Source organism: Streptomyces sp. NPDC002787, from assembly GCF_053592095.1.
In genome coordinates this window covers 56959-113124 of sequence record NZ_JBSFVC010000021.1, presented here as the reverse complement: position 1 = coordinate 113124, position 56166 = coordinate 56959, and the positions used below count along the sequence as shown (strand labels likewise).

The window sequence follows — 56166 nt, the reverse complement described above, 5'->3', positions numbered from 1 at the left end:
GGCCCCCGCCACCTCGCCCTCCACCCGGACGGACCGGACGCACCGGACGGACCGTACGTCCATGTGCTGAACGAACTCGCCCCCACGGTCACCACATGCCGCTGGAACGCTTCTCAAGGCCTACTGGAGCCGCTGGGAGAGACTCCGGTGCTTCCTGGAGCCCCGGAGGGCGACGCGTACCCCTCGGGCGTCGTCGTGTCCCCCGACGGCCGCTTCGTGTGGACGGCCACCCGCGGCACGGACGTGCTGTCGGTGCTCACGGTCGAGGGCGCCGGGCTGCGCCTGGTCACGACCGTGCCCTGCGGCGGCCGCTGGCCGCGCGCTCTCGCCCACGCCGCCGGCACGCTGTACGTGGCCAACCAGCACTCCGGCGACGTCACCTGGTTCACCGTCGACCCGGAGACGGGCGTACCGGAGCGAGGCGGCTCGATCGAGGCGCCCGCGGCCTCCTGCGTCGTCCTGGACGCCTGAGGGCCCCACAATCCGCCTACGTACGGCCGAGGGCCCGCTCCTGCGAGAGGAGCGGGCCCTCGGCCGTACGGGGCGTGGTCCGGTCTCAGCGCAGCGCGCCGGACTCAGCGGACCGGCATGCCCTGCGGCTGCTGCGGCGCGATGCCGAGCGCGGTCGTGTACTTGCCGAGCGCCAGCTTGCCGATCGCCGGGTAGGGGCCGAGCGCCTCGGCGGCGGAGCAGCCCGCCTCCTGCGCGGCCGCCTCGATCAGGCCGGCGTCGATCTCCGGCCCTATCAGGTAGGGCGCGAGAGCCAGCTGCTGCGAGCCCGAGGAGCGCAGCTGCTCGGCCACGGAGGTGATCGAACCCTCCTGGTCCAGGGCGGCGGCCATCACCGGCACGGCGAGCCGCGCGGCCAGCAGCATGCCCGTGATCCCGGCCGCCTGCACGGCCTCCTCGCCGCCCACGGACGCCAGGACGATGCCGTCCGCGGCGGTGGCGACGGTGAACAGCCGGGCCCGGTCGGCGCGGGCCAGACCGGCCTCGGACAGCCGCACGTGCAGCGCCTCGGCGAGCAGCGGGTGCGGTCCGAGGACATCGGTCAGCTCGGCCGCGATGCGGCTCTCCATGACGGCCTGGCGGACCTGGCGCAGCGTCGCGCTGTCCGGACCGGCCAGCAGCGGCACGACGACGGCGACGGGGCCGTCCGGCTCCTTGACGTCCAGACCGGCGGCGCGGGCCTGCTCGTAGCGGGCGGTGCGCTCCTCGGCGGCGTGCGTGAGCACCGACTGCAGCGTGGGGAACTCGTCGGCGCCCCCGTCGACGTACCCGATCCGGGCGTCGAGGCCGGGCAGCTCGGAGCGCGCGATGCTCACGACCTCCTCGGCGAGGCCGCGCGTGGCGGCGCTGGGCGTGCCGGGCACCGCGAGGACGAGCGCGGGCGCGCCCTCGGGAGCCGCCAGCGGCTCGGGGCGGCGGTGCCGCCCCGGCTGGCGGGGTCGCGGCATTCGTACAGGTAGGCCGGACGCGGGCCCAGTGGGGGAGCTCATGGCGCCGCATGTTACTGGTTTCCTGGGCTCCCCTGTTCGGGGAGGGTGCAGGTGAGCGGTATCCGTCCGGATTTGTCTGATGAGTTACGTGCCGTTCAGGGCCGATCGATACCGCATTTATCTGCTGAGTAACGCACTTGGGCGGCACATTGATGCTTGTCCGACAGGCTGGATTGATCCATATTTCGGGTACTATTTTTCGGCCACCACGTACAACATCCGCTCGTCGTACGGCAACCCGATGTCGCCACCCGCCAGCGCGGCCGCGATACGCACGGCCCCGACGAGTGGATCCCCCTCCGCCGGCACCCTCGGCGCGTGTGGCAGACGCTCCGCCAACTCCGCCTCCAGGGGGACGAGGAGAGGGGCGCCCAGCTTGAACAGGCCCCCGGTGAGGGCCACTCGGGGCTCGTCCGAGGCCGGGCAGACGGCGGCGGCGGCGTCGGCCATGTGCCGGGCCGCCGCGCGCAGGACGTCCGCCGCCACGGGGTCGTCCCCGGCGCACGCGGCCACCTCGGGCGCGAAGGACGCGAGGACCGCAGGACGGTCGGGTCTCGGGTAGACCCGGCCGGGCAGCCCGTCCATCGGGCCGAACAACTCCTCGGCGCGCGCCAGCAGGCGGGCCGAACCGCCGGGCCGCCCGTCGTACGCCCGCAGCGCCGCCTCCAGGCCCGCCCGGCCGATCCACGCCCCGCTGCCGCAGTCCCCGAGCAGATGTCCCCAGCCGTCCGCCCGGCGCCACCGCTCCAGATCCGTGCCGATCGCGATCAGCCCCGTCCCGCCGGCGATCACCGCACCCGGCCGCGGACCGAGCGCCCCGGTGTACGCGGCGACCGCGTCGGCGACCAGGGCGACCCGGCCGACACCCCACTCGTGCGCCAGCGCCGACGGCAGCTCGGCGCGCAGCCGCTCGCCCAGCGTCGCGAACCCGGCGGCGCCGATGGCCACCGCGGCGGGACGGCCGCACCCGGCGGCGTCGAGCAACCGCCGTGCCATGGGCGCCAACAGCTCCAGCAGATGCCCGGCGTCGATGCCACGCGGGCCGGTCCGCACCGCCTCGTCGGACGCGACCGGCTCGCCGAGCATCTCGCTGCCCCGCGCCAGCACCGCGCGCAGCCCGGAACCACCGGAGTCCACGGCGAGTACGACGGGCATTCCGCCGCCACCGGTCACGGCAGGCGCCAGTCCACGGGAGCGCCGCCCTGCCGGGCCAGCAGGTCGTTGGCGCGGCTGAAGGGGCGGGAGCCGAAGAAGCCCCGGTCGGCGGACATGGGGGAGGGATGGGCGGACTCGATGGAGGGGAGGTCGCCGAGCAGCGGGCGGAGGTTGCGGGCGTCGCGGCCCCAGAGGATCGACACCAGGGGGCGGCCGCGCGCGGCCAGCGCTCGTATCGCCTGCTCGGTGACTTCCTCCCAGCCCTTGCCCCGGTGCGCGGCCGGCTTGCGCGGGGCCGTGGTGAGCGCCCTGTTGAGGAGCAGCACGCCCTGTTGGGTCCAGGGGGTCAGATCACCGTTGGACGGCTGCGGCAGCCCGAGATCGGTGTTCAGCTCCCGGTAGATGTTGAGCAGGCTGCCCGGCAGGGGCCGGACCTCCGGCGCGACCGAGAAGGACAGCCCCACCGCGTGCCCCGGGGTCGGATAGGGGTCCTGCCCGACGATGAGGACGCGGACGTCGTCGAACGGCTGCTGGAAGGCCCGCAGGACATTGGCCCCCGCGGGGAGATAGGTGCGTCCCGCGGCGATCTCCCCGCGCAGGAAGTCGCCCATCTCGGCGATCCTTCCGGCCACGGGTTCGAGGGCCTTCGCCCAGCCGGCTTCGACGATCTCATGCAACGGTCGTGGTGCCACGGCGTCACCCTACTGCCGCAACGGCCATGACGATCAACCGGTGGTCGGCGGGTGATCGATGATGACCGATCCGGTGCCCAACAAGGGTGACTCCAGGACGACTTGACGGTCCGCCCGGGCGCTTCCCTTCTCTCTTTCCTTCCTTCCCGTCCACTCAGCCGACGACCGCCGCGCGCACGCACAGCACGTCCGGCAGGTGCACCATCAACTGCCGCCAGCTGTCGCCGTCGTCGGCCGACGCGTACACCTCTCCGTTGCGGTTGCCGAAGTACACGCCCGCCGGATCCGCGCCGTCCGTGCACATCGCGTCGCGCAGGACCGTGCCGTAGTGGTCCCCGGTCGGCAGGCCCGCCGACAATGGCTCCCAGCTCTTGCCGGCGTCCGCCGTGCGGAAGACTCGGCAGCGGTGGTCGGCCGGGACGCGGTCCGCGTCGGCGTTGATCGGGAACACATAGGCGGTGTCCCCGCGACGCGGGTGGGCGACCGCCGCGAACCCGAACGTGGAGGGCAGCCCCTCGCCGATGTCCTCCCAGCGCGCGCCCCCGTCGTCGCTGCGGTACACCCCCCAGTGGTTCTGCAGATACAGCCGGTCGGGGGTCGCCGCGTCCCGGGTCACCTTGTGCACGCACTGGCCGAACTCCGGGTCGGGGTCGGGCAGGAACACCGCGGAGACGCCGGAGTTGGAGGGCGACCAGCTCGCCCCGCCGTCCTCGGTGCGGAACACCCCGGCGGCGGAGACGGCCACGGTCATCGCGCGCGGGTCGCGCCGGTCGGTGAGGATCGTGTGCAGCCCCTCGCCGCCGCCACCCGGCTGCCACCTGGCGCGCGTCGGGTGCTCCCACAGCGGCCGTACCAGCTCGAAGGTCTCCCCCCGGTCCTCGGAGCGGTACAGCGCGGCCGGTTCCGTGCCCGCGTACACCACGTCCGGCTCGGCGGCCGACGGATGCAGCTGCCACACCCGCTCCAGCGAGGCTCCGGTGTCCTTGGGGAACTTGACGGCCGGCTGGGCGGGCTCGGTCCAGGTGCGGCCGAGGTCGTCGGAGTGGAAGACGGACGGCCCCCAGTGCGCGCTGTCGCCGCCGACCAGCAGCCGGGGGGTGTCCGTACGGGTGTCGATGGCGACCGCGTAGACCGCCTGGGCGTTGAAGTACGGACTCTCGTCGAACTGCCAGGCGCCGCCGCGCCGTCGTCCGATGAACAGCCCCTTGCGTGTGCCTACGGTGAGCAGTACGTCAGCCATCTCGGCCACCTCCTGGACATCGTCGTCTCAGTCACCGGCCAGTCTGCACCTCGCCACTGACAGTCACCCCCTGAGACGCCTTCGCCGCAGGTCGGAGGGCGTGGGGGCGGGCGGCGCGGGGCCCGCGAACCGCGCGGGCCGGGCAGGGTGACCCACGTCGCATGAGCAGCCGGAGGACGGCCGCCGTATGGGAGAGAGGTCCGGCTGTCCTGCGTGTGTGAGGAGGGTGCCCCCGATGGTGGCATTCCGTGGTCCGAAGGTGTGGTTGTGGCGGTGGCGGCGCAACCCGCTCAGAAGGCGCAGCGACCGGCTCGAGTCCTGGGTCGTGCTGATCACCTGGGCCCTGACCCTCGTCGGCGGGGTCGTCGCCGGCCTCATGGCCGCGGACTCCGTCGAGTCCGATCTCGCCCGGCAGCGCGCCGAGTGGCGTTCCGTCGGCGCGGTCCTCATCGAGGACGCGCCGGAGCCGTCCGGCCCGAGCGGGACGGGCACGGAGAAGGTGTGGGCGAAGGTCCGCTGGACGGCGCCGGACGGTTCCCCCCGCGAGGGCCAGGCCCGGGTCGAGCCCACCAGCCTGATGGGCGATTCCGCCGCCGTCTGGACGGACGCCGAGGGCCGCCTGGTCACCAAGCCGGCCAGTGAGTCCCATGCCCGGCTGCGCGCCGCGCTCGTCGGCGGCCTCGCGGGCGTGTTCGTGGCGGCCGTGCCCTTCGTGGGCGGCCGGCTCGTCCGCGGGCGCATGGAGCGGCGGCGGATGGACCAGTGGGACGTGGAGTGGGAGCGGATCGGCCCGCTGTGGGAGCGCAAGATCTGGTGAGCGCGGCCGGGGCCCGGCCCTGGTGCCGGCCGGCCGAAACAGCCGACGGCCGGACGAGGCCCGTGGGGGAAGGCTCCGTCCGGCCGCCGAGGGGGGACTCACCGGTGGGTGACGAGCTGTCTCACCTGTAGGTGATGTCCGAGGCGGAGTACAGGCAGTTGGTGCTGTCGGGGCCCGTACCGACAGCCGTGTTGTTGTTGTACTTCTGGCACGGGATGACCTTGCGGCCGCTGTCGTTGAGGATCGTGATCCTGCGCAGGGTCGCCACGTCTCCCCGGTTGACGTTGATGCCGACGAGCCGCGCGGTCGAGCCCGTCCCGGTCACCTCGATGTTGTTGAGGTTCACCTTCCGGGTGTGCTGCGTGGAGCAGTCGCCGCACGAGCGGTACAGGGTCTTGAAGTCGCTGACGGCGAAGTTGGAGATGTTCAGGGTGCCCGGCCCGTTGTGCTGGAAGACCTTGTCCGCCGCCTTCTTGGCGCCGCCGCCGGTCACCGTGTAGGTGGAGCCGCCGCGGAAGGTCGCCGCGTCCTCGCCGACGTCCTCCCACCAAACGTTCTGCAGCGTGCAGTTGCCCTCGCAGTGGATGCCGTCGGCGCCGGGCGCGCCGATGATGACGTTCTTCAGCGTCGCGCCGGCCGCGAGCTTGAAGATCGGGTCCTGGCCCTCCTCCTGGCCGTCGCCGGCCAGGGCGCCGCTGCCGTAGTAGCGGACCATGCCGCCGTCCCTGGTGCCGGACACCGAGATGGTGGAACTCACCGGCTGGCTGTTGGTGGGCGTCGGCCAGGTGGCGGCGTTCGCCGGAGTGGCCCCGCTAGTCATGATCATGCCAAACGAGAGGCTGAACGCGGCGAACGTGCCGGTCAGCGCGCGCGTGCGGGCACGCGGACGTGCTGCAGAAGTCATGTCCCGATTCCTTCTGTTGTCCGAGCGGATGAAATGTTGGCGGGTTGGCGGGTTCGCGGGTTCTCAGAGCTTTCCGGCGCCCGCGCCCGACGTCACCGAGGCGACGACGGAGGAGGCGGGCTCGGCGGTGTAGCCGTAGGGCGGGGCGGTGAAGCTCCCCACCCGGGAGATCTCGGTGGCGGCCCCACCGAGGTCGTTGCCGCGCAGATTCGCGTAGCCGTCCACGTCACTGCTGCGGTTCGTGGTGACCGCGACTCCCGTGTTGCGGAAGACGTTGTTCTCCACGAGCATCTGGGCGCCCATGCGCGAGTGGCAGGCGGTCTCCGCGCCGTCCACGTAGTTGTTGTAGAAGTGCCCGGTGCCGAAGCGCAGGCTGGGGATGCGCGAGTACACGTTGCTGAAGTGGTTGTGGTGGTACGTCACCTTCAGGTGGCCGGTGTCCTCGGAGGCGTTGTTGTCGCTGTGGCCGACCAGGGAGCCCTTGAAGTGCTCCTTGAAGGTGTTCCAGGACACCGTCACGTTGTCCGAGCCGTGGTTGATGTCCAGCAGGCCGTCGTAGAAGTCCTTGTCGTGGGTGCGGTCCGCCGAGAAGGAGTTGTGGTCGAGCCATACCTTCGTGGACTCCTGGACGGTGATGCCGTCGGCGGGCGCGACCGGCTTGCTGATGTTCAGGTTGCGGACGACGACGTTCGTCTCCTCCTTGATCCGCAGGCCGCCGCCGGTGAAGCCGGACGACGAACCCACGCCCAGCACCGTCGTGTTGGAGCCGATGTCCACCTGACCGCTCAGCGAGATCAGGCCGTTCACGCGGACGACCTTGGCCGCGTTGCCCGTGACGGCGCTCCGGAAGGCGGCGAGCGTCGAGACCGTGACCGGAGCGGCGCCGCCGCCACCGGTGGTCCCGGCGCCGTAACCGATCGGCGCGGTCTCGGCGGCCCCCGCCGACTGCGGCAGGGCCAGGACGGCGGTGGTCGCCAGAGCGGCCGCGGCGGCCACCAGGGCTGATCTTTGCGCCTGTGTACGTGGGGGGATGGTACGCATGCGGGTGCGTCCCTTCAGGTAGGACTGATGGGATATGTATGTGAACGATGTCTGTTCTTCTGGCTGCCGTGAGCGGGCGGAGTGGTCGGGGTGGGGGACCCGACGCTCCGAAAGGTGCGAATTCCCTGGTCGATGGGCTCCAGCACGCCCCGTCCCGTGCGGCAGGACGGTGGCGGCCGGTTCACACTGCTGAACGGAACGTAGGGGGCAAGCGCTTTCTAGTCAACGCTTTGCGCAAAAGACATTGGGTCCGGCCTGGTGGGGTGGGCCCGTGCGTGCGGGGGTGTGTGCGGACCGGGGGTGACGGCCTTTCGAGAGCGAATTCTTTCGATGCGTGGAGCGCTTCCATGGCGACCATGTGCATGTCACGATGCTGATCCTCGGCTCCTCCTGCTGACCTGAACCGACTTCTCTCCTCCCACCGCACTCGTCACAGGAAGGCACAACGACGTGACCCTCACCCCCCACGACCGGGCGCGCGGACCGCTGTGTTCGTTACTCGTCGCGCTGCTGGGAGCGTTGCTGCCGTTGCTCGCGGCCACGCTCCTGACCGCGCCCGCGGCAGCCGCGGCGGACGCCGGGGCCGAGGCCGAGGCCGCTCCACGGGCCGCGCTCACCGAGATCACCGGCTTCGGCACGAATCCGAGCAATCTGCAGATGTACCTGTACGTGCCGGACAGCGTCACGGCCAACCCCGCGATCGTGGTGGCCGTGCACTACTGCACCGGCTCGGGCCCGGCGATGTACAACGGCACCGAATACGCCTCGCTGGCCGACCGGTACGGGTTCATCGTCGTGTACCCGTCCGTCACCCGCAGCAGCAAGTGCTTCGACGTAGCCTCCCCGCAGGCGCTGACCCGCGGCGGCGGCAGCGACCCCGTGGGCATCAAGTCCATGGTCGACTGGACCGTCCGCACCTACGACGCCGACACCGACCGCATCTTCGCCACCGGCATCTCCTCCGGCGCGATGATGACCAACGTCCTGCTCGGCGACTACCCCGACGTGTTCGCCGCCGGCGCCGCCTTCGCCGGCGTGCCCTTCGCCTGCTTCGCCACCACCAACGGCTCCGAGTGGAACAGCGACTGCGCCAACGGGAACATCTCCCGCACCCCGCAGGCCTGGGGCGACCTCGTCCGCGGCGCCTACCCCGGCTACACCGGGCCCCGGCCGCGCATGCAGCTGTGGCACGGCACCGAGGACGACATCCTGCGCTACCCCAACTTCGGCGAGGAGATCAAGCAGTGGACCAACGTGCACGGTGTCAGCCAGACACCGGCCGCCACCGACTCTCCCCAGGCCAACTGGACCCGCACCCGCTACGGCGGCACCGGTGACCGCGCCCCCGTCGAGGCCGTCAGCCTCCAGGGCACCGGCCACAACGTGTACGCCTGGGGCATGGGCGAGCGCGTCCTCACCTTCTTCGGCCTCAACAGCTCCGGCCCCGCGCCCCAACCCCCGGCCGGCCCCTGCAAGGTGGCCGTCACGACCAACGCCTGGAGCACCGGTCTGACCGCCTCGGTGACCATCACCAACACCGGTACGACCGCCGTCAACGGCTGGAAGCTGGGCTTCACCCTGCCCCCCGGCCAGGCCGTCACCAACGGCTGGGGCGCCACGTACAGCCCGGCGAGCGGCGCCGTGACCGCCACCAACGCCACGTACAACGCCGCGATCGCGCCCGGCGCGAGCGTCAGCATCGGCTACCAGGCCAACCACACGGGCAACAGCGCCGCACCCTCGGCGTACTCCCTCAACGGGACGGCGTGCACGACCGGTTGACACGGTCGACCGGCGCGTCGCTCCGACCGGCGTTCTGTCCTGGTTGGTGCGTCGTTCCGACCGACGTCCTGTCCTGGCTGGCCTCCTGTCCTGACCGACGTCCCGTCCTGGCTGGCCTCCTGTCCTGACCGACGTCCCGTTCTGACCGACGTCCCGTTCTGACCGACGTCCCGTTCTGGCCGGCCTCCCGTTCTGGCCGACCTCCCGACCTGACCTACCTTCCGTCCCGGCCGGCCGGCCGACCTTCCGGCCTGACCAGCTCTCCGGGCGTGCGCCGACGAGGCGTGCGCCCGGACCGCGTTCCTCCTCTCCCGATTCCCGACGTCCGCAGAGAGGCACCGCCCGTGCAACCGCTCAGCAGCCCACAGCCCGCCCAGCCGTCCAGCAGAACACCGCTCGTGACCGTGATCGCCACCTGTGTCCTCGCCCTGGCCCTCGTCGTGGCGTCCTCCGCCGTGGTGGCCCTGGTCAGGAGTCCGCAGCGGACGGACGGTGCCGGCGCCGGCGATGCGGCGACATCCGCCCGCCACTGGGTGAACACCTGGTCCGCGATGCCGCAGCTCACGGAGCCGGGCAACATGCCACCGGCACCGTTCACCGGGGACCGGGCCGTCCTGGTCGACACCACCCTGCGGCAGACCGTGCGCGTCACCACCGGCGGCGACCGTGTCCGGCTGCGCTTCTCCAACGCCTTCGGCGGCAGCGCGCTGCCGCTGACCGCCGTGACGGTGGCCCTGCCGCTGGGCGGCCGGGCGGGGGTCGGCGCCATCGAACCCGGCACCTCCCGGACGGTGACCTTCAGCGGAAGGGAGTCCACCACCGTGCCGGTCGGGGCCCAGGTCGTGTCCGACCCGCTGGACTTCACGCTGCGGCCGGGCGCCAACCTGAGCGTGACGGCGTACCTGGCCGAGGGCCAGGCGTCCCTCGCGCTCACCTCGCACCCGGGCTCCCGCACCACCTCGTACCTGCTGCACGGCGACCACACCGACGACACGGACCTCCCCGGCGCGACCCCCACCAACCACTGGTACCTGCTCAGCGACGTCGAGGTGCTGTCCCGGCCCGCCACGACCGCCCTCGCCGTCCTCGGCGACTCGCTCACCGACGGCCGGGGTTCCACCACCAACGGCAACAACCGCTGGCCCGATCAGCTCTTCGACCGCCTCCAGCAGAAGCCCGGCACCCGGCACATCGCCGTGGTGAACCAGGCGGCCGGCGGCAACCGCGTCCTCAACGACGGCCTCGGCCCCAACGCCCTCGCCCGCCTGGACCGCGACATCCTGGCTCACAGCGCCGTCGAACAGCTGATCGTCTTCGAGGGCATCAACGACATCGGCACGGCCGAAGCCACCCCCGCCGCACAACAACGCGTCGCCGCCGACCTCATCGCCGCCTACGAGCAGATCGTCGTCCGCGCCCACGCCCAGGGCATCCGTGTGTATGGCGCGACCCTGCTGCCCTTCGACGGCAGCATGCCGTACGACGACGCCGCCGGACACCGCGAGGCGGCGAGGCAGACCGTGAACAGCTGGATCCGCACCAGTGGCCGTTTCGACGCCGTCCTCGACTTCGACCGCGCGGTCGAAGACCCGCACCATCCGGGCAGACTCCTCCCCGACCTCCACGACGGCGACTGGCTGCACCTCAACCCGCGGGGCTACCGCGTCCTGGCCGAAGCGGTTCCGGCCCGCCTGCTCCAGCGGAGGTGAGCGGCTCGCCACCGGTGCCGCACGCCTTCACATGCGCGTGGATGACGAGCCGTTTCGCGGGAACCCGGCTCCTCGGAAGAGGACCACGCGTGAGGTAGGAGCGTCATGGCACGAAGTGGCCGGTGGGGTGGCGAGCAGGGGGAGCGGGGGCGCGTCACGGGGCTCGGACTGCTGACACGTCCGGCTTCCGTCGCCACCGGGCTCGTGATGGCCGGGCCCCGGCTGCTCGCACGAGGCGTCGGGCCCGCGGTGGGCATGGCCGCCGGAGCGGTCGCCGGAACGGCACGGGCGGGCGTACGGAGCGCGGACACCGCCGCCCGGGCCGCGCGCATCACCCGCAACGCCCTGCCCGGAGGCGCGCGCCCCTGGCGCTCCCGCGCGCGGGCGCACTTCGCGCTGCGCCCCGAGACCCCCGAACGGACACAGCGGGAGGGCGGGACGGAACACGTGGCCCGCAAGGTCGCCGCGGCCCTGGCGGACCATCCCGACGTCGCGCTCGCCTACTGGGACCGAGGACTGGCGCGGCTCGTGGTGTCCGCCGCCGAGGAGGCGCTCGGCGACAAGGTGATCGAGGAGGCCACCGCGCTCGCCGCCCGGCACGGGCTGTCGACGACCGACGAGACCGTGGAGGGGTTCTCCCACCCCGGCGACGCGGCCGGGATACGGGCCGCGATGGCGGCCCTCGCGGCCGACGCCCTCGGCACCGGGGTGGCGCTCGCCGGATCCTTCCTCCGGCTGCCGCCCTCGCCCCGGCTGGTGACCGCGGTGGCGACGCTGCTGCGCGAGAACCCGCGCTTCCGCGGATTCCTGCGCGACCGGCTCGGCGCGTCCCGGATGGACGTCCTGCTGGCCGCCGCCAACGCCGCCGTGCACGGCGCGGGGCAGACACCGATCGCCCTGGTGCTCGACGGCGCGCTGCGCACCTGCCAACTGGCGGACACGGTGGCGCGCGCGACCGCGTTCGACACCGTCCACGATCAGGTGTGCACGCCGGCGCGGGTCGGCCTGCCCCCACGCCCCTCCGTGCGACCGCCGCTGCGGACCACCCCCGCCCAGGAGTACGCCGCCCACGCCTCCACCGGCAGTGTGCTGGGCGCCGCAGCCACCCTGCTGGTCAAGCACGACGGCAACGAGGCGGCGGAGGCGGTGCTCGCGGGTTCGCCCAAGGCCGCGCGTTACGGCCCCGCCGCCTTCCACGCCGTACTGAGCGGGGCACTGGCCCGGACCGGCGTACTGGTGCGCGACCCGGAGCGGCTGCGGCAGCTGGAGACGGTCGACACGATCGTCCTGCACCCCAGCGCGCTGCTGACCCCCGGCGCGGGCGCGGACCCGTGGGCCGAGACCGTCCTGGACGCGGCACGCCGGGCCCGCGTCGCCGTCGTGATGGTGGACCACCCGGCGCTGCGCGACTTCACCAGCCTCGCGGACCAGGTCGTGGACGGCGGGCGGCCGTTGCGCGAGGTCGTGCGGGCACTGCGCGACGAGGGCGGCACCGTCCTCACGGTCGCCCGGCTCCCTTCGGCCGACCCGGAAGCGGACGCCGACGAAACCCACGTACGGGGCGACGACACCCACGGACGGAACGACGACCCGCACGCGCGGGGCGACGACCCGCACGCGCGGGACGGGATGGACGTACTGGACGGTCTGCTCGGCGGTGACGTGGCCGTCGCCCTCGCGGACGGGGACACCGCCGTCGTCTGGGGCGCGGACGTCCTGGCCCTGAACGGCCCGGCCGATGTCTGGCGGCTGCTGACCGCGCTCCCGGCGGCCCGCGCGGTGGGGCGCCGCTCACAGATCCTGGCCCGGTCCGGCGCCGCCCTCTCCGGGCTGCTCGTGGCCGTCGGCGAGTCGAACGGGCAACGCCGCTCGCCCCTGCCCGGGCTGCGGCACGTCCCCGTCGACGTCGGCGCCGCCACGGCCCTGCTCACCGGCGTACGGGCGGCGCTCGGCGTGGCGATGACCCGGGCGCCGCACCCGCGCCCGCGAACGGCCTGGCACGCACTCGAACCGGACGACGTCCTCGCCCGGCTGCAGCACGAGCCCGGCGGCGACACCGACACGACGCCCGTCGAGGAGGCGACCACCTGGCTGCGCGAGGCGGCCGACACGGTGGGACACACCCCCGCCCTCGCCCCGATGCGCTGGACCGTCGAACTCGCCCGGGCCGTCCGGGGCGAGCTGGACGATCCGCTCACCCCGGTCCTGGCGGTCGGCTCGGCCGCGTCCGCGATCCTCGGGTCGGTCGTGGACGCCCTCCTCGTCTTCGGCGCGCTCGACCTGAACGCCCTGGTCGGCGGCGTGCAGCGGCTGCGGGCCGAGCGGGCGCTGTCCGGGCTGCTCGCGGAACAGAAGCGGAAGGCCCGTGTCACACCGGTGGACGCGGACGAGCCGACCGGCGCACCCGCCGAGGAGACGTCGGCCGAGGCCCGGACCGTTGACGCCGCCGGGCTCACCCCCGGCGATGTGATCGAGCTGAAGGCGGACGACGTGGTCCCCGCCGACGCCCGGCTGCTGTGGGAGGACGGCCTGGAGGTGGACGAGTCGGCGCTCACCGGTGAGTCCCTGCCGGTGGACAAGCGGACGCCCCCCACTCCCCGCGCCCCGGTGGCCGACCGCTCCTGCATGGTCTTCGAGGGCACGACCGTGGTGGCCGGCCAGGCCCGGGCCGTCGTGGTCGGAACCGGCGACCGCACCGAGGCCGCCCGCGCCGTCACCCTCGCCGCCCGCACGCCCCCGGCGGCCGGAGTACAGGCCAGGATCCAGGAACTCACCCGCAAGGCACTGCCGTTGACCATGGCGGGCGGCGCGGCGGTCACCGGTCTGGCCCTGCTGCGCGGCACCCCCATCCGGGAAGCGGTCAGCGGCGGCGTGGCGGTGGCCGTCGCCGCCGTCCCCGAGGGACTGCCGCTGGTCGCCACGGTGGCGCAACTCTCGGCCGCCCGCAGGCTGAGCCGCCGCGGCGTCCTCGTCCGCACCCCGCGCACCCTGGAGGCGCTGGGCCGCATGGACACCGTCTGCTTCGACAAGACGGGCACCCTCACCGAGAACCGCCTCCGCCTGGTGCGCGTCACCGAGGCCGACGGCACGGCCCGCACCCTCAGGGCCACGGCCCCCGACGACGTGCCCCACACCCTGCGCGTCGCCGCCCGCGCCTGCCCCCGGCTCAACGGCGGCTCGTCGTCCCGCCCGGTGCACGCCACCGACGAGGCGGTGCTGGACGCGGCCGGGCCCGACCCCGAGTGGGAGCAGACCGAGGGCAGGCCGTTCGAGGCGGCCCGTGGGTACGCCGCCGCCGTGGGCCGGGCGGGCGACGGTACGCCGGTCCTGGTGGTCAAGGGCGCCCCGGAAACCCTGCTGCCCGTCTGCCGGGACCTCCCGCACCACGCGTCCGGGACGGCACAGTCGCTGGCCCGCGACGGGCTGCGTGTCCTGGCCGTCGCCGAACGTCCGCTGCGCGCGGGCGAGGAGCCGTCCGACGCCATCGAAGAACCCCTGGACGAGCTGCGGTTCACCGGCCTGCTCGCCCTGGCCGACACGCCGCGCGAGACGTCCACGGCCCTCGTGCACGGGCTGCGCGGGGCGGGCGTACGACCGGTCATGCTGACCGGCGACCACCCGCAGACCGCCCGCGCGATCGCCGCCGAACTCGGCTGGCCCGAGGACACCACCGTCGTCACGGGCGACGAACTGGCCTCCGCCGACAGGTCGGCACGGGCCCGGATGCTCAGCGACGCGGGAGTCGTGGCGCGTGTCGCGCCCGAGCAGAAGCTCCAGGTCGTCGAGGCACTGCGGGACGCCGGCCGGGTGGTCGGCATGGTCGGTGACGGCGCCAACGACGCCGCGGCCATCCGTGCCGCCGACATCGGCGTGGGCATCCAGGCCCGTGGCTCGGCGGCCGCCCGCAACGCGGCCGACCTCGTCCTGACCGACGACGACCTGTCGGTCCTCATCCAGGCGGTCGCCGAGGGCCGGTCCCTGTGGCACAGCGTCACGGACGCCATCGCCATCCTCATCGGCGGCAACGCGGGCGAGGTCGGCTTCGGCATCCTCGGCACCCTCCTCGCGGGCTCGGCCCCGCTCTCCACCCGCCAGATGCTGCTCGTGAACCTGTTCACGGACCTGTTCCCGGCGATGGCGGTAGCGGTGACACCGAAGGAGGAGCCCGCCGGGGAGAACGGCGACGGGAAGCACCCAGCCGGAAACGGGGCGGACCCGGACGGTGCGGACTCGGACGGCGCAGCCTCGGAAGGGGCCGGCTCCGACGGAAGCGGCTCGGACGGAAGCGGCTCGGACGGAAAGGCCGCAGCAGCGGGGAACGGTGACACCCTGGGCACGGAACCCCTCGGTACCGCTCTCCTCGGCGCGCCCCTCATCCGCCAGATCCGTCACCGCGCCCTCACCACCTGCCTGGGCGCGACCATCGCCTGGCTGATCGGCCGCTTCACCCCGGGCACCGCGCGCCGCTCGACGACGATGGCCCTGTGCGGCGTGGTCGGCACCCAGCTGGCCCAGACCCTCGCCGACCGCCGGCACAGCCCGCTGGTGCGCACCACGGCCGTCGGCTCGGCCGCCGCCCTCGTCGCCCTGATCCAGGTCCCCGGCGCCAGCCACTTCTTCGGCTGCACCCCCCTCGGCCCGGTCGCCTGGGCGGGCGTCGCCGCGGCGATCGCCCTCGCGGTGGCGGGCCAACGGACACTGCCCGACCTGGAGAGGGCCGTCCAGCGGCTGGCGCGGGGGCGCGTCCCGAGCAGTTGATCGAGCATTGCCCGCGCCCCTCAGGGGGCGCTGCGGTGCGCGGCGGTCAGGAGGGACTCCCAGGTCGGGAGCTTCACCACGTGCCTGCCCAGGGACGCCCCCAGCTCCGCCTCCGCCCGCTCAATCGACTGCCAGCCCGACCATTCGACCGGTGTGCGGCCTTCCGCCCTCAGGGCCGCCACCGGATCGTCCGGAACCGTCCTGCCCGCCAGCGCCGGCGCGTCCTCCAGCAGTGAGGTCGCCGTCTCCTTGGCGCAGGGGCGGTTGGTGCCGATCACTCCGGTCGGGCCCCGCTTGATCCAGCCGGCGACGTACTCGCCCGGCGACGGGACACCTTCTCGCAGGACGCGTCCGGCGAGATGGGGGACCGTGCCGTGGGCGGTGTCGAAGGGGAGGCCGTCCATGGGGACGCCTCGGTAGCCGACCGAGCGGAGGACCAGTTGGGCCTCGATCTCCTCGTACCGGCCGGTGCCGGTCAGGCCGCCGTGACCGTCGGGCGCGGTGCGCTCCAGGCGGACGCCGCGGACGCGGTCGCCGTCGGCGAGGAGTTCGACGGGGCGGAGGAAGAAGCGCAGGCGGATGCGGTGGCGGCCGGACGGGGCGGGCGCGGTCGCCCAGCCGCGCAGGACCTCGACGTTGCGGCGTTGGGCGGCGGGCAGGGACGACGGGTCGACGTAGTCGGGGTCCATCTCCAACTCGGCCGGGTTGACGGTGACCTGAGTGTCCGGGAGGGTGCCCAGCTCGCGCAGCTCCTTGGTGGTGAAGCGGGCCTGGGAGGGGCCGCGGCGGCCCACCATGTGGACCTGGGTGACCTCGCTGGCGGCGAGGGAGGTGAGCGCGGCGTGGGGCATGTCGGTGGGGCTCAGCTCGGTCGCGCCGCGCGCGAGCATACGGGTGACGTCCACGGCGACGTTGCCGACGCCGATGACCACGGCGGTCCGTGCGCCGAGGACGAAACCGTCCGCGACGGCGTCGGGATGCGCGCTGTACCAGGAGACGAACTCGGTCGCCGACCAGCTGCCCCGCAACTCCTCACCCGGGATGCCGAGCCGGCGGTCGGTGGCGGCGCCCACGCAGTAGACGACCGCGTGGTACAGCTCCCGCAGCCGGGCGGCCGGCACCCCGTCCGGACCCACCTGGACACCGCCGAGGAACCGCACCCGCTCGTGCTCCAGCACGGCGCGCAGATTGTTCTGCAGCGACTTGATCTTCTCGTGGTCCGGTGCCACCCCGTACCGGACCAGGCCGTACGGGCACGGCAGCCGGTCCAGCACGTCGACGAACACCTCGGGATCCTGCTGGACGAGGCTCTGGGCGGTGTAGCACCCGCTCGGCCCCGAACCGACGACGGCGACACGCAGCACGGCGGAACTCCTTACGCGAGGAGATCGCTGATGCCTCAAGGATCGCACCGCGGAGCGGACAGGGGGAGGGGCGCGGAGGACGAGGGCGGTGCCGCTGCGCCGTCGGGGTGCCGTGCGTCCCCGGCACGCGTGGCTGTGCGCAGTGAATGTGATCATGCGCTTACGTTGCGTAGGTGCCGGAAGCGACCTTTCTCAATCTTTCCGATCGCCACTGGCGGGACGGCGCGGTGTCCGTGCGTCCGGCGTGGGAGGTGCGGGAGGACGACGGCGCCACGGTCTGGTTCAACGCCCGGCTGGCCTTCCCGGACGGGGCCGGGGTCGAGATGCTCGCCGTGGTCAGCGAGGGGCGGCTGTCGCTGGAGGACGTACGCGCCCAGCCGCCGCTGTCCCTGGACGATCTGGCGGAGCTCGCCGACTGGATCGAGGGCCCGCTGTGCGCGGCGTGCGGGGCCGCGCCGGAGTCCGAGGAGGAACTGTCGTGCGCCTCCCCGCACGGAACCGGCCGTCGGGCGCGGCCCGCGTGGCCGCGCGGAGTGGAGGGGCGGAGGCTCGTGGCCGAGGAGTATCTGGCGGCGCAGCGATCCGGCTGCGACCCGGTGCTCGCGGTGATGTGCGCGACCGGGCACAGCCGCCGCACGTCGCTCCGGCTGATCGCCGGCGCGCGTGACGAGGGCCTGCTGGGCCCCCGTCACGCCCGGCGCTGAGACGCCCGGGAAAGAGGCGCCGGACTACTTCGTCAGGTCGCGCATCCGGCTGATCTCGGTCGCCTGCTGGGCGATCACGTCGTCGGCCATCTCCTCGATCAGGATGTTGTTGCCCTGTGCCTTCACATCCGTGGCCATGGTGATCGCTCCCTCGTGATGGGTGATCATCAGTTTCAGGAAGAGCTGGTCGAACTTCTCCCCGTCGAGCGCGCCCAGTTCCTTCAGCTGTGCCTCGGTCGCCATGCCGGCCATCTCCTCGTGGTCGTGCGAAGTGCCCCGCTCGTCACCGTCGTTGGCCTTCAGCCAGCCCTCCATGGCCGCGATCTCCGGCTTCTGCGCGGCCGAGATGCGCTCGGCGATCCGCTTCACCTGTGCCGACTTCGCACGGTCGGGGGCGAGTTCGGTCATCTCCAGGGCCTGGGTGTGGTGCGCGATCATCATGCGCGCGTAGTCGAAGTCCGCGGAATTCGGAGAGTCGTCTTCCGCTCTCTGCTTCTCGACCTCCTCCGGCGAGAGGGTTTGAGCGGCCTCACCGGGTTTTCCGGGGGCGATCACCGCGGGTCCGCTCGACTTGGCGGAACCGCCGTCGGGGGCGGCGTCCGACCCCGAGTCGCAGCCCGCGAGCACGAGCAGAGCGACCGTCAGCGAGGCCGTGACCAGCGACGCGCGGGATGTGCGGCGGACGAGCACAGTGACCTCCTGGGACACGGGAACGGACGTACACCTCGTGAGTGTTGACGAACGTTCCTAACACGCTTTCACGTGCGCGTGATCAAATTTGTTCGTTACAAATACATTGCCGTCTGTTGATCTGTGCATGATGAAGACGATACTTCGGAGGTGCCTGAACCGTTCGACTGCGAACGGCCACACGGGAGGACACAGTGACCCTGTTGAACAACCTTCGGACGCGGCGCAGACGTCTGGGAGTCGCCGCCACTGCGGCCGGTCTCCTGGCCGCGCTGCTCACAGCAGGCCCGGCGGCCGCGACCCCCGACCCGGGGGACACACCCGCCAAGCAGAAGGAGGTCTCCAAGAGCGACGCCGCCGAGGCGCGGGCGGCGATAGCCGCCGGCGAGATACCCGGCCAGGACGAGATCGTCCACTCCGCCAACATCCAGCACCTGACGAACATCCCCAAGGAGGCGCTGCCCGGAACCAACTCGGACCTCGCCTTCCAGGGCAAGTACGCCTACGCCGGGAACTACGACGGCTTCCGCGTCTTCGACATCAGCAACCCGAAGGCGCCCAAGACCGTCGCCCAGGTGCTCTGCCCGGGCTCGCAGAACGACATCTCCGTCTCCGGCGACCTGCTCTTCCTGTCCACCGACTCCTCGCGCAGCGACAACTCCTGCAACAGCACCACCCAGCCCGCGAGCGAGAAGTCGTCGTGGGAGGGCATGAAGATCTTCGACATCAGCGACAAGCGGAACCCCAAGTACGTCGCCGCCGTCGAGACGGCCTGCGGCTCGCACACCCACACGCTGGTGCCCGAGCGCAAGAACGTCTACGTGTACGTCTCCTCGTACTCCCCGAACGCCGCGTTCCCCGACTGCCAGCCGCCGCACGACGGCATCTCCATCATCAAGGTGCCGCGCAAGTCCCCGGAGAAGGCGGCCGTGGTGGGCTTCCCCGTCCTGTTCCCCGGTGAGGGCGCGGACGGCGGCGGCAACCCGGGTTCGCCCACCAACCCCGGCGTCTCCAAGACCACCGGCTGCCACGACATCACGGTGCTGCCCTCGAAGGACCTGGCGGCCGGTGCCTGCATGGGTGACGGCATCCTGTTCTCCATCAAGGACCCGGAGAACCCCAAGGTCATCGACCAGGTCCAGGACAACGTGAACTTCGCGTTCTGGCACTCCGCCACCTTCAACCAGAAGGCGAACAAGGTCGTCTTCACCGACGAGTTGGGCGGCGGCGGCGCGGCGACCTGCAACGAGGCGATCGGACCGAACCGCGGCGCCGACGGCATCTACGACATCGTCGGCAAGGGCGACCAGCGCAAGCTCGTCTTCAAGAGCTACTACAAGATCCCCCGCCACCAGGCGGACACCGAGAACTGCGTCGCCCACAACGGCTCGCTGATCCCGGTCAAGGGCAAGGACATCATGGTCCAGGCCTGGTACCAGGGCGGCGTCTCCGTCTGGGACTTCACCAACTCCTCGAAGCCCAAGGAGATCGCCTACTTCGAGCGGGGTCCGATCTCCACCGACGCCCTCGTCGGCGGCGGCGCGTGGTCGGCGTACTACTACAACGGCTACATCTACTCGAACGACATGGTGAAAGGCTTCGACGTCCTGAAGATCAACGACCGGCGGACCGACCCGGCCAAGTGGGTCCACCTGCGTGAACTCAACGTGCAGACGCAGCCGGACTACTTCGGCTGGTAGAAGAACCGCGACGACTCCCTGTCGCACGTCCCGCCGGGCCCCTCGGGGACCGGCGGGACACCCGTGGAACTCGACCGTGGCCGGCGGCAGTCGGTGCCGGAACGCCGCCGCACCTGTTCATTGACCGGGGCGCCGCTCGGGGACATCCTGTAACTCCTGCGTCGACCGGCTGTCGGCCAACTATACTCAGCGCCTCCGGGCGGCGACTTTATGTGATCCCGCCCGGCCGCTGTTCGTCCCGGGCCGCACGGGGGACGGTCCGGGACGGACGTCCAGCGGCGACGAACAGCCGATCGGCGAACGGGGGCCCGGGTACCCGGCACGGCCCCCGGGCCCGGGGCCGCGCCTGACGGCCTCAGCCCACCAGATCCAGCACCGGCCGCAGCCCGTGCGGCCGTTCGGCGGCGGGCAGATGGTCCACGAAGCGCACCGCGCAGCCCAGAGCCGCCGCCCCGCCGTCGGCCCGTCGGTCGTCGCCGACCATCAGCGTGTCCCGCGCGTCGACACCGAGTGCCTCGCAGGCCAGGGCGAACAGCCGCGGGTCCGGCTTCTGGATGCCGTGCTCGTACGACAGCACGTACGCGCCGACGAACGGATCGAGGCCGTGCGCGCGGAACACCGGCCGCAGATCCCAGCCGATGTTGCTCACCACACCGACGGCCACCCCACGCTCCCGCAGGGCGGCGAGGACTTCGGCGGCGTCCGGGTAGGGGCTCCAGGCGAGCGGCGTCATATGGCGGTCGTACAGCGCGTCGTGGAGCGCCGCGTCCGGGAGCGTCACCCGACGGGAGAGCCCCGTGTACGCGGCCCGGTGCTGCTCGGCGCTCCGGTCCCGCACCGCCCACAGCTCACCCAGCTCGCCCGTGGGCGGCTCGGCCGGGGGCGCTCCGCCCGGCAGCGCGCCCGCGCGCTCCAGGGCCTCGGCCGTACGGGCCAACTCCGGCTCGGACAGGACGAGCCCGGCCTCGGTCAGGCCCGCGCGGAGCCAGGACTCGGTGGACTCGGCGCGGAAGAGGGTGCCGGAGAAGTCGAACAGCACGCCTTTGATCGTCATGCCGTAGATCCTTCGTGCCCGCCCGTACCCGGTCAAGTGCGTGTCGCGGCGCGCCATTTCTCGTACGTCAGCACCGCCAACGCGATGGTCAGACCGCCCAGGAGCCAGCCGCCCACCACGTCCGACGCCCAGTGCACGCCCAGCCAGATCCGGGTGAGACCGACGCCGACGACGGAGACCGCGGCCACCACCAGAGCTGCGCGCATGACGGCGCGGCCGGCGCCGTACAGCCGGAGAAGCCAGAGCAGCAGACCGAGGACGACCGTGGCGGTCATGGCGTGGCCCGAGGGGAACGCGGCGTAGTGGGCGGAGTCGACGGGGTCGGGCCACGCCGGCCGCTCCCGGCCGACGGCCGCCTTCAGCCCCTGCTGGACCGCCGTGCCGACCGCGCAGGTGACCGCCAGCCAGATGGCCAGCCACCATTCCCGGTGGCGCCACACCAGCCAGATCGCGGCGCCCGCGGCCAGCAGACGCATCGTCACCGGGTCCCAGACCCAGTCCGTCAGGACGCGGAACGCGTGCGTGACGTCCGGTTCGCCGAGGGCCCAGCGGTGTGTGGTGTTCGCGATGCTCTCGTCCAGCGACATCAGGGGCGCCCAGGCCAGCGCGACCAGGACGAGCAGCAGGACGGAGGGCGCCGCGAAGGCCGCGGCGACGCGGGCGGTGCGGTGGGTCGACGGCCGGTGGGGCGGCGAGTCGACGGTGGGGGTGTGCATACAGCGATCCTGGCCGACTCCCGGGGCCTCGGGCCAACATCGAGGCGTGAGATCACTGTCACGCCCCGCGACCGGAGCAAACTCTCCGCGTCGCGCGTTGTTCTTGGTCCGCTCTTGATCCCTTCTTTGCCATGTCACGAAGAACCGAGTGCCCGCAAGGCCGGGACGAAAGCCACCAGGACCGGCACGACCGGTACCAGGGCCGCGCACGCGGTCAGCCGAAGCCGCCGGGCAGGCGTGAGCCGCTCCGGGGGAGCCAGCAGCCGGTCGACCCGCTGCGGCACATGGTCCTCGGGGGTCGGACAGGGCCCGAACACCCCCCGGTCCTCGTTGAGGCCGACGAGCGCGAGGGCGATGGTGAGACGGCCGTGGCGGCGCGAGGCCGTGTCGTCGGCGGCGAGTTCGACCAGTCGGTGCATCTCGCCGCGGAACGCGGCGAACACCGGCACCCGGGGGAAGCCACCTGCCAGCGCCGCCGAACAGCGCAGCAGCCAGTGGTGACGCGCCCGCGCGTGCCCCTGCTCATGCGCGACCACCGCGTCCACCTGCCGCCCCTCCAGCCGGCGCAACGCGGCCGTGGTGATGACCAGTCGAGGCGCCGGCCCGGGCAGCCACCAGGCGTCCGGCCGCTCGCCCTCCACCACCACGAGCCTCTCGCCGGCCGGCTCCTCGCCGGGCAACCGCGGTGCCCGCAGCCGGATTTCGGCCCGCTGCCGCCGCCGTTGCCGCCGCGCCCGGACGACCTCGCGGACCAGCATCGCCCCGGTCCACAGCCCGCCGCCCGCCAGCGCCACGGCGGTGCCCACGGCCCAGGAGCCCCCGGTGCCCAGCGCGTACGCCTCCACGACGCCCTCCGGCGCGGGCGCGAACACCCGCCCGCGCACCGCCGTCCAGGCGGCGGCCGCGCTCAGGGCCATCGCCAGCGCACAGCACAGCAGCACCGCGGCCACGACGCACTGCCACGCCCACAGGGCGACCACCGGTTCGCGGTCCGGCCAGTCGGCCCGGGCGAGCAGCCGCGGGGCGACGACGGCGATCAGCGCGCCGAGCAGCAACAACGCCGCGGGGACCATCATGAGGCGCAGCCTATGAGCGGGGCGGGCCGCGGCGACACGGGCCGAGTCACCGAAGTGACACAGACCACGATCACATACGGCCCACGACCGGCACCGCCCGTCGCCCGTAGCCCCCGGCCGGCACCACCCGCCGCCGCGCGGCCGCGGCCGTCCGGGACGGTCAGACCGTCAGCAGCATGGCCAGCATCCCGATGCCCATGGACAGCCGGCAGGCACGTGCCAGCTCCGGCCGGTCCCCCCAGCCGGTCGCCGACGACACCGGCACCCGAGCCCCCACCGCCGCCGGTACGGGCATGAGCCGGACGCCGGCCCACACCACGTAGCCGGCGAAGTACACCAGGAGCACCCCGGTCACCAGGGGCTGGCCCGCGCCGCCATGGCCGCCCCCCGGCGACGCGACCATCACCGCGGCCATGTAGACCATCGCCAGCGCTCCCACCGAGTGATGCAGATGGTGCCGACTCGTGCGGGCCGACCACAGCGCGCGCAGCGCCGCCGCGCCGAACACGAACGTGTAGGCGAGCCACGCCCAGCGCGGCGGCGCCACGGCCGCCGCCGGCACGGCCATCGCGGCCATGCCGAACCCCATCAACGCCTCACCGCCCGCGGCCCGGCGCTGCTCCTCGACGGCGCTGCGCATCCGCAGCAGGCAGTAGCCCCCGGTCACCGCGCACAGCGCGACCAGCAGCCAGCCGGCCGATACCGGTCCGTGCATCACGCACCTCCCCGTTCGACGACGTCGGTCAGTGCTGAGAGTGAGGTCGGACAGTCGGTCAGGGCATGCCCGTGCCCCATGGCGCGCATACGAGCGCAAGGGTGTACGCGGGGGAGCGCGCGGGAGTGCGCCACGCAGACGGGCGCCACAGCGAGGCAGACACCGGCTGCCCCTCGACCCTCGTCGTGGCAACGCGCCGGCATGACGGCAGGCAACGGGCGGGCGGCGGGGAGCGGCGCGGCTCTCGGGGACACGGTCGCCAAGGTGGTGCGCCAGTGGCAGACGGTGCACCCCGGTCTCGACACCGCCCCGATGGAGATCATCGGCCCGTCAACCGCTGTGCCGCTCTCCTCCAGCAGGCCGAGGACGCCCCGCTGCGCAGTGCCGGGCCCACCCGCCCCTCCGGGGTGCGCTCCAGCAGGTTGTAGCGCAGCTGCGAGCCCGCGAACGCCGTCCAACCCCGCAGCTCGGCCAGGGTGTTGGCCTGCGCGATCTCCCACGCCGGCCAGTCCGACACCCCGACACAGAGCACCTTTCCACGGCACGTCTAGCCGGTCGGTGCGCAGCAGTTCCAGGCTCGCCTCTGCATCCCCTCCGAGCGGTTCGTGGGTACGACGCTAGGAAGTGGAGCGCGCTTCAACGCAAGCGGGACCGACCGGCGTCAACCCTCCTCACCCGCCAAGTACACGCCGAACACGGCTCCTTGGGGGTCCCGCAGCACCGCGATGCGCGGGCCCTCCGGCACCGAGGTGGGCTCCATGAGGAGGGAGCCGCCCGCCTCGGCGGCGATCCGGGCCGTGTCGTCGACGTCCTCGACGGCGAAGTACGGCAGCCAGTGCGAGGGCACCTCGTGCGGGAACTTCTCGTCCATGGTGATCATGCCGCCGAAGTCGGCGCCTTCGATGCCCCACTGCGTGTAGGGCCCGCCGACGGTCACGCTCCAGCCGAACACCGTCGTGTAGAAGGCCTTCGCCTGCTCGGGCACGCGGGTCAGCAGTTCCACCCAGCCGAGCGCGCCCGGCGCGTTGAACAGCCCGGCACCGGGGAAGGAGCGGGCCTGCCACAGCTGGAAGGCCGCGCCGCCCGGGTCGAGCGCCACCGCGAACCGCCCGATGTCGAAGACGTCCATCGGATCCAGGACGACGGTCCCGCCGGCCGCACGTACCGCCCGTGCCGTCGCGTCCGCGTCGCTCACCGCGAACGACACGTTCCAAGCCACCGGCTGCGACTCCTGGTACAGCGGCGTGAGGGCGGCGACCGCCGCGTCACCGAGGTGCGCGATGCTGTAACCGCCGGCCTCCTGGCGCGGATCGGTCTCCGGACGCCAGCCGAACAGCTCGGTGTAGAACCGCTTGGCCGCCTCAAGATCGCTGGTCCCCAGCTCGGTCCAGCAGGGCCCGCCGGTCACCGGCTCGTCGAGCTTCATGGCGTTCCTTCCGGGTGGGGATCGGGAGGGAATCGGGGGGATCGAGAGGGGATCGGGTCGGGATCGAGAGGGAATCGGGCACGGGAGTCCCCTTCCAGCACGCTATGCCCGCGCCCCGGCCCCGGCCACCGGGGGTGCGGCGCGTCAGATGCCCGGCCGGTAGCGCAGCGGGTGGTCCGCCGGGATCTCCACCAGCACGATCTCCGTGCCGTCCGGGTCGGCGATCCACATCTCGATCAGCCCCCACGGTTCCCGCACGGGAGGCCGCCGCACCTCAACCCCGGCCGCCAGCAGCTCCTCGTGCGCCGCCGTCACGTCCGCCACCTGCAGCCACAGCTTCAGCGCGGGCGACGGGGGCGTCTCCGAGCGGCCGGCGACCTCCAGGAAACCGCCGCCGAGGAAGTACACGACGCCCCGGTGGTCGCCCGTACCGAACTCCCGGTAGACGGGAAGCCCCAGCTTCTCGCCGTAGAAGGTGCGGCTGCGCTCGGGGTCGGTGGGGCGGAGCAGGGTCCGGCTGCTGAGTACGTGCACCATGTGTCGAGCGTAGGCGCTCCGCCGGGAGCGCCGGATCCCGCGCCCGTTCGGGGCGCTTGTGCGGTTACCCTCTTCCCTGTTCGCGCCGCACCATGAGCCGTCAGGAGCGCCCCCATGGACACCGCCACCGGCCTGACCTTCCGAGATGCCGCCGATGGAGATGTGGACGTGCTCGTCGCGCTGATCGAGTCGGCGTACCGCGGGGAGTCCAGCAGGGTCGGGTGGACCACGGAGGCGGGGATTCTCGACGGGCAGCGGACCGACCCCGAGGGGGTCCTGGAGGTCATCAAGTCGCCCGACAGCCGGTTGCTCACCGTGGAGCGCGAGGGCACGGTCGTCGCCTGCTGCCAGCTCGAACACCGGGGTGACCACGCCTACTTCGGCATGTTCGCGGTGAGCCCTGCCCTCCAGGGCGGCGGTCTCGGCAAGGTGATCATCGCCGAGGCCGAGCGGATCGCGCGCGAGACCTGGGGCGCCCGGGAGATGCACATGACCGTGATCTCCGTACGGAACGACCTCATCGCCTGGTACGAGCGGCGCGGCTACCGCCGTACGGGACGGATGATCCCGTTCCCGTACGGCGACGAGCGCTTCGGCATCCCGCTCAGGGACGACCTGCGGTTCGAGCTGCTGGTCAAGGAACTCGTCTGAGGGTTACGCCGTGAACCGGCCCGTGCGTTTGATGTCCGGGTAGTCGGTCGTCGCGCCGTCCAGCTGCAGCGCGCGGACCAGCCGCAGATGGTCCTGGGTGTTCACCACCCAGCCGATGATCCGCAGGTTCGCCTTGCGGGCCTTCTCGACGACCTCCAGCGTCAGCCGCCGGATGTTCAGCACGAGGGTGGCGGCGCCCACCGCCACCGCACGGTCCACGACGTCGGTTCCGTAGCGGCTGGCGACCAGCGCCGTGCGGACGCCCGGCACGAGCCGGGCGATCTCGGCGACCGCCTGGTCGTGGAACGACAGCACCTCGACCCGTCCCACCAGGTCGCGCCGGTGCATGACCTCGGCGAGGGCGCGGGCCGCTGCCGTGTCCTTGATCTCGGCCTGGAGCGGTGCCCGTACCGCGTCCAGGACCTCCTCGAAGGTGGGGATGCGCTCGCCGCGGCCCGCGTCCAGGGCGCGCAGCTCGGCGAGGGTCTTGTCGGCGATCGGGCCCGTGCCGTCCGTCGTCCGGTCCACGTCCGCGTCGTGCATGACGACGAGCGCGCCGTCCTTGCTCAGATGCAGATCGAGTTCGATGACGTCGAGGCCCGCGCGATCGGCGGCGACGAAGGAACGGAGGGTGTTCTCGGGCTCGACGCCCATGACTCCGCGGTGACCGATGGTGAGGAAGTTCAAGGTTGACTCGCTTCCGTCGACGGCGGCTCGGGTCGCGTGTCCGGGGGAGGGGCGGCACGCGGCTGGGCGCAGCGTAGTCCTCCCGCCGTGCGATGCATCCGTACGTGCACGAGCCCTTTCGAGCCGTGTCCTGCCGTGCCACATCGGAGAACAGGACCGTTTCCGCGCCCGTCCCGTACGGATCGGGTCATCCCTGAGTGGGCGAGTCCGGCACGCGTTGACCCCGGTGACCCACCACGGAGGCCGGGGTGCATGAATTGTGATGCATGACGCGTGTGGCAGGAGATTCCTCGGTTAGGTAGAGGGGGTGGCGGGAGGATTTCCGGCGGGAGCGGTCAAGATCGGTCTTGCGGGGGAGAGCCTCCGCTACATACGGTGTCCCTACGAAAGGTTCTCCCGTGGAGGATGGGTCATGACGGAAATTCTTGTGCAGATGGCTGCGGAGGGTGGAGTTCCTCCGGTAGGTAGGGTGGTGGAGCACCCGGCCTGGCCCGTGCTCAAGGATGCCGTGGAGCGGATCCGGCCATGGCAGTCCAAGGACGGCTCCATCGATTTCGACGCCGAGCACGCCCCCGATCCGGCCGACGCCGAACTGGCCGTCCAGGACGTCATGACGGCCGTCCAGGCGCTCTCCCCGCTGTTGCCGCACGACGCCGCGTACCACGAGACGCTCGTCAAGGACCTGCGGCGCTGGGCGGACGACGGCTTCAAGGTGCCCGACTTCCTCGACTCTCTGCTGGCCTTCCAGCCTGCCGCCAACCGTGCGGACGGCCTCCAGCACCTGGTCGTCTTCCCGATGTACACGCAGAACGGCAACCCCGACCGCAACCTCGAAGCGGTCGTGCTGCGCATGGTCTGGCCCGACTGGCTGGCCGAGCTGGAGCGCACCCGCTACGACAACCCGCTGTTCTGCGGCATCACCTTCGAGGACTTCACCGCCGGCTACGACACCAACTCGGCCGTCCTCTTCCCGGAGACCATCGCCGTGCGGGAGGCCCCGGCCCGCTTCTCCTGGGGCGGCATCTTCTGCGACCGCGAGGCCGCCCGCTTCCGGCGCGTCACCGAGGCCGCCGTCGACATCCTCGGCCTCGACCTGCCCGAGGACGTCGCCGCGATGGTCCACGACCAGAAGCGTTGCGAGGAGGCCTTCGTCCTGTGGGACATGGTCCACGACCGCACCCACAGCCACGGTGACCTGCCCTTCGACCCCTTCATGATCAAGCAGCGCCAGCCGTTCTGGATGTACGGGCTCGAAGAGCTGCGCTGCGACCTCACCGCCTTCAAGGAGGCCGTGAACCTGGAGGCGGACGGCGTCCCGCAGGCCCGTGACGTGCAGTACGCCGTGCTCTTCGACCGCATGTTCCGCTTCCCCGTCACCGGCGAGCGGGTCCGCAACTACGACGGTCTCGGCGGGCAGCTTCTCTTCGCCTACCTGCACAAGCACGACGTCGTCCGCTGGACCGACAACAAGCTGCACATCGACTGGCAGCGCGCCCCGCAGGTCACCAACGAGCTCTGCGCCGACATCGAGCAGCTCTACCGCGACGGCATCGACCGCCCGAAACTCGTCCACTGGTTCGCCGGGTACGAGCTGGTCGCCGACTACCTCGCCCCGCACCCCGGCTCCCGCTGGGCCAAGGGCCCGGACGCCCTGGATCTGACGCAGCCGCCGCGAAAGCTCGTCGACGACGTGCTTCCGGACGAGTTTCCGCTCAGCATGTTCTATGAGGCGCTCGCCAAGAAGCTGAAGACCGTGATCGCCTCCACCAAGGGCATCACCGCGGCGAACGCCGAGCGGGCCGCCGCGTGAGTGCCCGATTCGCAGACGTGACAGTCGCTGCTCAGGAGGCGAAGACCATGCAGAACGGCAACGGTGCACTGAGCGGCGCGGTGATCGCGGTGGCGGGCGCGGGCGGGCCCGCCGGCCGGGCGACGCTGCTGCGGCTCGCCGACGCGGGCGCGATCGTCGTCGGCTCCGACAACGACCCCGAGCGGCTCTCCGAGGCCGTGGACGCGGCCCGCTACGCGCACGGCGGCGCCACCGTCGTCGGCGACACGGTCGACCTGCTCGACCTCAAGTCCACCCGCGACTGGGCCACCCGCGTCGAGAAGGACTTCGGCCGGGTCGACGGGCTCGTCCACCTCGTCGGCGGCTGGCGCGGCAGCGAGACCTTCACCAGGACCAGCCTCGACGACTGGGACTTCCTGGAGATGCTGCTCATCCGCACCGTGCAGCACACCTCCCTCGCCTTCCACGAGGCCCTGCAGCGCAGCGAGCGCGGACGGTACCTCCTGATCAGCGCGGCCGGCGCCAGCAAGCCCACCGCGGGCAACGCCGCCTACGCCGCCGCCAAGGCCGCCGCCGAGGCGTGGACGCTGGCCACGGCCGACTACTTCCGCAAGGCCGGGGGGCCGGACGGGCCCACCTCGGCGGCTGCCATCCTGGTCGTGAAGGCGTTGGTGCACGACGCCATGCGCGCCGACCGCCCCAACGCGAAGTTCGCCGGCTTCACCGACGTCAAGGACCTGGCCGAGGCCATCGTCGGCGTCTGGGAGAAGCCCGCCGCCGAAGTGAACGGAAACCGTCTGTGGCTGACCGACAAGCCGTGAACCCTCCCAAGACCGACGCCCGCCGTCATCACGACCCGGAGGTCCGCGGTTTCGCGAGCGACAACTACGCGGGGGTCCACCCGGAGGTGCTCGCCGCCCTCGCCCTGGCCAACGGCGGGCACCAGGTCTCGTACGGCGAGGACGAGTACACGGAGAACCTCCAGCGGATCGTGCGCAGCCACTTCGGCGCCACCGCCGAGGCGTTCCCCGTCTTCAACGGCACCGGCGCCAACGTCGTCGCGCTCCAGGCGGTCACCGACCGCTGGGGCGCGGTGATCTGCGCCGAGAGCGCGCACATCCACGTCGACGAGTGCGGGGCGCCGGAACGGGTCGGAGGGCTGAAGCTGCTCACCGTGCCCACACCGGACGGCAAGCTCACCCCCGAGCTGATCGACCGGCAGGCCTACGGCTGGGACGACGAGCACCGGGCGATGCCCCAGGTCGTCTCGATCACCCAGAGCACCGAACTCGGCACCCTGTACACGCCCGAGGAGATCCGCGCGATCTGCGACCACGCCCACGCGCACGGCATGAAGGTGCATCTGGACGGCTCCCGGATAGCGAACGCCGCCGCCTCCCTGAACGTCCCGATGCGGACGTTCACCAACGCGGTCGGCGTCGACCTGCTCTCCCTGGGCGGCACCAAGAACGGCGCGATGTTCGGCGAGGCCGTCGTCGTCATCAACCAGGACGCCGTCCGCCACATGAAGCACCTGCGCAAGCTGTCCATGCAGCTCGCCTCCAAGATGCGTTTCGTGTCGGTGCAGTTGGAGGCCCTGCTGTCGAAGGACCTCTGGCTGCGCAACGCCCGCCACTCCAACGAGATGGCCCAGCGGCTCGCCGAGGGCGTCCGCGCGGTCCACGGCGTCGAGATCCTGTACCCGGTGCGGGCCAACGCCGTCTTCGCCCGCCTGCCGCACGACGTGAGCGAACGCCTCCAGAAGCGCTACCGCTTCTACTTCTGGGACGAGGCCGCCGGCGACGTCCGCTGGATGTGCTCCTACGACACGACCGAGGAGGACGTGGACGGGTTCGTGGCGGCGCTCAAGGAGGAGATGGCACGCTGACGGATGCATAAATATACGATCACCCGAAAAGTCATTGACTCTCGGGTGATCGTTTTCCTATGCTCCACGGGCATGGAGCTGATTCAGCGAAACTCTGACCTGTCCGCGTACCTGGCCGCCGACGAGGTCATCGACCATCACCACCCCCGGGTGCGCGAGACGGCCGCGCATCTCGCCAAGGGGGCCGTGGACTCGTATGACTATGCAAGGGTGGCCTTCGAATACGTCCGCGACACCATCCCGCACTCGCAGGACACCGGTGATCCGCGCGTCACCTGGCGCGCCTCCGACGTCCTGGAGCAGGGCACCGGCATCTGCTACGCCAAGGCCCACGCGCTGGCGGCGCTGCTGCGCGCCGAGGACATCCCCACAGCGCTCTGCTACCAGCGGCTGGCGCACGACGACGGCGACGGACACGCCGTCCACGGCCTGGTCGCCGTGCGCTTCAACGGCCACTGGCACCGCCAGGACCCCCGGGGCAACAAACCGGGCGTCGACGCCCAGTTCTCCCTGACGGGGGAGCGACTGGCCTGGGTGCCCGACCCGAAGGCGGACGAGCTGGACTACCCGGCCCTGTACGCCGAACCGCACCCGGCCGTGCTCGGCGCCCTCCAGGCCGCCCCGGACCGGCCGTACCTCTGGAAGACGCTCCCAGTGGCGCTCTGAGGGTGGATCAGCGGGCCTCGGCCTCGCGGACCTGTTCCGGGGTCGGGGCCGTGCCGCCGAGGTGGGCGGGCATCCACCAGGTGTCGTCCGGGCCCTTGGGGCGGACGGGGTAGGCGCGCTGGGCGGCCTCCAGCAACTCCTGGACACGCTCGCGGAGTTGGCGCGTGATGGCGCCCGCGTACTTGTCCTTGGAGGCCTCTATGGCCTCGCCGACCCGGATGGTGATCGGGATGTGGCTGCGCTTGAAGTTGCGCGGGTGGCCCTTGGTCCACAGCCGCTGCGTGCCCCACACGGCCATCGGGATCAGCGGGACGCCCGCCTCCTGGGCCAGCCGCGCGGCACCTGACTTGAAGCTCTTCAGGGTGAACGACTGCGAGATGGTGGCCTCGGGGAAGACGCCGATGATCTCGCCGGAGCGCAGCGAGTCCAGCGCGTGCGCGTAGGCCGCCTCACCCTGCTTGCGGTCCACCGGGATGTGCCGCATGTTGCGCATCAGCGGACCGGAGATCTTGTGCCGGAACACGGACTCCTTGGCCATGAAGCGCACCAGACGCTTCTGCGGGAGCGCCGCCAGGCCGTCGAAGATGAAGTCCAGGTAGCTGATGTGATTGCTCACCAGCACGGCGCCGCCCTGGCGCGGGATGTTCTCCGAACCCTTGCAGTCGATCTTCAGGTCCCACACCTTGAACAGGGTTTGGGCGAGACCGACCGCGGGACGGTAGACAAGCTCTGCCATGGGCGGAGTGGACCCTTCTCTCTGCCGGGGAAAGGGGGCTCCCGGCGGGAAGTTACGCAGCCGTAGGTTTACGGCATCTCGCAGATCGTGCCCCAAGAACGCACGAGTAGCCAGCCCTGGCGCAGGCCGGGCGCGAGATTCTCGTCACGTCGGCCACATGAGCGACTGCGGAACTTCACCTGGCCTTTACTCCGTGCGTACGGTCACCCGGCGGACGAGCAGGTACATCTCGCACCCCAGGCAGTACCCGAACACCGCGTTCAGGAAAGCCGCCGCGAGCGCCGCGCCGGTGGCCGCCATGCCCAGCCACTCGGGCCCCGCCGTGAAGCCGACCAGGCCCGCCGCCGCGAAGGCCAGCCCGACCGCCTGCGCGAACCGCGGCGGCTCCGGCGCCTCGAACTCCGTGGGCGGCCCGATCCGGGGCCGCACCAGCGTGCGGAAGACCCAGCCGTACGGCGAATACCCGACCCCGCCCGCCGCGCCCAGCGCGAACACGAACGTCTGCCAACCCAGCAGTTGGCCGCTGCCGGTGATCAGCGCGACCGCCAGCACCACGGTCGTCACGGCCGCCCCGAAGCGCGGGCCCCTCACATCGATGTCCATGCGTCAAGCATTCCGCAGGCCAATCTCCGTGGGGAGCCGGGAATCTTTGCAGTCTCGTGAACGCTGAAGCACGCTGTGACCGGACTTGTGGTGTGTGGGCTGGTGCTCGCGCTGGCGAGCGCCTACGGAGTGCTGCATCGGCGGCGGAGCGGGAGGGTCAGGGTGCGCGGGCGGGACGGCGACAAGCGGCTGGGCGCGGCGGAATTGGGGGAGGCGCTCGGCGAACGGGCCACGCTCGTCCAGTTCTCCAGCGCCTTCTGCGCCCCCTGCCGGGCGACCCGCCGGGTGCTCACCGAAGTGGCCGGAATGGTCCCCGGCGTCTCCCACGTCGAGATCGACGCCGAGGAACACCTCGACCTCGTACGCCGCCTCGACATCCTCAAGACGCCGACCGTGCTCGTCCTCGACGCGGACGGCCGCATCGTACGGAGGGCCACCGGGCAGCCGCGCAAGGCGGATGTGATCGCTGCCCTCGGCGAGGCCGTGTGAAACCGCATGTCGGAACGCACTTGACTGTGCGGCTCACCTGTCGTCAGCCTGACCCCGTGCCCCGAGAACTCCTTCTCTTCGAGCGTGTCCATGTGGACCTGGTCCGCACGGCGAGTTCGCGCTGTCCGGGATCCTGAGCAGTAACGGACCAGCTCGTCGACTCCAGCAGAAGGACAACTCCATGACGGCCATCTCCGGCCTCGGTTCGCCCCAGCTCGCCTCCCCCGATCTCCTGCGCTCCGTGTTCCGTCGGCACGCCGCCGGCGTCGCCGTGATCACCGCGCAGGACGCCACCGGCCCGGTCGGCTTCACCGCCACCTCGCTCACCTCGGTCTCCGCCGAGCCCCCGCTGCTCTCGTTCGGCATCGGTACCGGCGCCTCCAGCTGGCCGGCGATCTCCGCGGCGGAGCACGTGGGCGTCCACATACTCGGGGAGCACCAGCGGGAGCTGGCCGCCACCTTCGCCCGCAGCGGTGCCGACCGGTTCGGGGCGCCCACCGGATGGCGTAGCGGCCCGGAGGGAGTTCCCGTCCTCGACGACGTGCTCGCCTGGCTGGTCTGCCGGGTGGTGGCGCGTGTGCCGGCCGGTGATCACCGCATCGTCCTCGCCGAGGTGGTCGTGGGCGACCCGTCGGGCGCCGGGAGGCCGCTGCTGTACCACCAGGGTCGCTTCAGCGGTCTGCGAGACTGATTCCGGGACGATTACACAGGGTTGCCTAACTCACAGTTCAAAGCGCTTGCTTAGCGGGCACGGAATGCGGGAACGTAGGTGTCGTACTGGCGAGTAATATTTCGACCGGAGCGCGGGTCGCCCCGATCGGGATCGGCCGCTTCAGGCGCCTATGCTGCCTGCAAGAAGGCAGCCCAGAAATGACGATGCAGTAGGAGAGCCGGCGTGAGCTTGAGGATCGTTGTCACTGTGAAGTACGTGCCCGACGCCACTGGCGACCGGCACTTCGCCGATGACCTGACCGTCGACCGTGACGACGTGGACGGCCTGCTCTCCGAGCTGGACGAGTACGCGGTCGAGCAGGCGTTGCAGATCTCGGAGAACTCCGATGACGATGTCGAGGTCACGGTCCTGACGGTGGGTCCGGAGGACGCCAAGGACGCGCTGCGCAAGGCGCTGTCGATGGGTGCGGACAAGGCGATCCACGTCGAGGACGACGACGTGCACGGCACGGACGCCATTGGTACCTCGCTGGTGCTGGCGAAGGCGATCGAGAAGGCCGGCTACGACCTGGTGATCTCCGGTATGGCGTCCACCGACGGCACCATGGGCGTCGTGCCGGCGCTGCTCGCGGAGCGTCTGGGCGTGCCGCAGGTGACCCTGCTGTCCGAGGTCTCGGTCGAGGACGGGACGGTCAAGGGCCGCCGTGACGGGGACGCCGCTTCCGAGCAGCTGGAGGCGTCCCTGCCGGCCGTGGTGTCGGTCACCGACCAGTCGGGCGAGGCGCGTTACCCCTCTTTCAAGGGCATCATGGCGGCGAAGAAGAAGCCGGTTCAGTCCTGGGACCTGTCCGACCTGGACATCGAGGCCGAGGAGGTCGGCCTGGAGGGTGCGTACACCGTCGTGGACGGCGCGGCCGAGCGTCCGGCCCGTACCGCGGGCACGATCGTCAAGGACGAGGGCGAGGGCGGCAAGCAGCTCGCCGAGTTCCTCGCGGGCCAGAAGTTCATCTAAGGCTCCGCAGTCGCCGACCGCCCCTCATCCTTTCGCAAGCAGGAGAGCAAATCCCATGGCTGAAGTTCTCGTCTACGTCGACCACGCGGACGGTGCCGTCCGCAAGCCCACCCTGGAGCTGCTGACCCTGGCCCGCCGTATCGGCGAGCCGGTCGCCGTCGCGCTCGGTGCGGGTGCCGCCGACACCGCCGCCGTCCTCGCCGAGCACGGCGCGACCCGTGTGCTCACCCACGAGGCCGCCGAGTACGCCGACTACCTGGTCGTACCGAAGGTCGACGCGCTGCAGGCCGCCGTCGCCGCCGTCTCCCCGGCCGCGGTGCTGGTGTCCTCCTCCGCCGAGGCCAAGGAGATCGCCGCCCGCCTCGCGCTGCGGATCGGCTCCGGCATCATCACCGACGCCGTCGACCTGGAGGCCGGCGACGAGGGCCCGGTGGCCACCCAGTCGGTGTTCGCCGCCTCCTTCACCACCAAGTCCCGCGTCTCCAAGGGCACGCCGGTCATCACCGTCAAGCCCAACTCCGCCGCCGTGGAGGCCGCCCCGGCCGCCGGCGCGGTCGAGGCCCTGGACGTGACCTTCTCCGCCCAGGCCACCGGGACCAAGGTCACCGGCCGTACCCCGCGTGAGTCGACCGGGCGTCCGGAGCTGACCGAGGCCGCGATCGTGGTCTCCGGTGGCCGTGGCGTCAACGGCGCGGAGAACTTCGCGATCATCGAGGCCCTCGCCGACTCCCTCGGCGCGGCCGTCGGCGCCTCGCGTGCGGCGGTGGACGCGGGCTGGTACCCGCACACCAACCAGGTCGGCCAGACCGGCAAGTCCGTATCCCCGCAGCTGTACATCGCCTCCGGCATCTCCGGCGCCATCCAGCACCGGGCCGGTATGCAGACCTCGAAGACGATCGTGGCCGTCAACAAGGACGCCGAGGCCCCGATCTTCGACCTCGTCGACTACGGCGTCGTCGGCGACCTCTTCGACGTCGTCCCCCAGCTCACCGAGGAGATCAAGGCCCGCAAGGGCTGATCCTCCGAGTCTCCGAGGCCCCCGCGACCGCGCGAACGGTCACGGGGGCCTCGGCTCATCCCAGGGTCAGCGAGGCCTGCACCGGCAGATGGTCGCTCGGGTACATCCCGTCCCTGGAGAAGGTGTTCATCGCCGCCCAGTGCGTGGTCACCCCGGGCGAGGTGAGGATCCAGTCGATGCGCCGGCCGTCGGGCTTGAGCGCCCGGTAGCCGTGGTAGGTCCCGTACGCCGGGCTGCGCGAGGCCGCGGCGTCCCAGGCGTCCACGAGCCCGTTCTTCAGCATCAGGTCGTACACCCGGTTGTCGTGGGCGGCCGCGTTGAAGTCGCCGGTGACGATGACCGGTGCCGAGGGGTCCCATCCGGCCATCGTCTCGCCGATGAGCCCCGCCGAACGCTCCCGGGCGTACTGGCTGACGCTGTCCAGGTGGGTGTTGAGGACGTAGAACTCCCGCCCCCCGTCGGCGAGATCGGCGAATCTGACCCAGGTCACCATGCGCAGCCAGTCCGCGTCCCAGGTATTGGACGCGATCGTGTACGGGGTGTCCGACAGCCAGAAGTGATCGAACTCGATCGGGTCGAGTCTGCGGGTGTCGTAGAAGATCGCCATGAACTCGTCCTTGCTGCCGCCCCCTCGGCCGGTGCCGATCCAGTCGTAGTGCCCGCCGAGATCCTTCTCGATCATGCGCAGCTGCTGGTAGAGCCCCTCCTGCGTGCCGATGACATGCGGTCGCTCGCGGCGCAGCAGCTCCCGCATCACCGGGCGGCGCACGGCCCAGCGCGGTGTCTTGTCCACGACGGTCGCGAAGCGCACGTTGAACGTCATCACGTTCAGGGCGCCCGCGTACTCGCCGACGGACGCGGGCTGCGACGAGCCCGCCGTGGTCAGCAGCGGCACGGCGATGGCGGCGGCCGCCGCGGACCTGAGTCCTTGGCGGCGCGTCACTCCGACCTCTTTCGGCACGCGATCTCCTCCCCTGGGGAGTCAGGATGAACCTTGCCTACTGAATACGGAAGAAATGGCCGGGTCGGCAGTGATCAGGGGAAGGACATGGGGAATCGCACTTCGAGACGGTGTTGACCGGGAGGAAGACCGGCGGATAGCTTCGTTATGCGGATTGTTGATTCCGTATGACGGAATTATTGCGGACGATGGAGGGCGTGGAATGGGGCAGGGCCGGCAGGAGAACGTGGTGACGAGTCTCGCGGGCGCCGTCAGCGAGGAGATCAGCGCCTCCCTCGCCCCCGTCGACGCGGAGCTGGAACGCCGCTACCCGGGCGACCCGGGCACCCGCCAGCCCGTGCACACCGTCTACGTCCCCGGCGACGTCTTCGCCGCCGACACGATCCGTGCCTGGGGCGACCGCGCCCTCGCCGCCCTCGACGAGCACGCCCCCGACGCCGCCTCCTTCGCCGCCGTCCTCGGCCTGGGTGACGACCTCGCCGGGCCCGTCTACGACCGCGTCCGGGCCAAGCTGGAGCGCGAGCCGATCGAGGACCTGCGCGTCGACTTCGAGGACGGCTACGGGCCTCGCCCCGACGCCGAGGAGGACGAGGCCGCCGCCCGCGCCGCCCGGCTGATCGCCGAGGCGTACGCGAAGGGCACGGCCGCTCCGTACATGGGGATCCGGATGAAGTGCATGGAGGCGCCGGTACGCGACCGGGGCATCCGCACCCTCGACATCTTCCTCACCGGGCTCCTGGAGGCCGGCGGCCTGCCCGACGGGCTCGTCCTGACCCTGCCCAAGGTCACCTACGCCGAGCAGGTCACCGCCATGGTGCGGCTCCTCGAAGCCTTCGAGAAGGCACGAGGGCTGGAGCCCGGCCGGATCGGCTTCGAGATCCAGATCGAGACCAGCCAGTCCATCCTCGCCGCCGACGGCACCGCCACCGTCGCCCGCATGATCGACGCCGCCGAGGGCCGCGCCACCGGCCTGCACTACGGCACCTTCGACTACAGCGCCTGCCTCGGTGTCTCCGCGGCCCACCAGGCCAGCGACCACCCCGCCGCCGACCACGCCAAGGCGATCATGCAGGTCGCGGCGGCCGGCACCGGCGTACGCGTCTCGGACGGCTCCACCAACGTCCTGCCGGTCGGCCCGACGCCGAAGGTGCACGACGCCTGGCGCCTGCACTACGGCCTCACCCGCCGCGCCCTCGCCCGCGCCTACTACCAGGGCTGGGACATGCACCCCGGCCACATCCCCACCCGCTACGCGGCCGTCTTCGCCTTCTACCGCGAGGGCTACGAACAGGCCGCCGCCCGCCTGTCCCGGTACGCGGGCCGCGTCGGCGGCGACGTGATGGACGAGCCCGCCACGGCCAAGGCCCTCAGCGGCTATCTGCTGCGCGGCCTCGACTGTGGCGCCCTCGACATCGACGAGGTGTCCGAGGCGACCGGCCTGACCCGTGCCGGCCTGGAGGGCTTCGCGGCGCCCCGGCGGGCGGATCTGACGCTCTCCGGCCACGAGGCGGGTGGGTCGGCAGCGGAGTAAGTAGTGGTCCTGTGACAGCCGTTGCCGCTGGTCCGGAGCGTCCCCTGGCACGGCTTAGGCTGTACGCCACTCATGGTGTGTCACAGGAACGGGGCGCGGGTGTCTTCGGGGGCGAACGAACAGGCGGACGGTGCCGGGCGCATTCTCGCCGGGCGGTACCGGGTCGTGGAGCAGCTGGGACGCGGCGGCATGGGCGTCGTCTGGCGGGCCCTGGACGAGGTGCTCCACCGCGAGGTCGCCCTCAAGGAACTGCGCACCTACACGGACGCGGGCGCGCCCGAACTGGCCGACCTGGGCCTCAGGATGCAGCGCGAGGCTCGTGCCGCCGCCCGCGTCCGGCACCCCGGAGTCGTCGCCGTGCACGACGTGGCCGAGGTCGACGGACGCCCGCTGATCGTCATGGAGCTGGTCGACGGGCCGTCCCTGGACGACGTCCTGAACGACCGGGGCCTCCTCGACCCGCGTGAGGCGGCCGCCATCGGCGCCAAGGTCATGGACGCGCTCGCCGCCGCCCACCGGGTCGGTGTGCTGCACCGCGACGTCAAGCCGGGCAACATCCTGCTCGACAGCTCCGGCCGGGTCGTCCTCACCGACTTCGGCATCGCCACCATGGAGAACCCGGGCGACGGCTCCGCCACCCATCTCACCCGCAGCGGCGAACTCGTCGGCTCCCTCGACTACCTGGCCCCCGAGCGCGCCCAGGGCAACGACCCCGGCCCCGCCTCCGACGTCTGGGCACTCGGCGCCACCCTCTACGCGGCCGTGGAGGGCTCCTCCCCGTTCCGGCGTACGTCCACCTGGTCGACGCTCACCGCGATCGTGGCCGACCCGCTGCCCGAACCCCGGCGGGCGGGACCGCTCGGGCCCGTCCTGCACCAGCTGATGGACAAGCGTCCGGAGCACCGCCCGGACGCCGACCGGGCCCGCGAGCTGCTGGAAGCCGTGGCTTCCGGAAGTTCGGTCGACTCCCCGACGGGCGGGTCGACCGGGCGCGCCCCGCACCCGAGGGCCGAGACCCAGCGGAGCGTCCCGTCGGTACCGCCGGGCTTCGGACCGCCGACAGCGGGCGCGGCACTCGGTGCGACGGGAGCCGGGCCCGCCGGCACGGACGCCGGCGCCGGCTTCGGTTCGACGGGCCAGACCGCCGGCGTCGGTTCGACCGGTCCGACCCCCGGCTTCGGGCCGCCGCAGCCGGTCGCCGGGCCCGGCACGGGGGCGTCCCCCGCGGTCGGCGACCCCGCTGCGGGCGGGCCGCAGGCACCCGTGCCTCCGTCGGGGGCCGACACCACCGTGTCCTCCGCCGGCCGGCGTCCGCGCAAGGGCCGTGCGCTGCTCGCCGCCGTGGCCGTCACCGTCGTCCTCGCGTCCACCGGCGTCACGGTCGCGCTGCTCAACGGGAACGACGACACGGACACGGGCGCCCAGCCCTCGGTCACCGAGTCGGGCACCGGTACGCCCTCCCCGGGCCGCAGCCGGGGCACGGTCGACCTCTCCGACGACTCCGACGCCAAGGAGCAGGACGACACGAAGTCCCCGAGCCCGGACGAGACGGCCAAGGAGAAGAAGGCGAAGGAACCCCAGGCGTCTCCCTCCTCGTCGAAGGAGGCGAGCGACGGCACCGCCGGCGGCGGCACGGGAGGTTCGGACACCTCGGGCGGCTCCACCAGTGGGGGCACGACCGGCGGGACGACCGGCGGCGAACCCGCGGTGGAACCGGTCTGCCACTCGATCGGCGGCGGCAAGTACAACTGCACCGTCTGGACCACCGCCAAGTCCTACACCGCCTCCGGCACCGAGGTCGGCATCCTCAAGCAGGGCACCAACTACTTCTACTGCCAGGCGAATCTGGGCCGTCGCGAGACCCACGGCGAGTGGACCAACATCTGGTGGGCGAAGACCGACGACGACAGCGGCAACACGGACGTCTACGTCAGCGACGTCTACATCCAGGGCGGCGACAACGACGCCCCGGTACCCGGCCTCCCGGTCTGCTGAGGCCGGTTCCCGCCCAGGTCAGGCCCATGACCGCGGGTGCGGCCGTACGTACTGCTCCAGCCCCGACACCGTGGTCCACCGCTGCTCGGCGAACACCTCCCTGCCCCGGACGCACAGTGCCCGGTTGCCGCGCGCCCGGGCGCTGAACTCGTCCGGTGTGGTGCCGAACAGTGCGCGCAACTCCACCGACGCCGCGAGGAGTTCGGTGATCAGCGGGCGCTGCCGACCGGGGTGGGGGCGTGGGCCGGGGCCGCCGTTGTGCAGGACGCCCCATCGGTTGACGTAGATCCAGGCGTGGTCGAGGACCTCGCCGGACTCCAGCTCGACGCGGAAGTCGGTGGCGGGGAGCGCGGCCCGGTGGAAGTTGCCGGTCGGCGAGTCGACGCCCTCGCTCGCGTCGACCACGGCGAGCTGTGCCTCGTCCAGCCAGGTGATGAACAGCTCGCGCGTGGTGCCGGGGGAGTGGAAGGGCGACGCCGACATGTAGCCCAGCAGGCTGACGTGGGCGGAGACACCGATCCCGACGCCGGTGACCCTGGCCTTGACCATGGGGATCCGGCACTCCACGCCGTGCTCCGCCATCTTGTGCACGAGCTGCGCGGGGCAGGCGTTGGAGCCGACGGACAGGACGGGGACGCGGTCCTCGAAGGTGAGTGTGTCCAGCGGGAGCATCCGGTTGCCGTCCAGCAGCGCGGACTCGGCAGGCCATGCGCCCGGGTAGCTCAGCGGGTCCTCGCGCGGGGCCACGGCGAGGCCGAGGGCTTCGAGCGTACGGGGGTCGGGGGACACCGACGATCAGTCCGCGGGCGGGAGTTCGCCCGAGCCCCGGGCGATCAGCCGGGTCGGCAGTTCGATGCGCTCCGGGGTGACGAGGGAGCCGTCCAACTGCTGGAAGAGGCGCTCGGCGGCGGTGCGGCCCAGCCGGGCGGGGTCCTGGGCGACCACCGTGATGCCGGGCCGGAGCAGATCGGCCAGCTCGAAGTCGTCGAAGCCGACGAGGGCGACTGGGCGGTCGTACTCGGCGAGGACCCGTACGACCGTGACCGTCACCCGGTTGTTGCCCGCGAAGACCGCCGTGACGGGCGCCGGGCCGGAGAGCATGTCCTCGGCCGCCCTGCGGACCCGCTCCGGGTCCGTGACGCCCAGGGACATCCACGTGTCCTCGACCGCGATGCCCGCGTCCTCCATGGCCGCCCGGTAGCCGCGCAGCCGCTCGGCGGCCGTGTGGATACGGGGCATGTCGCCGATGAAGCCGATCCGGCGGTGGCCGTGGGCGATCAGGTGGGCGACCCCGTCACGGGCACCGCCGAAGCTGTCCGACAGCACCACGTCCGCGTCGATGCGCCCGGCCGGACGGTCCACGAACACCGTGGCGACACCCGCCCTGATCTCGGGCTCCAGATAGCGGTGGTCGTCACCGGCCGGAATGATCACGAGGCCGTCCACGCGTCGGGCGCACAAGGCCAGTGCCAACTCCTGCTCGCGGTCCGGGTCCTCGGCGCTGGACCCGTTGATGAGCAGTGAGCCGTGGGCGCGGGAGACCTCCTCCACGGCCCGGCTCAGCGGGCCGTAGAACGGGTCGGCGAGGTCCTCCAGGACCAGGCCGATGCTGGCCGTACGGCCCTTGCGCAGCACGCGCGCGCTGTCGTTGCGCCGGAAGCCGAGTGCCTCGATCGCCTCCTGGACCCTGCGCTCGGTGTCCGGGGTGACGCCCGGCTCGCCGTTCACCACCCGGGAGACCGTCTTCAGACCCACTCCGGCCCGGGCCGCGACGTCCTTCATCGTGGGACGGTTGCCGTAGCGGTTCTCGCGGCGGCGGGCGACGCCGTTGGCTGTCTCGGGCACTATGCGCTGTCCTGTCCTTCGTCCACGGGTCTGATCAGTGGTGCCGTGGCGGAATTGTGCGGCTGTTGGGGATGTGGCGTCGAGCATAGAGCCTGGACAACGTTGTCACGGCCGGGGGAGACTGTCTATCGCATTCTCTGGCCGGCGCCCCCCACCAGGCGAGCGTCGTGCTGCCAGTTTTCCGGCCGGAGAGCCGGGCGCCGCCTGATTCGGGCGCCCGGTAGGAGACTCGCAGCGGGAGAACTGACACTGATGCAGACCGACCTCGTGGCCGCGCTCGACATCGGCGGCACCAAGATCGCCGGGGCGCTGGTGGACGGCCACGGCCGGATCCTGGTGCGCGCGCAGCGCCCGACACCCGCGCGGGAGGACGGCGACACCGTGATGCGGGCCGTCGAGGAGGTCCTCGGCGAGCTGACCGTCGCACCGCTGTGGAGCGGGGCGACGGCCGTCGGGATCGGCAGCGCGGGCCCGGTGGACGCCTCGGCCGGCACGGTGAGCCCGGTGAACGTGCCCGGCTGGCGCGGCTTTCCCCTCGTGGAGCGCGTCCGGGCGGCGACCGGTGGGCTGCCCGTCGAGCTGATCGGCGACGGCGTGGCCATCACGGCGGCCGAGCACTGGCAGGGTGCGGCGCGCGGCCACGACAACGCGCTGTGCATGGTCGTGTCGACGGGTGTCGGCGGCGGCCTCGTCCTCGGCGGGCAGTTGCACGCGGGCCCCACCGGGAACGCCGGGCACATCGGTCACATCAGCGTCGACCTCGACGGTGACCCCTGCCCGTGCGGTGCCCGGGGCTGCGTCGAGCGCATCGCGAGCGGGCCCAACATCGCGCGCCGCGCCCTGGAGAACGGCTGGCGGCCGGGGCCCGACGGCGACACCTCCGCGGCCGCGGTCGCCGCCGCCGCGCAGACCGGTGACCCGATCGCCGTGGCCTCCTTCGCACGCGCCGCCCAGGCCCTCGCCGCCGGTATCGCCGCCACCGCCACCCTCGTCGAGATCGACATCGCCGTCATCGGCGGCGGAGTCGCGGGCGCCGGCGAGATCCTCTTCGCCCCCCTCCGCACCGCCCTCAGGAACTACGCCACGCTCTCCTTCGTCCAGCACCTCACCATCGCCCCCGCCGTCATGGGCACGGACGCGGGCCTGGTGGGAGCCGCCGCGGCGGCCCTGACCCGCCGACCGAGCACGCGGGTGGCCGGGGTGGGATGACCGGGGTGGGTGCGGCGGGCGTCACGGCGGGTCGAAACGCCGGGAACCGGCCGTGACTCCTCGGGGCGTTCCGCAGTTGAGCGGGGCATGAAGAAGCGCAGCATGCTCGCCATCGCCTCCCTCGCCACCGGTTTCGTCGTCGCGGCCATCACGCCGTCGCACGGTCTCGACACCACCGACACGCTCGGGAAGACGGACGGGCTGAGCAAACTGGACGTCGAGGGCACTCTCGGCGAGGTCGGCAAGACGGTCTCCAGCGACAGCCTGGCGGTCGACGAGGACGCGTTGGGCGGTCAGGAGGGCAAGGGCGGCAAGGAAGGCTGACGGCCTTGTAGTGGGCGGCGGACTTCCCCTCCGTTCCTCATCGCGGTGCAGGCGGCGGGCCCCCACTGGGCGGGGGGCCCGCCGTCGTCGTCTTTTCGGCTCCTCATCAGCGGCTGGTTTCCGTGGCGGAGTGGAGGGCAAGCCTCAGGGGGTCAACCGAAGAGGGGGAACCGTGACCGTCGTTTGGATCAACGGCGCGTTCGGTGCGGGGAAGACCACCACCGCACGGGAACTGATCGAACTGATCCCGAACAGCACGCTCTTCGACCCCGAGGTCATCGGCGGCGCACTGACACACATGCTGCCGGCCAAACGCCTCGCAGAGGTCGGCGACTTCCAGGACCTGCCGAGCTGGCGACGGCTCGTGGTCGACACCGCCGCCGCGCTGCTCGCCGAGCTGGGCGGCACCCTCGTGGTCCCCATGACCCTGCTCCGCCAGGAGTACCGCGACGAGATCTTCGGCGGCCTCGCCTCCCGCCGCATACCCGTACGGCATCTGCTCCTGGCCCCGGCCGAAACGATACTGCGAGAGCGAATAGCCGGACGGGAGATTCCCCCGGACCTCCCCGACGGCGAGATGCGCGTGCGTCAATGGGCGTACGACCACATCGCGCCCTATCGCGCCGCCCTGGGCGGCTGGCTCACCGCCGATGCCCACCTCGTCGACACCGGTGCCCTCACCCCGTACGAGACCGCGCGGCGCATCGCCGACGCCGTGGCCGCCGACGACGTACCCGTGTGCGACATCGTGCAGACCCCCGAGCCGACCGCCGAGACGGTCGCCGCGGGGGTCCTGTTGTTCGACGACGAGGACCGGGTGCTGCTCGTCGATCCGACCTACAAGGCGGGATGGGAGTTTCCCGGCGGGGTGGTGGAGGCCGGGGAGGCGCCGGCGCGGGCGGGCGTGCGTGAGGTTCTGGAGGAGACCGGGATACGGCTGGAGGAGGTGCCCCGGCTGCTGGTCGTGGACTGGGAGGCGCCCGCGCGGCCGAGGTACGGCGGGTTGCGGCTGCTCTTCGACGGGGGGCGGATCGATACCAGCGGGGCGCAGCGGCCCGTGTTGCCCGGGCCCGAGCTTCGTGACTGGAGGTTCGTCACGGAGGAGGAGGCCGCGGATCTGTTGCCGCCGGTGCGGTATGAGCGGTTGCGGTGGGCTCTGCGGGCGCGGGAGCGGGGCGCCGCGCTGTACTTGGAGGCCGGGATTCCGGTGTGAGGGGTCGCCTCGTCGCCGTTCCGGGGAGGTTGGGGCCACGTGCGGGTGGGTTGTGGTTGCTCGCGCAGTTGTCCGCGCCCCCGAAAAAGCGAGGGGCGCGGCACCGCACCGGCGTTGAATCCTTCGCTCAGCTCTTCGCGTAGTTGCTGAGGAACAGGGCCTCCGTCACCGACATCCGCTCCAGCTCCTCCGGGGACACGCTCTCGTTGACCGCGTGGATCTGGGCCTCGGGCTCGCTGAGGCCGATGAGCAGGATCTCGGCGTCCGGGTAGAGGGCGGCGAGGGCGTTGCACAGCGGGATGGAGCCGCCGTGGCCCGCGTACTGCATCTCCTGGCCCGGGTGGGCGACGGCCATGGCGGCGGCCATCGCCTCGTACGCGGGGCTGGAGGTGTCGGCCCGGAACGCCTGGCCGTGGCCGATCAGTTCGCAGCTCACCCGGGCGCCCCACGGGGTGTGGGCCACGAGGTGGGCTTCGAGCAGCTTGATCGCCTGCTGGACGTCCGCGCCCGGCGGGACGCGCAGGCCGATCAGGGCGCGGGCGCTCGCCTGGATCGAGGGGGTCGCGCCGACCACGGGCGGGGCGTCGATGCCGAGCACGGTGGCGGCCGGACGGGCCCAGATACGGTCGGCGACCGTGTCGGAGCCGACCAGCTCCACGCCGTCGAGCACCTTGGCGTCCTCGCGGAACTGCTCGTCGGCGTACTGAAGGCCCTCCCACGTCCCGTCGCTCGCCAGTCCGTCGACCGTCGTCGTGCCGTCCTCGGCGCGCAGTGAGTCGAGGACGCGGATCAGCGCGGCCAGCGCGTCGGGGGCCGCGCCGCCGAACTGGCCCGAGTGCAGGTTGCCTTCGAGGGCGTCGATCTTCACCCGCATGAGGATCATGCCCCGCAGGGAGGAGGTGACCGTGGGCAGACCGGCGCGGAAGTTGCCCGCGTCGCCGATGACGACGGTGTCGGCGGCGAGCACCTCGGGGTGGGCCTCGGCGTACCGCTGCAGTCCGCCGGTGCCCATCTCCTCGGACCCCTCGGCGATCACCTTGATGTTGACCGGCACCCCGCCGTTGGCCTTCAGGGCCCGCAGCGCCAGCAGGTGCATGATCACGCCGCCCTTGCAGTCGGCGGCGCCGCGCCCGTACCAGCGGCCGTCGCGCTCGGTCAGCTCGAACGGCGGGGACACCCAGGCGGTCTCGTCCAGCGGCGGCTGCACGTCGTAGTGCGCGTAGAGCAGGACGGTCTTCGCGCCCTCGGGCCCCGGTAGGTAGCCGTACACGGACTGGGTTCCGTCGGGGGTGTCGAGCAGGGCCACGTCCTGGAAACCCTCGGCGCGCAGCGCGTCGGCGACCCAGTTCGCGGCGCCCTCGCTCTCGCTCCTCGGGAACTGGTCGAAGTCCGCCACCGACTTGAAGGCCACCAGCTCGCTGAGCTCCTCCTTCGCCCTGGGTATCAGCGAGGCGACGGTCTCGGCGACCGGGTTCGACGGCATGGGCACGCTCCTGGTGGGTGCGACGTTGTCCTTCTGGGTACGTGGCTGCGTACGCGCTTACCCGGTGTGTCGGTGTAGGGCGCACGCGCTGCCGATCCTCCCACAGCGGTCCTCGGCCTCACCCGCCGTAGGATGCGTGGGACAGGTGCGGCAGGCGGCTGGATCGGGAGCAGTAGACCATCGTGAGCAGCGAGAACTCTTCGGCGGACGACGTGCAGCGGGTGTGGGACGTCGTCGTGGTGGGCGCGGGCCCCGCAGGGGCTTCGGCCGCCTACGCGGCGGCGGTCGCGGGACGCAGCGTCCTGTTGCTGGAGAAGGCGGAGCTGCCGCGCTACAAGACGTGCGGCGGCGGCATCATCGGCCCCTCGCGCGACGCGCTGCCGCCCGGCTTCGAACTGCCCTTCAAGGACCGGGTGCACGCGGTCACCTTCTCCCTCGACGGCCGCTACGCCCGTACGCGCAAGTCGAAGCAGATGCTCTTCGGGCTGATCAACCGGCCCGAGTTCGACCAGCAACTCGTCGAGCACGCCCAGAAGGCGGGCGCGGAACTGCGGACGGGCGTCACCGTCACCCGGGTCGAGCAGCACGGCTCGGCCGTGCCGGACCGGCGGACGGTCGCGATCGTCCTGCAGAGCGGTGAGACGCTGCTCGCGCGGGCCGTCGTCGGCGCGGACGGAAGCGCCAGCCGCATAGGGGCACATGTCGGGGTGAAGCTCGAACAGGTCGACCTCGGCCTGGAGGCGGAGATCCCCGTGCCGGAGACCGTCGCCGAGGACTGGAAGGGCCGTGTCCTCATCGACTGGGGCCCGATGCCCGGCAGTTACGGGTGGGTCTTCCCCAAGGGCGACACACTGACCGTCGGCGTGATCTCCGCACGGGGTGAAGGCGCCGCCACCAAGCGGTACTTGGAGGACTTCATCGGGCGGCTCGGTCTGGCGGGCTTCGAACCGAGCGTCTCCTCCGGGCACTTGACCCGTTGCCGGGCCGACGACTCGCCGCTCTCGCGGGGCCGGGTGCTGGTCTGCGGGGACGCGGCGGGCCTGTTGGAGCCGTGGACGCGGGAGGGCATCTCCTTCGCGCTGCGCTCGGGGCGGCTCGCGGGGGAGTGGGCGGTCCGGATCGCCGAGGCCCACGACGCGGTCGACACCCGCCGCCAGGCGCTGAACTACGCGTTCGCCGTGAAGGCGGGGCTCGGCGTCGAGATGAGCGTCGGCAAGCGGCTGCTGATCGCCTTCGAGCGCCGGCCCGGCCTCTTCCACGCGGCGATCACCGGGTTCCGGCCCGCCTGGCGGGCCTTCGTCGACATCACGCGCGGTTCGACCTCGCTGGGCGAGATCGTGCGCACCCACCCGCTCGCCCAGCGAGCGCTGACCGCGTTCGACAAGTAGGTCCGGGGCCGCCCGCCCTCGGTGCCGGTCCGGTGGCACCCCGGCCGGTCACCGCTCGACGGTGATCCGGAAGACGGGGTGCTTCGGCGCGGCGGCGAGCAGCTCCTCGTCGGTGGAGTCGGCGTTGATGTCGCCGAAGAACCGGTCCACCTCCCAGCCCCACTTCTTCAGATAGGTCCGCAGCACGACGGGCTTGTCCTCGTCGGGCAGCTCGACCGCGGTGAACTCCTGCACCCGGCGGCCCACCTGGAGCCGTCCCCCGCCGGCCGCCCGCATATTGCGCACCCACTCGGAGTGGCCGCGCGCCGAGACGAGGTAGGGGCCGCCCTCGTACGGCAGCGGGTTGACCGGCAGCCGACGCCACTCGCCGCTCTTGCGGCCGCGCACGGAGAGCTCGGCCGAGCCGAGGAGGCTGACGCCCCGGCGGGCGAGCCAGCCGACGAAGCCGTTCAGCGCGCGTTCGTAGGCGTTGGCCTTGATGTAGTGGTCCGACGGCATGGGGGTCCTCCCGTGGTGGTGGAGCAGCTCGCCGAGCGATTCGGAGAGCACTGCTCTCGCTCGAGAGCAGTGTGCATGAGATCGGCGCTCCATAGCAAGAGCAGCGCTCTCGTTTGTGTGCAGTGCTCTGGCTCTGTGGCACACTGCTTCGCATGAGCAGAGCACAAGGGGTTCGCGCCCGCGCCCGGACCGAGGTCACGGCCGCCATCAAGGACGAGGCGCGCAGACAGCTCGCCGCCGAGGGCGCGGCCAAACTGTCCCTGCGGGCCGTGGCGCGGGAACTCGGCATGGTGTCCTCCGCGCTGTACCGCTACTTCCCGAGCCGCGACGACCTGCTGACCGCACTGATCATCGACGCCTTCGACTCCCTGGGCGAGGCGGCGGAGGCCGCGTATGCGAAGGCGGCCGGTGAGAGTCCGGCCGGGCGCTGGGGCGCGGTCTGCGCGGAGGTGCGGGAGTGGGCACTGGCGCGGCCGCACGAGTACGCGCTGATCTACGGCTCGCCCGTGCCCGGATACACCGCGCCCGACACGACGGTGCCGGCCGCGTCCCGGGTCGGGCAGGTGCTCATCGGGATCGTGCGCGACGCCCATCAGACCGAGGGGGTGGCCCGGCGGGAGCTGCCGGCCGAGCTGCTGCCCGAGGCCCGTCGGATGGCCGGGGACTTCGCGCCCGATCTGCCGCCGGAGATGGTCGCGGGGTTGGTCGGGGCGTGGGCCCAGCTGTTCGGGCTGGTGAACTTCGAAGTGTTCGGGCAGTTCAACCGGGTGGTCGAGGACCGCGAGGTGTTCTTCCGGCACGCGGCGGACGGGCTCGCTCGCCGGCTGGGTCTGCCGGGCGTACTGCCCGGGGAGTAGGCGTGCCCACCTCGCTCGGGTGACGTCGTGCCCGGTGGGCGGCGTCTAGCGCGGCCGGTGTGGCAGAGCAGGGTGCGCGGGCGGGTGGCTCCCCGGTGTGGGGCGGGCCGCCGTGGCGGCGGTGGCACGGCGGCGGTCCGCCGTGGTGGAACCGGCCGGACGGCGACGAGGGCGCGTCCTCGCCGGCCGTGGCGCTCCGCCGCGACGTTCACCGTCTTCGTCAGGGTCGGGTCGAACGCGGCCGCCGAGTTCCAGAAGGACGAACGCGCCTCGCTGGACCCCTTCGCACGGGTCCTGCTGCTCGTGGGCGCCCTCCTGCTGCTGTGGCGCCGGCGGCTGCTTCAGCGCGTCGCCGGGCACCGCGAGGCCGCCTGGACGGCGATGGGGGCGCTGTGAGTGGGGCATGTGCTGGTGGCGCACTGGCTGTACCGGTGGCTGCCCCACAACTCGTCGTACTGGCCTACGAGTCGGGGTTGGTGCGGCCGGGCCGGCTGGGCTGAGCCGAGGCCGGGCGACCGGGCGGCGCGGGAGCCTGCCGCGCCACGCGCGTGGCGTGCCGGAAGCGGGTCAGCACGATGGTGACGACGGCGACGAACACCACCACGGTCGCGGTGAACGCGAGAGGGCCGAGCAGGCTCCACCGGCCGCGCAGGGAGCCGAAGACCTTCGGCAGGAACTCGGTCACCCCGAAGTAGGTCGCGCCCGCCAGTACCGCCCCCGCGAAGAGCGCGAAACCGATCTCCGTGGTCATCGCGTCCCGCTCGGCCTGCGTTCGTCTCCCCATGGACCGAGTGTGGGGGCAGCGGGCGTACCGGACAAGGAGGTCGGCACGCCCGCCGTGCTGGTTCAGCCGATGCCCGATGTCTCCAGGGGCGTCAGGGCATCGCCCGTATCCGGCCGGCGCGGCGCGTTGCCGCCCCCGGCCCCTCGTGTGCCAGCCACTCCGCGACGCTGCGCGCGATCGGCTGGCCGGTGTCCATCTCCACGAATCCGAACTGGCCCGACTGGTTGCACTCCAGGAACCACCAGATCCCGTCCGCGTCCTCCGCGAAGTCGAAGGCCCCGTACGAGAGTTCGGCGTCCCGCAGATAGGCGCGTACGGCCGCGGCGGTGCGCGGCGGGACGTCGACCGGCTGCCAGGGCGCGGTGGAGGGGGCGAAGCGGACGTCCACCTCGTCGGGGTGCGCGTCCGGGGCGACCGCCTTGCGGGCGGCCAGCATGCGGTCGCCGACGACGGTGAGCCGGATGTCGGCGGTCTTGGCGATCCGGCGCTGCAGCAGCGTCGGGCCGAACGCGACGGCGGTGAAGTCGGTGCCGGGCGCGACACGGCTGGTGGGGACCGTCCGGGCCGGCTCCTGCGGATGGGTGCCGGAGACCGGCTTCACCACCAGGTCCGGGAAGCGCTCGGCGAAGTCGCGGGCGGCCTGCGGGAAGGTGGTGATCAGCGTGGCCGGCACGGGGAGTCCGCAGCGCTGGGCGTGCCGGAGCTGCCAGGGCTTGTGGCGGGCCCGCCGGGCCGCGTCCGGGTCGTTCATCCAGCGGGCGCCCGTGCCGCGCAGCATGCCGTAGAGGGCCTGCGAGGACTCCTCGGTCAGCCAGGCGGACGGCTCGGCGACCCGGCCGGCCGGCACCCCCGGCCGGCGCAGCCAGACGGACCGCAGCCCGCTCATGCTCACCAGGCGCCCCCCGGCAGAGAGATGCCCGCGGAAGGCGCCGTGCACGTACTCGCCGGAGAGTGCCACCTCGCCGGGCAGGTCGGCGGGATCGAGCCGGACCACCGGTACGCCGGCCCTGTTCAGTTGTGCGACCACCAGGTCCGCCGTCACATCCTGTTCACACGTCAGGATCAGCACGGTCATCGTCGACGGCCCGCGTTCAGTCGTCGAAATGGGTCTTCGAACCCGCGGTGGACGTCGTCGCTCCCAATTCCCGCATGAGGCCCTGGTCATGAGCGGCTATACGCCCGTCGGCGAGCACGTTCAACTGCAGCCCGGAGTCGTAGGTGTACGGAGCGCTGAACTCCAACTGCTCAGCGGCGCGAGCGTAGTTGAGCACGAACAGTCGCATCGTTTCTCCTTGTTCGGGACCATCCGGAAAAGCGGATGGTGACGCTCCGGCCGCCCTCTGTTCGGCCGGGTCGCGGTGCCTCCAGGGAGTTATACGAATCGAACGACTGAATGGTTGCCTCATCTTCTCGGAGGGCTGACTTCCTGCACCGCGAGGGGTCACGGGGCAACGCTGAGTGGTCATTTCGCGGTGGAGTGACGGGTGGCGAACGCGATGACCGAGGCGAACGCGGCGAGTGCCGCGACGCTGGTGAGCGCGGTGGGCAGGGAGAACCATTCGGCCATGAAACCGATCGCGGGCGGGCCGAGGAGCATGCCGAGATAACCGAGGGTGGAGGCGGTCGCCACACCGCTCGGCCCGGCCAGCGCGCCGGCGCGTTCGATGGCGACGGGGAAGATGTTGGCGAGGCCCAGACCGGTGACCGCGAAACCGAGGAGCGTGGCCCACGCGGACGAGGCGAGGGAGCCGAGCAGCATGCCGACCGTCGCGGTGGCGCCACCGGCCACGAGCACGGTCTGCCTGCCCAGACGTTCGAGCAGTGTCGTCCCGGTGAGCCGGCCGATCGTCATGGCGAACGCGAAACACATGTAACCGATCGCCGCGACGCCCGGGGAGGTGTCCAGATCCGCCTCCAGGTGCAGGGCGCCCCAGTCGGCCAGCGCTCCCTCGCCGTACGCCGTACATCCGGCGATCAGGCCGAGGACGACCACCAAGCCTCGGGTCCGGCCGTCGAGACGACGAGGGCCGGCCACACGGTCCTGCCGGTCGTGGGTGCGGTCCGGCGGTGCCGGGGGCTCGTGGCGCAGCAGGGGCGGTGCGGCGACGGCGGTCACCAGCAGGCCGAGCAGGGTGATCCCGAGCAGATGACGCGTGGGGGACAGGGAGTCCGCGACCAGGCTGCCGACTCCCGCACCGACCATGCCGCCGAGGCTGAACGCGGCATGGAAACCGGGCATGACGGGCCGTCCCAGCGCGGCCACCAGGTCCACGGCCGCGCTGTTGAAGGCGACGTTGATCCCGCCGAACGCCGCGCCGAAGATCAGCAGCACCGCGCCCAGCGCGAGCGCCGAGTGGGTGAGCGGGGGCAGCGCCACGCTGAGCGAGAGCAGGACGGCGCACACGACCGTCACCGGGTGGCTGCCGAAGCGGCGGCAGAGCCGGCCGGTGAGCATCATCGTGACCACCGCCCCTGCGGACACGCCCAGCAGCGCGAGCCCCAGCGCGCCGGGCGAGGCACCGGTCTGCTCCTTGATCGCGGGGATTCTGACCACCCAACCGGCGAAGACGAAACCGTCTAGGGCGAAGAAGGCGGTGACGGCGATACGGAGGACGCGCAGCGTGGAGAGGTCGCCGCCGTGGCCCGGCGCGGCGTGGTGCGTTCGGGTTTTGTTTCTTCGCGGCACAAAAAGAGGCTAGGTGGGAGTCGGTGACCGCGACAAGGCGGTTTCCGGGCCGGGGGTCACCATTCCGGGCCGGGTGGCGGTCAGGTGGGGCGTACGTGACGGGCGTCAGGCCGAACCGCTCCGCAGGGGGGCCGTGGGGCAAGGTCAACGAGGAGCCGGGGCCCGCCGACCGCCGGAACGCGGCGCCCACCGCACCCGACCCGATCGGGTCCCAGCGGGGCCCCGACCGGCCGCAAGCCGTGGGCCGTGCGGGCGAACGTCCGGCCGTGACTGCCGGCGCCGTCGGCTGACGCGCCGTCATGTTCGTGGGGCGCCGTACCCGGTGTTCGATGCCCCGTCCAAGGAGAGACCCATGCGCCGAATTCCCCGTCTGTCCGGTGTCGCCGCGGCGGCCGCCGCCGTCGCCCTGCTGGCCGCGGCTCCCCCGCCGGGCGGCGAGGAGACCGTCTCCCATCCGCGTGTCGTCGCCCACTTCGACTTCGCCAGGGGGCAGACGCCGGAGAACATCGCCCTCGAACCCGACGGCTCCGCCTTCCTGACCTTCGCGACCGCCCGGCAGGTCGCCCATGTCACCCAGCAGGGCCACACCCGGATCCGTGCGACCCTGCCCGCCGAGGCGAACCCGCAGACCCCCGTCGTCGGCGACGACATCGTCCTCGGCATCACCCGCGCCCACGACGGCACGCTCTACGTCACCTACGCCACCGGAACCAGCAAGACCGGCGTCTGGCGCATCGCCCCCGGGCGCGCGCCCCGGCAGATCGCGCAGCTGCCGGCGAACGGACTGCCCAACGCCATCGCCCTCGACGAGCAGCGAGGCGTGCTCTACGTCGCCGACTCGGTGCTGGGCACCGTCTGGCGCGTACCGCGGAACGGCGGCACGCCGACGCAGTGGGCCACGGGAACCGCTCTCGAGCCCGTCCCCACCTCGGAAGGCGGCTTCGGCATCGGCGCGAACGGGCTCAAGGTCCACCACGGCGACGTGTGGGTGACCAACTCCGACCGGGGGACGCTGCTGCGCATCCCCGTGCGCCGGGACGGCTCGGCGGGCACCATCGAGACCAGGGCGACGGGGCTCGCGGGGGTCGACGACTTCGCGTTCACCGGGCGTGGGGACACCGTCCTCGCCGCTCTGTTCTTCAGCGACGAAGTCGCCCTCGTCCGCCCGGACGGCACCCACACCGTCGTCCTCACCCAGCAGGACGGGCTCTCCAACCCGACCTCCGTGGCCGTCCGCCACCGGACCGTCTACGTGACCAGCGGCGCTTTCTTCACCATGCGAGACCCGAACCTGCTCCTCGCCCACCTCGGCCGGCGTCACCGTCAGTGACCGGCCGCGTCGACATTCTCATGACCGCCCTGGAGGGATAACCGGGGCCAGAAGGCACGGAGTCGGATGTCTCCGTGCCTTCTGCGCGCGGTCGAATGCCTCCGTGGATCTGCGCGGAGTCGGAGGTTGCCGCAGAACTGCGCCGGGACGCGCCCGGCGTTTTCGCGGGCGTGCCCGGGGCGGGTGAATCGCCCCGGGCATTCGCCGCGATTCTCGCCGCGCGCGGCGGTGATATGCCGAATCGATCTCCGACCGATCCGGCAATCCCTCGGCGAATTGGAGAATCCCCATGTCAAGGTGATCGGGGCCTTTCAGCGGGTCGGCGGCTTCGGTGGGTCGGCGCCCTTCAGCGCGACCATTTTTCGCTCGACCAGCCGAACGCGAGCCTCGCCGATGGCGAGGAGATTCAGTCGGCCGCCCGGAACGTCCGCAGCCGCAGGGAGTTGCCGACGACGAAGACCGAGGAGAAGGCCATGGCCGCTCCGGCGATCATCGGGTTGAGCAGGCCGGCCGCGGCGAGCGGAAGAGCGGCCACGTTGTAGGCGAACGCCCAGAACAGGTTGGACCGGATGGTGCCGAGGGTCCGGCGGGCGAGGCGGATGGCGTCGGCCGCCGCGCGCAGGTCACCGCGTACGAGCGTCAGGTCGCCCGCCTCGATCGCGGCGTCCGTGCCGGTGCCCATGGCGAGGCCCAGGTCGGCCTGGGCGAGCGCGGGCGCGTCGTTGACGCCGTCGCCGACCATCGCGACCGAACGGCCCTCGGCCTGGAGCCGCTTGACGACATCGACCTTGTCCTGCGGCAGCACCTCGGCGATCACGTACTCGGGGGCGATGCCCACCTGACGGGCGACGGACTCGGCCACGGCACGGTTGTCGCCGGTCAGCAGGATCGGGGTGAGGCCGAGCGCGCGCAGCCGGGTGATCGCCTCCGCGCTGGTCTCCTTCACCGCGTCCGCGACTTCGAGGACCGCGCGAGCCTCGCCGTCCCAGGCGACCGCGACGGCCGTACGCCCGGCCGCCTCGGCCTGCGGGTGTCGGCGCCGACCCGGGTGGCCTCGACGACGAGGCGGCCGCCGGCGTTGACGGTGGCACCGGTGACCGGATCGCCGACCGTGACCTCCACGGGCACCGACTCGCCGGTCAGCATGGACGCGTCCACGGCGGAGGAGCCCTCGACGACCGCTCCGTCGGTGGCGATCTTCTCGCCGGGGCGCACCAGGAAGCGGTCGCCGACGTGCAACTCGGCCACGGGGGCCGTCCGTTCACCACCATCCGGCGTGAGGACGGTGACGTCCTTCGCGCCCAGCTCCAGCAGCGCCCGCAGCGCCGCGCCCGCCTTCCGCTTCGAACGGGCCTCGAAGTACCGCCCGGCCAGGATGAACGCCGTCACCCCGGCCGCGGCCTCCAGATAGATGCTCCCGGCGCCGTCGCCACGGACGATGGTCAGCTCGAAGGGGTGCGTCATGCCCGGCGTGCCCGCCGTGCCGAGGAACAGCGCCCACAGCGACCAGCCGAACGCGGCCAGGGTGCCGATGGAGATCAGGGTGTCCATGGTGGCGGCGCCGTGCCGGGCGTTCCTCCAGGCGGCGCGGTGGAAGGGCCACCCGGCGTACGTCACCACGGGCGCCGCCAGCGTCAGGGACAGCCACTGCCAGTACTCGAACTGCAGCGCGGGGATCATGGCCATGGCGATGACGGGGAGGGCCAGGGCCACGGCCGTGATCAGCCGCTGCCTGAGCGGACGCAGCTCGTCGTCCACCGCCTCGCCGGATGCCCGGGGCTCGGCCGGTGCGGGCGGCTCGGGCTCCCGTGCCGTGTATCCCGTCGCCTCGACGGTGGCGATCAGGTCCCGCACGGAGATCTCACCCTCGTAGCTGACCTTCGCCTTCTCGGTGGCGTAGTTGACCGTGGCGGTGACGCCCTCCATGCGGTTCAGCTTCTTCTCGACACGCGCCGGCGCAGGAGGCACAGGTCATTCCGCCGATGGAGAGCTCTACCTCGGCGGCGGGGCCGGTCCTGGTGGTGGTCATGGCTGCTCCTCGTAACAGGGTGGGCGACGCGCGGTCGAATACGGGGTGGGGGTATTATCGAGCACTGCCCTGTATACCCCTGGTGGGTATCGATGGCAAGTCGCCCGGGTCGCTTGACTTGATACCCCCCAGGGGTATCGTGAGCTGTGTGGAGACCCGAACCCCGAAGGAGACGGCCATGAACACCGGACTGAGGATCACCGCGTTCGCCGCCGCGCTGGCCGCGACGTTCGGCACCGCCTA

At 72.0% G+C, this 56166-nt stretch carries 51 protein-coding genes and 3 pseudogenes (2 of these 54 cut by a window edge); 27 read left to right on the top strand and 27 right to left on the bottom strand.

The features are described from left to right. A protein-coding gene (locus ACWD26_RS27950) for a lactonase family protein (RefSeq protein ID WP_451274697.1) crosses the window boundary here: on the top strand, positions 1–471 show its end. It extends 597 nt beyond the left edge of the window; 471 of the gene's 1068 nt are visible here — the last part of the coding sequence; its start codon lies beyond the left edge, outside the window; it ends in the stop codon at positions 469–471. A gap of 104 nt (positions 472–575) precedes the next feature. Here ACWD26_RS27950 and ACWD26_RS27945 read toward each other — a convergent pair whose 3' ends face one another. From ACWD26_RS27945 to ACWD26_RS27930, 4 genes are all read right to left on the bottom strand, one after another. Then, complete coding sequence (locus ACWD26_RS27945; protein ID WP_451274695.1) at positions 576–1499, bottom strand: sirohydrochlorin chelatase; 924 nt, start codon at positions 1497–1499, stop codon at positions 576–578. Positions 1500–1691: 192 nt separating this feature from the next. Continuing rightward, a complete protein-coding gene (locus tag ACWD26_RS27940; protein WP_451274693.1) occupies positions 1692–2654 on the bottom strand; it encodes an N-acetylglucosamine kinase in 963 nt (320 codons plus the stop codon). Positions 2655–2668: 14 nt separating this feature from the next. After that, the gene (locus ACWD26_RS27935) at positions 2669–3346 is read right to left on the bottom strand and encodes a uracil-DNA glycosylase (RefSeq protein ID WP_451274691.1); all 678 of its coding nucleotides are present in this window, start codon (positions 3344–3346) and stop codon (positions 2669–2671) included. Positions 3347–3500: 154 nt separating this feature from the next. Further along, positions 3501–4586 carry a WD40/YVTN/BNR-like repeat-containing protein gene (locus ACWD26_RS27930; RefSeq protein ID WP_451274689.1) on the bottom strand — a complete coding sequence of 362 codons (1086 nt, stop codon included), beginning with the start codon at positions 4584–4586 and terminating at the stop codon, positions 3501–3503. A 235-nt stretch (positions 4587–4821) separates the two neighbouring features. Between ACWD26_RS27930 and ACWD26_RS27925 the strand changes: the two genes are divergently transcribed. Further along, positions 4822–5403 carry an Rv1733c family protein gene (locus tag ACWD26_RS27925; protein ID WP_451274687.1) on the top strand — a complete coding sequence of 194 codons (582 nt, stop codon included), beginning with the start codon at positions 4822–4824 and terminating at the stop codon, positions 5401–5403. 121 nt (positions 5404–5524) lie between these two features. Here ACWD26_RS27925 and ACWD26_RS27920 read toward each other — a convergent pair whose 3' ends face one another. Further along, positions 5525–6307: a pectate lyase gene (locus tag ACWD26_RS27920; RefSeq protein ID WP_451274685.1), complete on the bottom strand. Its 783-nt coding sequence runs from the start codon at positions 6305–6307 to the stop codon at positions 5525–5527. 63 nt (positions 6308–6370) lie between these two features. Continuing rightward, positions 6371–7348, bottom strand: coding sequence for a pectate lyase family protein (locus tag ACWD26_RS27915; protein WP_451274683.1), 978 nt, complete (start codon positions 7346–7348; stop codon positions 6371–6373). 450 nt (positions 7349–7798) lie between these two features. Between ACWD26_RS27915 and ACWD26_RS27910 the strand changes: the two genes are divergently transcribed. From ACWD26_RS27910 to ACWD26_RS27900, 3 genes are all read left to right on the top strand, one after another. Beyond that, entirely contained in the window at positions 7799–9130 is a 1332-nt protein-coding gene (locus ACWD26_RS27910) for an extracellular catalytic domain type 1 short-chain-length polyhydroxyalkanoate depolymerase (protein WP_451274681.1), read from the top strand. Between the two features lie 404 nt (positions 9131–9534). Then, the gene (locus ACWD26_RS27905; protein ID WP_451274769.1) at positions 9535–10839 is read left to right on the top strand and encodes an SGNH/GDSL hydrolase family protein; all 1305 of its coding nucleotides are present in this window, start codon (positions 9535–9537) and stop codon (positions 10837–10839) included. Between the two features lie 105 nt (positions 10840–10944). Beyond that, positions 10945–15597, top strand: coding sequence for an HAD-IC family P-type ATPase (locus ACWD26_RS27900; RefSeq protein ID WP_451274679.1), 4653 nt, complete (start codon positions 10945–10947; stop codon positions 15595–15597). Between the two features lie 20 nt (positions 15598–15617). On the opposite strand, the gene ACWD26_RS27895 is transcribed toward ACWD26_RS27900, so the two are convergent. Further along, positions 15618–16961 (bottom strand): FAD-dependent oxidoreductase, encoded by a 1344-nt coding sequence (locus ACWD26_RS27895; RefSeq protein ID WP_451274677.1) that lies wholly within the window; start codon positions 16959–16961, stop codon positions 15618–15620. Between the two features lie 227 nt (positions 16962–17188). On the opposite strand from ACWD26_RS27895, the gene ACWD26_RS27890 reads away from it, so the two are divergent. Beyond that, entirely contained in the window at positions 17189–17665 is a 477-nt protein-coding gene (locus tag ACWD26_RS27890) for a DUF6214 family protein (protein ID WP_451274768.1), read from the top strand. 24 nt (positions 17666–17689) lie between these two features. Here ACWD26_RS27890 and ACWD26_RS27885 read toward each other — a convergent pair whose 3' ends face one another. Continuing rightward, positions 17690–18355 carry a DUF305 domain-containing protein gene (locus ACWD26_RS27885; RefSeq protein WP_451274767.1) on the bottom strand — a complete coding sequence of 222 codons (666 nt, stop codon included), beginning with the start codon at positions 18353–18355 and terminating at the stop codon, positions 17690–17692. A 194-nt stretch (positions 18356–18549) separates the two neighbouring features. Between ACWD26_RS27885 and ACWD26_RS27880 the strand changes: the two genes are divergently transcribed. Next, positions 18550–20055 (top strand): LVIVD repeat-containing protein, encoded by a 1506-nt coding sequence (locus tag ACWD26_RS27880; RefSeq protein WP_451274675.1) that lies wholly within the window; start codon positions 18550–18552, stop codon positions 20053–20055. Positions 20056–20410: 355 nt separating this feature from the next. Here the strand turns inward: ACWD26_RS27880 and ACWD26_RS27875 are convergent, their stop codons facing one another. The 4 genes from ACWD26_RS27875 to ACWD26_RS27860 form a co-directional block, all read right to left on the bottom strand. After that, positions 20411–21109, bottom strand: coding sequence for an HAD family hydrolase (locus ACWD26_RS27875; protein ID WP_451274673.1), 699 nt, complete (start codon positions 21107–21109; stop codon positions 20411–20413). A gap of 32 nt (positions 21110–21141) precedes the next feature. Further along, on the bottom strand, positions 21142–21825 hold the full coding sequence (locus ACWD26_RS27870) for a phosphatase PAP2 family protein (protein ID WP_451274671.1): 684 nt from the start codon (positions 21823–21825) through the stop codon (positions 21142–21144). Positions 21826–21959: 134 nt separating this feature from the next. Then, entirely contained in the window at positions 21960–22901 is a 942-nt protein-coding gene (locus tag ACWD26_RS27865; protein ID WP_451274669.1) for a M56 family metallopeptidase, read from the bottom strand. A 160-nt stretch (positions 22902–23061) separates the two neighbouring features. Continuing rightward, complete coding sequence (locus ACWD26_RS27860) at positions 23062–23616, bottom strand: DUF5134 domain-containing protein (protein ID WP_451274667.1); 555 nt, start codon at positions 23614–23616, stop codon at positions 23062–23064. Between the two features lie 201 nt (positions 23617–23817). Between ACWD26_RS27860 and ACWD26_RS27855 the strand changes: the two are divergent. After that, a pseudogene (locus ACWD26_RS27855) lies at positions 23818–24017 on the top strand (MarR family transcriptional regulator); the annotation flags it as partial. A 260-nt stretch (positions 24018–24277) separates the two neighbouring features. On the opposite strand, the gene ACWD26_RS27850 reads toward ACWD26_RS27855, so the two are convergent. Together ACWD26_RS27850 and ACWD26_RS27845 are read right to left on the bottom strand one after the other, a co-directional pair. Next, the gene (locus ACWD26_RS27850; protein WP_451274665.1) at positions 24278–25042 is read right to left on the bottom strand and encodes a VOC family protein; all 765 of its coding nucleotides are present in this window, start codon (positions 25040–25042) and stop codon (positions 24278–24280) included. Between the two features lie 144 nt (positions 25043–25186). Then, positions 25187–25579 (bottom strand): VOC family protein, encoded by a 393-nt coding sequence (locus ACWD26_RS27845; protein WP_451274663.1) that lies wholly within the window; start codon positions 25577–25579, stop codon positions 25187–25189. 114 nt (positions 25580–25693) lie between these two features. On the opposite strand from ACWD26_RS27845, the gene ACWD26_RS27840 reads away from it, so the two are divergent. Next, positions 25694–26230 (top strand): GNAT family N-acetyltransferase, encoded by a 537-nt coding sequence (locus ACWD26_RS27840; RefSeq protein ID WP_451274661.1) that lies wholly within the window; start codon positions 25694–25696, stop codon positions 26228–26230. 3 nt (positions 26231–26233) lie between these two features. Here ACWD26_RS27840 and ACWD26_RS27835 read toward each other — a convergent pair whose 3' ends face one another. After that, on the bottom strand, positions 26234–26917 hold the full coding sequence (locus ACWD26_RS27835) for a glycerophosphodiester phosphodiesterase (RefSeq protein WP_451274659.1): 684 nt from the start codon (positions 26915–26917) through the stop codon (positions 26234–26236). A 412-nt stretch (positions 26918–27329) separates the two neighbouring features. Between ACWD26_RS27835 and ACWD26_RS27830 the strand changes: the two genes are divergently transcribed. From ACWD26_RS27830 to ACWD26_RS27815, 4 genes are all read left to right on the top strand, one after another. Then, positions 27330–28727, top strand: a complete 1398-nt coding sequence (locus ACWD26_RS27830; RefSeq protein ID WP_451274657.1) for a DUF6421 family protein — start codon at positions 27330–27332, stop codon at positions 28725–28727. Positions 28728–28774: 47 nt separating this feature from the next. After that, the gene (locus ACWD26_RS27825) at positions 28775–29527 is read left to right on the top strand and encodes an SDR family NAD(P)-dependent oxidoreductase (RefSeq protein WP_451274766.1); all 753 of its coding nucleotides are present in this window, start codon (positions 28775–28777) and stop codon (positions 29525–29527) included. Beyond that, a complete protein-coding gene (locus ACWD26_RS27820; protein ID WP_451274655.1) occupies positions 29524–30594 on the top strand; it encodes a threonine aldolase family protein in 1071 nt (356 codons plus the stop codon). The genes ACWD26_RS27825 and ACWD26_RS27820 overlap by 4 nt, the downstream gene beginning before the upstream one ends. A gap of 72 nt (positions 30595–30666) precedes the next feature. Continuing rightward, positions 30667–31260 carry a transglutaminase domain-containing protein gene (locus ACWD26_RS27815; RefSeq protein WP_451274654.1) on the top strand — a complete coding sequence of 198 codons (594 nt, stop codon included), beginning with the start codon at positions 30667–30669 and terminating at the stop codon, positions 31258–31260. Between the two features lie 7 nt (positions 31261–31267). On the opposite strand, the gene ACWD26_RS27810 is transcribed toward ACWD26_RS27815, so the two are convergent. Further along, complete coding sequence (locus ACWD26_RS27810) at positions 31268–31996, bottom strand: lysophospholipid acyltransferase family protein (RefSeq protein ID WP_451274652.1); 729 nt, start codon at positions 31994–31996, stop codon at positions 31268–31270. A gap of 186 nt (positions 31997–32182) precedes the next feature. Then, a complete protein-coding gene (locus tag ACWD26_RS27805) occupies positions 32183–32599 on the bottom strand; it encodes a DUF4395 domain-containing protein (protein ID WP_451274650.1) in 417 nt (138 codons plus the stop codon). 75 nt (positions 32600–32674) lie between these two features. Between ACWD26_RS27805 and ACWD26_RS27800 the strand changes: the two genes are divergently transcribed. The 4 genes from ACWD26_RS27800 (at position 32675) to ACWD26_RS27785 (ending at position 35790) form a co-directional block, all read left to right on the top strand. After that, the gene (locus ACWD26_RS27800) at positions 32675–33088 is read left to right on the top strand and encodes a thioredoxin family protein (protein WP_451274648.1); all 414 of its coding nucleotides are present in this window, start codon (positions 32675–32677) and stop codon (positions 33086–33088) included. 181 nt (positions 33089–33269) lie between these two features. After that, the gene (locus ACWD26_RS27795) at positions 33270–33779 is read left to right on the top strand and encodes a flavin reductase family protein (RefSeq protein WP_451274646.1); all 510 of its coding nucleotides are present in this window, start codon (positions 33270–33272) and stop codon (positions 33777–33779) included. A 204-nt stretch (positions 33780–33983) separates the two neighbouring features. Further along, entirely contained in the window at positions 33984–34772 is a 789-nt protein-coding gene (locus ACWD26_RS27790; RefSeq protein ID WP_451274644.1) for an electron transfer flavoprotein subunit beta/FixA family protein, read from the top strand. A gap of 55 nt (positions 34773–34827) precedes the next feature. Then, positions 34828–35790 carry an electron transfer flavoprotein subunit alpha/FixB family protein gene (locus tag ACWD26_RS27785; protein WP_451274642.1) on the top strand — a complete coding sequence of 321 codons (963 nt, stop codon included), beginning with the start codon at positions 34828–34830 and terminating at the stop codon, positions 35788–35790. A 55-nt stretch (positions 35791–35845) separates the two neighbouring features. On the opposite strand, the gene ACWD26_RS27780 is transcribed toward ACWD26_RS27785, so the two are convergent. Beyond that, entirely contained in the window at positions 35846–36751 is a 906-nt protein-coding gene (locus ACWD26_RS27780; protein ID WP_451274640.1) for an endonuclease/exonuclease/phosphatase family protein, read from the bottom strand. A 202-nt stretch (positions 36752–36953) separates the two neighbouring features. On the opposite strand from ACWD26_RS27780, the gene ACWD26_RS27775 reads away from it, so the two are divergent. Further along, positions 36954–38282: a DUF6986 family protein gene (locus ACWD26_RS27775; protein WP_451274638.1), complete on the top strand. Its 1329-nt coding sequence runs from the start codon at positions 36954–36956 to the stop codon at positions 38280–38282. A gap of 99 nt (positions 38283–38381) precedes the next feature. Then, positions 38382–40277 carry a protein kinase domain-containing protein gene (locus tag ACWD26_RS27770; RefSeq protein ID WP_451274636.1) on the top strand — a complete coding sequence of 632 codons (1896 nt, stop codon included), beginning with the start codon at positions 38382–38384 and terminating at the stop codon, positions 40275–40277. Positions 40278–40295: 18 nt separating this feature from the next. Here ACWD26_RS27770 and ACWD26_RS27765 read toward each other — a convergent pair whose 3' ends face one another. Both ACWD26_RS27765 and ACWD26_RS27760 read right to left on the bottom strand, forming a co-directional pair. After that, on the bottom strand, positions 40296–41066 hold the full coding sequence (locus tag ACWD26_RS27765) for a hypothetical protein (RefSeq protein ID WP_451274634.1): 771 nt from the start codon (positions 41064–41066) through the stop codon (positions 40296–40298). Positions 41067–41072: 6 nt separating this feature from the next. Continuing rightward, on the bottom strand, positions 41073–42122 hold the full coding sequence (locus tag ACWD26_RS27760) for a LacI family DNA-binding transcriptional regulator (protein WP_451274632.1): 1050 nt from the start codon (positions 42120–42122) through the stop codon (positions 41073–41075). A 252-nt stretch (positions 42123–42374) separates the two neighbouring features. Here ACWD26_RS27760 and ACWD26_RS27755 point away from each other — a divergent pair, with 252 nt between their 5' ends. From ACWD26_RS27755 to ACWD26_RS27745, 3 genes are all read left to right on the top strand, one after another. Further along, positions 42375–43331: an ROK family protein gene (locus tag ACWD26_RS27755; protein WP_451274630.1), complete on the top strand. Its 957-nt coding sequence runs from the start codon at positions 42375–42377 to the stop codon at positions 43329–43331. 87 nt (positions 43332–43418) lie between these two features. Further along, the gene (locus ACWD26_RS27750; RefSeq protein WP_451274628.1) at positions 43419–43655 is read left to right on the top strand and encodes a hypothetical protein; all 237 of its coding nucleotides are present in this window, start codon (positions 43419–43421) and stop codon (positions 43653–43655) included. A gap of 172 nt (positions 43656–43827) precedes the next feature. Next, positions 43828–44868: an NUDIX hydrolase gene (locus ACWD26_RS27745; RefSeq protein WP_451274626.1), complete on the top strand. Its 1041-nt coding sequence runs from the start codon at positions 43828–43830 to the stop codon at positions 44866–44868. Positions 44869–44995: 127 nt separating this feature from the next. On the opposite strand, the gene ACWD26_RS27740 is transcribed toward ACWD26_RS27745, so the two are convergent. After that, positions 44996–46351, bottom strand: a complete 1356-nt coding sequence (locus tag ACWD26_RS27740; RefSeq protein ID WP_451274624.1) for a M20/M25/M40 family metallo-hydrolase — start codon at positions 46349–46351, stop codon at positions 44996–44998. A 182-nt stretch (positions 46352–46533) separates the two neighbouring features. Here ACWD26_RS27740 and ACWD26_RS27735 point away from each other — a divergent pair, with 182 nt between their 5' ends. Next, positions 46534–47739 carry a geranylgeranyl reductase family protein gene (locus ACWD26_RS27735; RefSeq protein WP_451274622.1) on the top strand — a complete coding sequence of 402 codons (1206 nt, stop codon included), beginning with the start codon at positions 46534–46536 and terminating at the stop codon, positions 47737–47739. Between the two features lie 48 nt (positions 47740–47787). On the opposite strand, the gene ACWD26_RS27730 is transcribed toward ACWD26_RS27735, so the two are convergent. Then, complete coding sequence (locus tag ACWD26_RS27730; protein ID WP_451274620.1) at positions 47788–48237, bottom strand: nitroreductase family deazaflavin-dependent oxidoreductase; 450 nt, start codon at positions 48235–48237, stop codon at positions 47788–47790. A gap of 152 nt (positions 48238–48389) precedes the next feature. Here ACWD26_RS27730 and ACWD26_RS27725 point away from each other — a divergent pair, with 152 nt between their 5' ends. Next, complete coding sequence (locus ACWD26_RS27725; RefSeq protein WP_451274618.1) at positions 48390–49094, top strand: TetR/AcrR family transcriptional regulator; 705 nt, start codon at positions 48390–48392, stop codon at positions 49092–49094. 59 nt (positions 49095–49153) lie between these two features. Beyond that, positions 49154–49535: pseudogene (locus ACWD26_RS27720) on the top strand (sensor histidine kinase); the annotation flags it as partial. A 19-nt stretch (positions 49536–49554) separates the two neighbouring features. Here the strand turns inward: ACWD26_RS27720 and ACWD26_RS27715 are convergent. The 4 genes from ACWD26_RS27715 to ACWD26_RS27700 all read right to left on the bottom strand — a co-directional run bounded on the left by ACWD26_RS27715 (position 49555) and on the right by ACWD26_RS27700 (position 52564). Continuing rightward, positions 49555–49878, bottom strand: a complete 324-nt coding sequence (locus tag ACWD26_RS27715) for a DUF6332 family protein (protein ID WP_451274616.1) — start codon at positions 49876–49878, stop codon at positions 49555–49557. Positions 49879–49969: 91 nt separating this feature from the next. Beyond that, a complete protein-coding gene (tgmB, locus tag ACWD26_RS27710; protein WP_451274614.1) occupies positions 49970–50953 on the bottom strand; it encodes an ATP-grasp ribosomal peptide maturase in 984 nt (327 codons plus the stop codon). A 16-nt stretch (positions 50954–50969) separates the two neighbouring features. Continuing rightward, a complete protein-coding gene (tgmA, locus tag ACWD26_RS27705) occupies positions 50970–51161 on the bottom strand; it encodes a putative ATP-grasp-modified RiPP (RefSeq protein WP_013005676.1) in 192 nt (63 codons plus the stop codon). Between the two features lie 179 nt (positions 51162–51340). Continuing rightward, positions 51341–52564, bottom strand: a complete 1224-nt coding sequence (locus ACWD26_RS27700; protein ID WP_451274612.1) for an MFS transporter — start codon at positions 52562–52564, stop codon at positions 51341–51343. Positions 52565–52916: 352 nt separating this feature from the next. On the opposite strand from ACWD26_RS27700, the gene ACWD26_RS27695 reads away from it, so the two are divergent. Beyond that, positions 52917–53894: a hypothetical protein gene (locus tag ACWD26_RS27695; RefSeq protein WP_451274610.1), complete on the top strand. Its 978-nt coding sequence runs from the start codon at positions 52917–52919 to the stop codon at positions 53892–53894. 529 nt (positions 53895–54423) lie between these two features. Here ACWD26_RS27695 and ACWD26_RS27690 read toward each other — a convergent pair. After that, positions 54424–55923, bottom strand: a pseudogene (locus ACWD26_RS27690) (heavy metal translocating P-type ATPase); the annotation flags it as partial. A gap of 178 nt (positions 55924–56101) precedes the next feature. Here ACWD26_RS27690 and ACWD26_RS27685 point away from each other — a divergent pair. Continuing rightward, positions 56102–56166: the start of a hypothetical protein gene (locus ACWD26_RS27685; RefSeq protein ID WP_451274608.1), read on the top strand. It continues 901 nt past the right edge of the window; the window shows 65 of its 966 coding nt (coding positions 1–65); the start codon lies at positions 56102–56104; its stop codon lies off the right edge, out of view.

What these genes read in the sequence shown, in the direction of transcription:
- tgmB (WP_451274614.1), bottom strand. Translation starts at nt 50,953, where the DNA reads ATGACCGTGCTGATCCTGACGTGTGAACAGGATGTGACGGCGGACCTG.
- ACWD26_RS27775 (WP_451274638.1), top strand. Translation starts at nt 36,954, where the DNA reads ATGGGGCAGGGCCGGCAGGAGAACGTGGTGACGAGTCTCGCGGGCGCC.
- ACWD26_RS27930 (WP_451274689.1), bottom strand. Translation starts at nt 4,586, where the DNA reads ATGGCTGACGTACTGCTCACCGTAGGCACACGCAAGGGGCTGTTCATC.
- ACWD26_RS27825 (WP_451274766.1), top strand. Translation starts at nt 28,775, where the DNA reads ATGCAGAACGGCAACGGTGCACTGAGCGGCGCGGTGATCGCGGTGGCG.
- ACWD26_RS27815 (WP_451274654.1), top strand. Translation starts at nt 30,667, where the DNA reads ATGGAGCTGATTCAGCGAAACTCTGACCTGTCCGCGTACCTGGCCGCC.
- ACWD26_RS27730 (WP_451274620.1), bottom strand. Translation starts at nt 48,237, where the DNA reads ATGCCGTCGGACCACTACATCAAGGCCAACGCCTACGAACGCGCGCTG.
- ACWD26_RS27945 (WP_451274695.1), bottom strand. Translation starts at nt 1,499, where the DNA reads ATGAGCTCCCCCACTGGGCCCGCGTCCGGCCTACCTGTACGAATGCCG.
- ACWD26_RS27840 (WP_451274661.1), top strand. Translation starts at nt 25,694, where the DNA reads ATGGACACCGCCACCGGCCTGACCTTCCGAGATGCCGCCGATGGAGAT.
- ACWD26_RS27915 (WP_451274683.1), bottom strand. Translation starts at nt 7,348, where the DNA reads ATGCGTACCATCCCCCCACGTACACAGGCGCAAAGATCAGCCCTGGTG.
- ACWD26_RS27870 (WP_451274671.1), bottom strand. Translation starts at nt 21,825, where the DNA reads ATGCACACCCCCACCGTCGACTCGCCGCCCCACCGGCCGTCGACCCAC.
- ACWD26_RS27740 (WP_451274624.1), bottom strand. Translation starts at nt 46,351, where the DNA reads ATGCCGTCGAACCCGGTCGCCGAGACCGTCGCCTCGCTGATACCCAGG.
- ACWD26_RS27940 (WP_451274693.1), bottom strand. Translation starts at nt 2,654, where the DNA reads ATGCCCGTCGTACTCGCCGTGGACTCCGGTGGTTCCGGGCTGCGCGCG.
- ACWD26_RS27695 (WP_451274610.1), top strand. Translation starts at nt 52,917, where the DNA reads ATGCGCCGAATTCCCCGTCTGTCCGGTGTCGCCGCGGCGGCCGCCGCC.
- ACWD26_RS27755 (WP_451274630.1), top strand. Translation starts at nt 42,375, where the DNA reads ATGCAGACCGACCTCGTGGCCGCGCTCGACATCGGCGGCACCAAGATC.
- ACWD26_RS27845 (WP_451274663.1), bottom strand. Translation starts at nt 25,579, where the DNA reads ATGGTGCACGTACTCAGCAGCCGGACCCTGCTCCGCCCCACCGACCCC.
- ACWD26_RS27725 (WP_451274618.1), top strand. Translation starts at nt 48,390, where the DNA reads ATGAGCAGAGCACAAGGGGTTCGCGCCCGCGCCCGGACCGAGGTCACG.
- ACWD26_RS27850 (WP_451274665.1), bottom strand. Translation starts at nt 25,042, where the DNA reads ATGAAGCTCGACGAGCCGGTGACCGGCGGGCCCTGCTGGACCGAGCTG.
- ACWD26_RS27920 (WP_451274685.1), bottom strand. Translation starts at nt 6,307, where the DNA reads ATGACTTCTGCAGCACGTCCGCGTGCCCGCACGCGCGCGCTGACCGGC.
- ACWD26_RS27875 (WP_451274673.1), bottom strand. Translation starts at nt 21,109, where the DNA reads ATGACGATCAAAGGCGTGCTGTTCGACTTCTCCGGCACCCTCTTCCGC.
- ACWD26_RS27750 (WP_451274628.1), top strand. Translation starts at nt 43,419, where the DNA reads ATGAAGAAGCGCAGCATGCTCGCCATCGCCTCCCTCGCCACCGGTTTC.
- tgmA (WP_013005676.1), bottom strand. Translation starts at nt 51,161, where the DNA reads ATGCGACTGTTCGTGCTCAACTACGCTCGCGCCGCTGAGCAGTTGGAG.
- ACWD26_RS27865 (WP_451274669.1), bottom strand. Translation starts at nt 22,901, where the DNA reads ATGATGGTCCCCGCGGCGTTGTTGCTGCTCGGCGCGCTGATCGCCGTC.
- ACWD26_RS27805 (WP_451274650.1), bottom strand. Translation starts at nt 32,599, where the DNA reads ATGGACATCGATGTGAGGGGCCCGCGCTTCGGGGCGGCCGTGACGACC.
- ACWD26_RS27715 (WP_451274616.1), bottom strand. Translation starts at nt 49,878, where the DNA reads ATGGGGAGACGAACGCAGGCCGAGCGGGACGCGATGACCACGGAGATC.
- ACWD26_RS27795 (WP_451274646.1), top strand. Translation starts at nt 33,270, where the DNA reads ATGACGGCCATCTCCGGCCTCGGTTCGCCCCAGCTCGCCTCCCCCGAT.
- ACWD26_RS27900 (WP_451274679.1), top strand. Translation starts at nt 10,945, where the DNA reads ATGGCACGAAGTGGCCGGTGGGGTGGCGAGCAGGGGGAGCGGGGGCGC.
- ACWD26_RS27830 (WP_451274657.1), top strand. Translation starts at nt 27,330, where the DNA reads ATGACGGAAATTCTTGTGCAGATGGCTGCGGAGGGTGGAGTTCCTCCG.
- ACWD26_RS27925 (WP_451274687.1), top strand. Translation starts at nt 4,822, where the DNA reads ATGGTGGCATTCCGTGGTCCGAAGGTGTGGTTGTGGCGGTGGCGGCGC.
- ACWD26_RS27785 (WP_451274642.1), top strand. Translation starts at nt 34,828, where the DNA reads ATGGCTGAAGTTCTCGTCTACGTCGACCACGCGGACGGTGCCGTCCGC.
- ACWD26_RS27810 (WP_451274652.1), bottom strand. Translation starts at nt 31,996, where the DNA reads ATGGCAGAGCTTGTCTACCGTCCCGCGGTCGGTCTCGCCCAAACCCTG.
- ACWD26_RS27860 (WP_451274667.1), bottom strand. Translation starts at nt 23,616, where the DNA reads ATGCACGGACCGGTATCGGCCGGCTGGCTGCTGGTCGCGCTGTGCGCG.